The organism is Streptomyces sp. NPDC045695, from assembly GCF_056432025.1.
In genome coordinates this window covers 1-54,802 of the sequence record NZ_JBWKJU010000001.1, presented here as the reverse complement: position 1 = coordinate 54,802, position 54,802 = coordinate 1, and the positions used below count along the sequence as shown (strand labels likewise).

Sequence of the window (54,802 nt, the reverse complement as noted above, 5' to 3'; positions counted from 1 at the left end):
CTGTGGTTCGCGGTCGGCGCGGGCCTGGTCGGGCCGGTCGCCATGCTCAGCTTCTACAAGGCGTTGGCCCTCGGCCCGATGGGCGTGGTCTCGCCGCTGGGTTCCCTCGGGGTGGTCGTGCCCGTCGTTGCGGGGCTGATGCTGGGTGAGCGGCCCGGCCTCGGCCAGTTCGCGGGGATCGCGGTGGCGGTCGTCGGCATCGTCCTCGCGGGCGGCCCGGAGCTGCGCGGCGCGCCCGTACAGCGGCAGACCGTCGTCCTCACCCTGGTCGCCGCCTTCGGGTTCGGCGCGGTGATGGCCCTGATCGCGCAGGCGTCCACCACCCTCACCGGGCTGTTCCTCGCCCTGTTCGTACAGCGCGTCACCAATGTCTGCGTGGGCGGAGCCGCCCTGTGGGCCCAGACCCGGCGCGGGGTCCCGGCCCTGCCGCCGGGCACCGGCCCGAGGATCCTGTGGACGCTGCTGCCCGCGCTGGCCTTCGTCGGCCTCGCGGACGTCGCGGCGAACGGCACCTACTCCCTCGCGGCCCAGAACGGCCCCGTCACCTTGGCCGCGGTGCTGTCCTCGCTCTACCCGGTGGTCACCGCGCTCGCCGCCTTCGCCGTGCTCAAGGAGCGCCTGCGCGCCGTCCAGGCGGCCGGCGCCGGCCTGGCCCTGGCGGGCACGGTTCTCCTGGCCGCCGGCTGAAAGCCGTTCGGGATACGGCAGCAGGGCCCGGCCCGCGCATCGCGGTCCGGGCCCTGCCCGTGCGGCGCCACCCTGCGGCGGCGGTCGCGTCACCCTGCGCGGTGTCGGTCGCGTCAGCCCTGCGCGGTGTCGGCGCCCGTCTGCCCGGCGCCCTCGGCTGCGCCTGCCTTCTCACGCATCTTGCGCACCAGCTCCGCCTTCTGATCCGCTGCACTTCGGCGGTCGAGGTTGCGGTGCGGGCCGTTGTTCTGGCGTTCGGCGCGGGACAGCTTCTTGCGCTGGCCCCCGCCCATGCCCACGGGGTTGTTGATGTTCTTGCTGACGGTCACGGGTTCTCCCGGTCATGATGTGAAGTGATGTGGGGATTCATCGGTGGGGGACGGGCGGGGCGACATCGAAGGACGTCAGCGGGGGCCCGTCACGCGCTCACTCGTGAATCGGGGTCTGGAAGAACATGACAAAGACGTTACCCGGTCCCGTCGCCCCCGGACACCAACCCCTGCGCCGTCACGGGGCGGCCTGGAGCGGCAGTGCGGGGAAGGGCAGCACGGCAAGTCCGGAAACGTACTGGTCGACGCCGTACCTCTCGGCCGGTTCCGCATGGGCCGACAGCTTCCCCTTCGTGTTGAACGGTGAGATCCACACCGTGATCCCACTGTCCGTTTCCCGCAGCCAGCGGTCCGAGCTCACATAACGGGGCCTGCGCGTCACATTGAGGATGTTGTTGTTGTGGCGCACCCTCGCGTGGTGCATGACGTAGTCGGGACACTCCACGACGGAACAGTCGAAGAACCGGTCCGTCTTCTCCCGCCACGAGTAGACCGGGGTTCGGTACTTCGGGTCGATCTTTCCGCGGTCCCCCCTCAGGATGATGACCGACATCGCGGCCACCAGCTGGTCGTAGCCGGCGTTCGCGGGCAGCTGCACCACCCGCTCCGTCTTGAAGTCCGCGCCGGGATAGACCCAGGAGTCGGGGTGCACCACCACGCCGGTGTTGAGCGTCCGGTACGCCGTGGGCCTGGCGTGGAGCTCGACGTCCCGCCCGCTCTCCACGTCGGTCCGCCATTCCTCCTGCATCAGCTTCGTCCTGCCCCCGTCGAAGGCCGACTCGCGCCCCTGCACCCAGTAGACGCTGTTGAGCACATAGGCCGGGACGTCCCCGTCGTTCGCCACGCGAAGCGTCACCGGGACGTGGACGAGGGGTCGCTTCGGATCCCTTCTCGGGGTACCGAATTTCGCCTCGACGACGAAGTGGAAGAGCGCGGTCTGGGGCTGGTAGAGGGCCGAGTAGGCGAAGTTGGCCGACGCGAGGAGGGCGGTGACGGTCAGACCCGCGGTGAAGCTCTTGGGATGGGGGATCCCGGTCCAGGCCCGCTCGCTCCACAGGATCCAGCCCGCCCAAAGCGACCAGAGGGAGAGCGGCAGGAAGATCCAGAGGTAGGGCGTGTACTCCCGCTCCTGGAACCAGACTCCCAGCAGCAGACCCTGCGAGGCCACCGTGATGAGGACGCCTACGAGCACCAGCGCGCCCGAGTAGCGCAGGGCCCGCTTGCCCCAGTGGTCGTACACCGCCGCGGCCGCGATGCCCTGGGCCGCCCCGGCGAGCATGAACAGGACTCCCGTCAGGCGTCCCGAGAAGGTCAGCGCGCCGAAGGCGTCCACCCTGCCGATGTGGACGAGAAGGACCATCGACGCGAGCAGGCCGGCGCTCAGCAGCGCGATCGTGCCGCGCCTGCGCCAGGTCCGGTCGGGCCAGACGTCGCTGCCCGCCTCGCGCCAGGTCACCAGCGCGCGGTCCGCAAGGTCCAGGTCCGGCGCCAGGCCCGCGCGACGCAACTGCCTGCGCAGGTCGCGCTGCGACCAGGCGCTGCCCGCCGGGGCGCCGCCGATGGTGATCGCGCGCAGGCCGCGGCCGTCCGGTCCCTGGACCACCACTCTGGGCCTGTTCATGACCCCAGGCTCACGGCCGGGCCCCGCGGGCGCACTCGGGGTTACTCCGAGCGCCCCGGCACGACGCGCCGCGGGGCCGTGCCGCGCGGCCCGTCAGCCGGTCTCGGCCGCCTGGTGCCGATCTTGCGCCAGTTCGGCCAGCCCACGCAGCTGCTGCGGGGTCATCCCGTCCGGGATCGGCACCGGCGGCGGTGTGCGCAGGGGCGGCTGCCAGCCCGTCTCCGGCTCCCAGCGGCGTACGACGCGCGCCGGGGCTCCCGCCACCACGGCGTGGTCCGGCACCTCGCCCCGTACGACGGCCCCCGCGGCCACCACGACGTTGCGGCCCAGCCGGGCGCCCGGCAGGATCACCGCGCCGGTACCGAGCCAGCATCCGGGGCCGATCTCCACGGGCGCGCTGCGCGGCCACTGCCTGCCGACGGGCTCGTGCGGATCGTCGTAGCTGTGGTTCGTCGAGGTGATGTAGACCCCGGGACCGCAGAAGGTGTTGGCCTCGATGGTGATCCGGGCGTCGGCTATGACATGGCTGTTGCGGCCTATGACCACGCCGTCGCCGAGCACCAGCATCGGCTCGGCGCCCAGGTCCAGGTCCGGCATCATCCCGGCGGTGAGGGTGACCTGCTCGCCGATGATGCAGTGCGCGCCGAGCCGGATCCACTGCTCGCCGAAGACCGTGCCCTGCGGGAAGGCGAGCCGGGTGCCGTCTCCGATCGCGCCGAACCGCAGCCGCCCCGGGGTCTGCGCGGTCACCGCGCCGGCCTGCTGCATCCAGCGCCAGCCGGTGTGGACCACGCGGTTCGCCAGCCGGCGGCGCAGGGCCGTCAGAGAGGAGAACGTGTTCTGGTTCTTCGGCACCCGGCCACGGTAATGGGCAGGGCGCCCCTCGGCCGGACCGCGATCCTGTGATCTTCACCCCATCGCGGGGGCGGCGGACCGCGTGCCCTACCGTGCCGTAAGCGCGGCAGTGGCACGGCAATCGCAATGGCAGTGGCGTCCGGAGAGACACCGGTGGCACCGGAGACAGAGGAAGAGAACATGATGCACCAGGCGGCCCAGGCACTCGTGGCGGGTGTCGGCGGAAAGAACCCGGACATCGACCCGACGGCCTTCACGGCGCCCACCTCGGTCGTGGTCGGTGAGGTCACCCTCGGCGCCGGCGCGAGCATCTGGTACTCGGCGGTGCTGCGCGCCGACTGCGGCCCGATCACCCTCGGCGCCGACAGCAACGTGCAGGACAACTGCACGGTCCACGTGGACCCCGGCTTCCCGGTCTCGATCGGGGAGCGCGTCTCCATCGGCCACAACGCCGTCGTGCACGGCTGCACCGTCGAGGACGACTGCCTGATCGGCATGGGCGCGACCGTGCTCAACGGCGCGGTCATCGGGGCCGGGTCCCTGGTGGCCGCCCAGGCGCTGGTGCCCCAGGGCATGGTGGTCCCGCCCGGCTCACTGGTCGCGGGCGTACCCGCCAAGGTGCGGCGCGAGCTGACCGACGAGGAGCGCGAGGGCATCAAGGTCAACGCCCTGATGTACGTGGAGCTCGCGAAGCAGCACGGCGCCTCGGTGACCCCGCAGGCTTAGGCCGTCTCTTTCAGATCTTGTCGGTTGGGCCCGCGTCGGCCGGTGCCGTGCATCGCAAGGCGGAGGGGCGCCCGTGTACGGGACGTACTCGGGCGCCCCGACAACGCGGCGAGGTGCGGCGCCGGGCGCCGCGGGCCAGGCAAGATCCGAAAGAGACGGCCTGAGGCCGTCTCGCCGGGTCAGTCCGAGGCGACGGCCGGAGCCGGCGCCTCGGCCGGCCCGGCCGGTGCCGGCACGCCGACCGTCCGCGCCGCCTTCTTCATCCGGCTGCGCATCACGAGGGTGACCGCGAGACCGAAGAGCACGGCGAGCGCGAGCGCCAGCCAGGAGAACCGCTTGAGCCACGGCTCCGCGACGATCCCCACCGAGTAGATGACGGCGGTGGTGCCGCCCGCCCACAGGATCCCGCCGAGGACGTTGGCGATCAGGAACCGCCAGTACGGCATGTGCAGCACGCCCGCCAGGGGGCCGGCGAAGATCCGCAGGAGCGCCACGAACCGGCCGAAGAAGACGGCCCACATGCCCCACTTCTCGAAGGAGCGTTCCGCCACGGCCACCTGGGCCGGGCCGAAGTGCTTCGGAAAGCGCCGGCCGAGCTTCGCCAGCAGCGGCTGGCCGCCCCGGCGGCCGATCGCGTAGCCGATCGAGTCGCCCACGATGGCGCCGGTGATCGCGCAGAGCGCCAGCACCACGGGGTCGATCTCCCCGTGCTGCGAGGCCAGCAGCGCCGAGCTGACCAGGATGATCTCTCCCGGCAGCGGGATGCCGAGGCTCTCCAGCCCGATGACCAGACCCACCAGGAGATAGATGCTGACCGCCGGAATCGTCTCCAGCCATTCCTGGATGTGCACCGGTACGTCCTCCCGTGTCGTCGCCGGCGCGACCCCTGTGACACGCCGAACAGGCAGCCTAGCGGCTGCCCACCACGACCTTTGACCTCAGTGGCAGTTCCCGCGACGAACGGCCCGCGAACACCTCCCGGCGGCCGGAACCCAGCACCCACGCCCGCCGCTCGGGGTCCCAGGAGGACAGCGCCCGGGCGTCGACGTCGACGGTGACCCGCTGCGCCTCGCCCGGCGCAAGGGTGATCCGCCGGTAGCCGGCCAGCGCCCGCACCGGCTGGTCGAGCCGCAGCTCGCGGGAGGGGCCGATGTACACCTGGGCCACCTCGGTGCCCTTGCGGCGGCCGGTGTTGCGGACGGTGAACTCCACGCGCAGGCCCCCGCTGCGGCCGTCCGCGGCGCCGTCCCGGACCGTCAGGCCCTCGTAGTGCCAGCTCGTGTACGACAGCCCGTGCCCGAAGGGGAACAGCGGGGTCACCTGCTGCGCGTCGTACCACCGGTGACCGACGTGGACGCCCTCCGCGTACTCCTGGCGGCCGCCCACCCCCGGGTAGCGCAGCGGGTCGCCGCCCACCGGGGTCCGCTGCTCGTCGGCCGGGAAGGTCTGGGTGAGGCGTCCGCCGGGGTCCACGTCCCCGAAGAGGACGTCGGCGGTGGCTCCCGCGCCTTCCTGGCCCGGGTAGTACATCTGGAGGACCGCCCCGGTACGGGAGAGCCACGGCATGGCCGTGGCGGAGGGAGTGTTGAGCACGACCGTCGTACGGGGATTGGCCTCGGCCACGGCCTCGATCAGACGGTCCTGGCCGCCGGGCAGCGCCAGGGAGGTCCGGTCCCTGCCCTCCGTGGCGTCCTCGTAGGCGAACAGGACCACGCTGCGGGCCGACTGCGCGGTCCTCACGGCCTCGGCGAGGTCCGCGGCCCGGCTCGCCCCGGTGGTGTACCGGAGCCGGAAGCGCTGGCCCCGGGCCCCGCCCTGGGCGTTCACGGCGAGCCGGTGCAGGCCCGCCTTCAGGGCGAGGGTGCGACGGCGGACGGTCATTCCGTCGGGTGCGGAGCCGAGCAGTCCGCCCGCGAAGTGCTCGGCCACGCCCTCGCGGACGGGGAACAGCTCCTGCCCGTCGAGGCGTACACCGGGCCGCTGCCGCCCGGTGTAGTGGACGAGCAGGGTCCACTCGTCGTCCGCCGCGAGGCGGAACTCGCCCGCGTGGCTCCAGCCGCGCCCGGCGTCCACGAACCGGTCGTCCAGGTCCGCGGGCGGGCTCAGCAGCCCGGCGGGCAGCGGTCTGCCGTAGAGGTCCTCGCCGAGTGCGTAGCGCACGGTGGCGCCCTTCCCGGCCCGCCGCCGGATGGCCGTGAGCGGGGATGCCGCCCCGTCGGGCACCACGTGCGCGCTGCCCCCGCCGCCGACGAAGGGCACCTGGCCGGTGGGGCCGATCACCGCGATCGAGCGGGCGGCGGCGCCGGACAGCGGCAGGGTCCCGTGCTCGTTGCGCAGCAGCACCGCCCCCGCGGTGGCCACCTTGCGGGCCACCCGGGCCCCGGCCGCGGCGTCGCGCGCGGGCCGGGTGGCGGGGCGGGCCGCGAGCAGCCCGAAGCGGTCCATGGTGGTGAGGACGCGGTGGACGGCGAGGTCGACGGCAGCCTGCGGTACGGAGCCGCCGCGCACCGCGTCGCGCAGCGGCCTGCCGAAGTGGGTGCCGCCGGGCATCTCCATGTCCAGGCCGGCGCCGATGGCGGCGACGGTGCTGTGGGCGGCGTCCCAGCCGGAGACCACCCACCCGTCGAATCCCCAGTGCTTGCGCAGCAGTTCGTCGAGCAGGGGCTTGCTCTCGCAGGCGTAGACGCCGTTGACCTTGTTGTACGCGCCCATCACGGCGCCCGCGCCGGCGGCCACGGCGGCCTCGAAGCCGCGTAGCTCGGTCTCGTGCAGGGTCTGCTCGGCGGCGATCACGTCGACGGTGTCGCGGCCCTGTTCCTGGTTGCTGAGGGCGAAGTGCTTGACGGCGGCGATGAGTCCCTCGTCCTGGATCCCGCGGACCATCTCGCGGGCCAGGTCGGCGGTGAGGCGCGGGTCCTCGGCGAAGCTCTCGAAGGTGCGGCCCGCGTACGGGGTGCGGATGAGGTTGACCAGGGGCGCCAGGAGGACGTCCTGGCCGAGCGCCCGGCCCTCGCGACCGAGGACCCTGCCGTACTCGCGGGCCAGCGCCGGGTCGAAGGCGGAGGCGAGCAGGACCGGGGCGGGCAGCGCGGTGGACCGGGCGGTGACGCGTACCCCGGCGGGGCCGTCGGCGAGGCGCAGCGCGGGGATGCCCAGCCGCGGGACGCCGGGCACGTAGCCGGCCTGTCCGAGGGGGGCGGGGTCCGGGGCACCGTGCAGCAGGGCGGTCTTCTCGTCGAGGGTGAGCCGCTCCAGCAGGGAGTCGATCCGGGCGGCGCTCCCGGGCCCGGCGGCGGCCGGCGCGGCGGGCGGGCCCGTGCGCCGCCCGGCGCCCGGCGGCAGGGTGGGCGCGCAGGAGCCCGCTGCGAGGGCCGTGCCCACCGCGCCGGCCGAGCCGAGCAGCCGCAGCGCGCAGCGTCTGGACAAGGCCTCGCTCATGGGCGCTCCCCGCGGCGGCGTGGTTCGGCGGGAGCGGCCCGCGCCGGACCGCTCCCGCGCCCCACTGTGCACCGCGGGCCGCTGGTGCCCGGCGAGGCGCGCCACCGCGGTCCCCGGTTCAGCCCTCCGGCAGCGCGGGCGGGCCGTCGTGGCTGCGCCGGGGCCCGTCCTGGAGCTGGACCCGCGCCTCGGTGCGGTGCCCGCGCGCGATGTAGTCGCGTACGACGGCCTCCACCGCGTCCTGCGGGGAGCCGACTCCGGCGAGCACCATCACCTCCACCACGAGCTCGGCGTCGAGGCTGATGTTGACCTTGGCCACGGGTGCCCCCTCCATCGTCGTGGAAGGGACTGTAGGGGATGTCCGGCCGTGACCGGCCGGGAACCGCCTACGCGTTGGGGCGCAGGGTCCAGACGACGGTCATTTCGCCCGTCACGGCCTCGTCCTCGCGCTGGATGGCGATGGTGACGGGGAACTCGGGGCGGCCGCCCGCGTCGAGTTCGGCGACGACGTCGGCCACCGGGCGGCCGAGGGTCGCGGTGGCGGTCACGACGCCCTTGGCGAGCTTCTTGTAACCGATCTCGGCCTTCACGGCGAGGGGCACGGCGCGCGAGAGCTGGTCGCCGAAGGCGGCGAGGACGATCGCGCCGCTCGCGGACTCGGCGAGGGTGAACATGGCGCCTGCGTGCGGGCCGCCGACGTGGTTGTGGAAGTCGGGCTGGTCCGGGAGCCGGACGACGGCACGCTCGGGGGTGGTCTCCAGGAACTGGAGGTTCAGGGTCCGGGCCATCGGCACGGTCGCGGCGAGCAGTTCGCCCACGTTCATCTGGTCTGCGCTCATGGAACGCGATGTTACCCGTGGGTAGATGTTCTTGGCCAGAGCCTGACAGGGGGTGGCCGTGGCTGCCGGGGGTCGCTCCCACTATCGTTACCGGCCATGTGGCCAGGACAGCAGCAGCCGCCCGGGGGCGAACAGAACCCTCAGGACGCGCATCAGAACCCGTACCAGCAGCAGCCGGGACAGCCGAACCCGTACCAGCAGCAGCCCGGTTACGGGTACCCGCAGCAGGGCTACCAGGCGCCCCCGCCCAGCCAGCCGTGGGGCCAGCAGACGCCTCCGGCGGCGCCGCAGGGCGGCGGCTCGAGCCCGTACTCGACCAAGACCGTGGCCATCGTCGCGGCCGCCGCGGTCGTCGTGGCGGCCGCCGCGACCGGTGCGTTCGTCCTGACCCGGGACGACAAGAACACCGAGGCGAACGACAAGCCGCCGGCGGCCAGCTCCTCCGCGCCGGTCTCCGAGACGCCCGCCCCGGCCGGCAGCGGCAGCGCCAACCCGCGCGCGGGCGGCGCCATGCAGCCCGTCATCCCGGGCTGGAAGGTCGTCGTCAACACGAAGTACAACGTCGCCTACGACGTACCCGCCGAGTGGAACGTCAACGACTCCGGCGTGTCCCTCGCCCTCAACGACGAAAAGGACGGCAAGCCGGTCATCACGATGTCCGGCACCGCCACCCTGAAGCAGGAGTGGTGCACCGTCGACAAGAACGCCGACGGCACCCTGGAGAAGTACTCGCTGGCGGACACCGGCGTCAAGGGCGCCCAGGGCGCCAAGGACACGGCCCAGGCGGCAACGGACAACACGGGCACCTGGGTCTGGGCGGCTTACGCCCAGAAGGAGCCCAAGGGAACGGTCAAGGTGACCGAGGCGAAGGAGTACACCACCGCCTCCGGCCTCAAGGGCCACACGGTGGTGGCCACCGCTCCGGGCGTGAAGAAGGAGAACAAGTGCTCCTCGGACGGCAAGGCGGTCGGCTTCGCCTTCAAGAACGCCGTCGGTGACTTCGCCAGCTTCGTGATCGTCGGAGCGGCGGGCGTGAAGGACGAGGTGCCGACCGACGTCTCCGACAAGATGCTCAGCTCCATCCGGCTCTCCACCGGCTGATCCCGGGCTTCCGTCCCCGGCCGGCCATCCGTTCGTCCGTTTGGATTCCGGCCCGGGGGCGGGCGATAGTCCGGGGGTGACCACTCCCCCCGCCGCACCGCCCCGGACCCCCGCACGCCCTCGTCGGCCCGCCTGGGTCGGCCGCAACTACAGCCTGCTCACGGGCGCGGCGGTGGTCACGAACCTCGGCAGCCACGGAGCGCTCATCGCGGCCGCCTTCGCGGTACAGGAGGCCGGCGGAGGCGCCGGCGACCTCGGTCTGGTCGCCGCCGCCCGCACGCTGCCGCTCGTCCTGTTCCTGCTCGTCGGTGGCGCGATAGCCGACCGGCTGCCGCGCCACCGGGTGATGGTGGCGGCCAACGCCCTCAACTGCCTTTCCCAGGCGGCCTTCGCCCTGCTCGTCCTGACCGGCGACCCCCAGCTGTGGCAGATGATGCTGCTGACCGCCCTGTGCGGCACCGGTACAGCGTTCTTCAACCCCGCGGCCGAGGGCATGCTGCTGGCGACGGTCTCCGGCGAGCACGCCAACCGCGCCTTCGCGCTCTTCCGCATGGCCATGAACGGCGCCGGCATCGGCGGCGCCGCCCTCGGCGGGGCGATGATCGCCCTGATGGGTCCGGGCTGGGTGCTGGCCGTGGACGCGGCGGCCTTCGCGGTCGGGGGCGCCCTGCGCGCGTTCCTCGACGTGAGCCACATCGAGGACCGGGCTCCCGGCGGCGGCCTGCTGGCCGACCTGCGCGAGGGCTGGGTGGAGGTGCGGACCCGCCCCTGGCTGTGGAGCATCGTGCTCCAGTTCTCCGTCGTCGTGGCCGTCGTCGGCGCCGCGGAGGCGGTCTACGGTCCGCTGGTCGCCCGGGACCGGCTGGGCGGGGCGGCGCCCTGGGGCCTGGCCCTGGCCTTCTTCGGCGTCGGCACCATCGCCGGGGCCGCCTTGATGATGGTGTGGAAACCGCGCCGGCTGCTGCTGGTCGCCACCCTGTGCGTGTTCCCGCTGGCGCTCCCGTCGGCGGGACTGGCCGTGCCGCTGCCCGTCGGGGGGCTGTGCGCGGTGATGCTCGTCAGCGGAGCCGCCATCGAGGTGTTCGGCGTCAGCTGGATGACGACGATGCACCAGGAGATCCCGGAGGAGAAGTTCTCCCGGGTCTCCGCCTACGACTGGTTCGGCTCGGTGTCGATGCTCCCGCTGGCCACCGCCCTGGCGGGACCTGCCGAATCGGCCTTCGGCCGCACCGAGGCCCTGTGGGGGTGCGCGGCCCTGGTCGTCCTGGCCACCGCCCTGGTCCTGCTGGTCCCGGACGTCCGCCGCATGACCCGCCGCGAGGACGGCCCCGCCGGCGTGTGAGGCGCGGGGTCCGGGGCGCGGCCGCGAGCAGCACCGCCCGGACCCGGCCGCTCACCCGAGGCTGAACGCACCCTCCGGCGGCGCCGGGGAAGGAGCCGCGTCCGCGTCGGCCACCGCCGCGGCCCCGCGCATGAACCGGGCCAGCCCGTCCCCGTACTCCACCCGGGCGGGAAACGGGTCGGCCGCGCACCGCCGCGCCACCGGCGCCACCTCCAGCGGAGCGTCCGAGGCGAGCAGCACCGCGTTCCCGAAGCGCCGCCCCCGCAGCACCCCCGGTTCGGCGATCAGCGCCAGCTCCGTGAAGGCCGCCCGGAAATTGGCCAGTTGCGACCGCAGGAAGTCGAACGGCGCCCCGTCGGCCAGGTTCGCCACGTACAGCCCGCCCGGCCGCAGCACCCGCGCGGCCGCCCGCGCGTACTCCACCGAGGTCAGCTGCGCCGGCACCCGCGAGCCGCCGAAGACGTCCGCCACCACGACGTCCGCGCTGCCCGCCGCCGCCGACTCCAGCCAGGCCCGCGCGTCGGCGGTGTGCACGTGCACCCCGCAGTCCTGCGGCAGCGGCAGGTGCTCGGCGACCAGCTCGACCAGGCCCGCGTCGAACTCCACCACGTCCTGCCTGGATCCCGGCCGGGTCGCCGCGACGTAGCGCGGCAGGGTGAGCGCGCCGCCGCCCAGGTGCAGGAGGTCCAGGGCCCGGCCCGGCTCCGCCGCGCAGTCCAGGACGTGCGCGAGGCGGCGTGCGTACTCGAATTCCAGGTGCTGCGGATCGTCCAGGTCCACGTACGACTGCGGCGCACCGTCCACGGTCAGCAGCCAGGCCCGTTCGCCGTCCACGTCCGGCATCAGCTTGGCGGTGCCCTGGTCCACGTCCCGGATCACCGGGATCTGTTCGTCGCTCACCCCACCATTGTCGGGCCGCCTCAGCCCGCCCAGACCGCCCGCGCCTCGGATGCGTGCGCGGCGGCCTGCGCCAGGCCTGCCCGCGCCGCCGGGTCCCGCCGGGCCGGGTCCAGTACGTTGCGCCCGATGGCCTTGCGGGCCGCCGTCGACGGCGTGATCAGCAGAACCTTCGACCCCGCTTCCCGCAGGCGGGCGGCCTGCGCGGCCGGGGCCGGGACGAGCCCGGAGCCGAGGGAGACCGGTGCGATGATCACCACGCGGGCGTAACCGGCGGCAAGATCGGCGTTGGTGGCGGAGCGGACGCCTCCGTCGATGAACCGGCGTCCGTCCACCGTCACCGGCGGCCACACGCCCGGCACCGCGCAGCTCGCCGAGACCGCGTCGACGAGCCCGCCGCCGCTCTCCCCGTCGAACGCCTTGAGGTCACCGCTCAGCGCGTCCACCGCGGTGACGACGAACCGCCGCTGCGGCCACGCGTGGGAGACCAGCCGGGCCGCGAGCACCTCGCGCCGCTGCGACTCCTCGCCCGTCGCGGCGGCCAGCGCGAGGGCGCCGACCCGCTGCCGGTAGTCCGTGGCCGAGCGCGAGCGCGCCATCGCGAGGGCGTAGCGCGCGATGACACCCGCCCCGATCCTCGCGACGGGCTCACCCCGCGCGTCGCCGAGCTGGCGCTCGTACAGCTCCTGCACGGACAGCAGGCCGGAGGTCAGCTGCGCGCCGACCACCGAGCCGGCGGAGGTGCCGACGACCAGGTCGGCGGTGGTGAGGTCGACGCCCTCGCGGGCGAGCCCGTAGAGGATTCCGCACTCCCAGCCGATGCCGGTCAGGCCTCCGCCGCCGAGCACCAGTGCCGTGTCGCCGCCCATCTCCGCCCGCCCCTCCGCGCATGCCTGTGGTGACGGCAGTCTGGCGCAGCCGGGCCGCCGTCACCACAGGGGGGTCGGGACCGATCCGGCGGGATCAGCCCAGCACGGCCGTCACCGTCCCCGCGCCGACGGTCCGCCCGCCCTCACGGATCGCGAAGCCGAGCCCCGACTCCAGCGGGACGTCCCGTCCGAGCTCGACGGTCATCGTGACCGTCTGCCCGGGCCGGGCCACGGCGGCCTCCCCCAGGTCCACGTCGCCCACCACGTCGGCGGTGCGGATGTAGAACTGCGGGCGGTAGCCGGTGGCGACCGGTGTCGTACGGCCGCCCTCGCGCGCCGACAGGACGTACACCTGCGCGGTGAAGCGCCGCTTCGGCGTCACGCTGCCGGGAGCGGCCACCACGTGCCCGCGGCGCACCCCGTCGCGCGGCACTCCGCGCAGCAGCAGCGCGACGTTGTCCCCGGCCTCGGCGGACTCCATCGGCTTTCCGAAGGTCTCCAGGCCGGTGACCACCGTCTCCACCGGCTCTCCGTCGCCGCCCAGGACCGCGACGCGGTCGCCGAGGCGTACGCTCCCGCGCTCGACGGCGCCCGTCACGACGGTCCCGCGCCCGGTGATGGTCAGCACGTTCTCCACCGGCAGCAGGAACGGCGCGTCCGTGTACCGCACCGGCGTGGGCACGTACGTGTCCACCGCGTCCAGCAGCGCCCGGATCGCCTCGGTCCACCGCGGGTCGCCCTCCAGCGCCCCGAGCCCGGAGACCCGTACGACCGGCGCGGCGTCACCACCGTAACCGTGTGCGGTGAGCAGCTCGCGGACCTCCAGCTCGACGAGGTCGGTCAGCTCGGGGTCCCCGGCGTCGGCCTTGTTGAGCGCCACCACGATGTGGTCGACGCCGACCTGCCGGGCGAGGAGCACGTGCTCGGCGGTCTGCGGCATGACCCCGTCGAGCGCGGAGACGACGAGGATCGCCCCGTCGAGCTGCGCGGCGCCCGTGACCATGTTCTTGATGTAGTCCGCGTGCCCGGGCATGTCCACGTGGGCGTAGTGCCGGGTGTCGGTCTCGTACTCGACGTGCGTGAGGTTGATGGTGATGCCCCGGCGGGCCTCCTCGGGCGCCCGGTCGATGCGGTCGAAGGGCACGAAGGAGGCGCCGCCGCCCTCGGCGAGGACCTTGGTGATGGCGGCGGTGAGGGTGGTCTTGCCGTGGTCGACGTGACCCATGGTGCCGATGTTGAGGTGCGGCTTGGTCCGCACGAAGGCCGTCTTGGCCATGATGTCTTTTCCCGTGGCTGGAAGCTGGACGGGACCCCTGGACCGAACCGACCCTCCCCCTGCGGGGTCCGCCGGACGATCCGGGAAGGGTCAGCTTCGTGCGCCGTCGAATGCGGCGGGGGCGGGTGCGCCTGCCAGTGCGGCGAGGAGCGCTGCTGCGTCCACGGCAGCCTTCGGCGCGTCCGCGACTGCGGACGGCGCTGCGAGGAAGGCGAACCGGGACATGTCCCTGATCCTGCCGGACCGGGCCGGGGCCGTCGAATGAATTTCCGCGCGGGAACTTCCGCGCGCGCGGGGACCGTTGGTCGGACGGCCGGCGCGCGGGGATCACCGTCCGTCCGACCCCGTGAGACCCGGATTACGGTGCGCCGTCACACGGGTCGGCTAGTCTCCCCGGGTGTCCCTCCTCCTGGCGCCGTGGATCCGGCTGTCGCTGCTCGTCGTGCTGCTGGTGGCGGCCGGCGTGTGCGTGCTGCTGTACGAGCCCCAGCGCATCCTCTCGGAGGGCTGGCCCCCGGGGCTCCCGGTGGGGACCGCGGTCCTGCTGTTCGCCGCCGCGTACGGGGTGTGCGCGGCGGCCTTCGTGCCGCGCCCCCTGCTCAACCTGGCCGCGGGAGCCGTCTTCGGCACCGCGTTCGGCCTCGTCGCGGCGGTCGCCGGCACCGTCCTCGGCGCCGCGATCGCCTTCGGCCTCGGCCGGATCATGGGCCAGGAGGCGCTGCGCCCGTATCTGCGCGGCCGCTGGCTGGAGGCGGCGGACGGCCAGCTCAGCCGGCACGGCTTCCGCTCCGTGCTCGCCGTCCGGCTCTTCCCCGGGGTGCCCTTCGTGGTGGCCAACTACGGCGCGGCGCTGTCCCGCTGCCGCTGGGGTGCCTTCCTGCTCGCCACGGCGGTCGGCGTCGTCCCGAACACGACGGCGTACGTGATCGCCGGAGCCAGCGCCTCCTCCCCCGGATCGCCCGCCTTCCTGGTGTCCTTCGGCTTCATCGTCGTCTCCGTGGTGGGCGCCGGAGCCGTCGCCTGGCGCAAGAGGCACCGCCTGGCGCCCGCGCGCACCGGCGCCCCGGCGTGCGAACTGGCGCCCCAGCACCCCCCAGTGGTCAGCGGCGCTTCGCACGGGCCCTAGCATCGGACGCGAACTGCCCGACGATCACAAGGACGAGCGCACCCCGACATGAGCTGGTTCGAATCCCTAATCCTCGGTCTCGTCCAGGGGCTTACGGAGTTCCTCCCGATCTCCTCCAGCGCCCACCTGCGGCTGACCGCGGCGTTCGCCGGCTGGGAGGACCCGGGAGCGGCCTTCACCGCCATCACCCAGATCGGCACCGAGGCCGCCGTACTGATCTACTTCCGCAAGGACATCGCGCGGATCATCTCCACCTGGTTCCGGTCGCTGTACACCAAGGCGCTGCGCTCCGAGCAGGACGCGAAGATGGGCTGGCTGGTAATCGTCGGCTCGATTCCGATCGGCGTCCTCGGCCTCACCTTCAAGGACCAGATCGAGGGCCCGTTCCGCGATCTGCGGCTGACCGCCACCACCCTCATCGTGATGGGCATCGTGCTCGGCGTCGCCGACCGGCTGGCCGCCCGGGACGAGGAGGGCGGACGCCACCGCGCCATCCGCGAGCGCAAGACGCTCAAGGAGCTCAGCGTCAAGGACGGCCTGATCTTCGGTCTCTGCCAGGCCATGGCCCTGATCCCGGGCGTCTCCCGGTCCGGCGCGACGATCTCCGGCGGCCTGCTGCTGGGCTTCACCCGCGAAGCGGCGGCCCGCTACTCCTTCCTCCTGGCCATCCCGGCCGTGCTGGCCTCGGGCGCCTTCGAGATCAAGGACGTGGTCGAGGATCCCGGTCACATCTCCTGGGGTCCGACCGTCTTCGCGACGGTCATCGCCTTCTTCGTCGGGTACGTCGTCATCGCGTGGTTCATGAAGTTCATCTCCAGCAAGAGCTTCATGCCCTTCGTGATCTACCGGATCGTGCTGGGCGTCGCCCTCTTCGTGCTGGTCGGCACGGACGTGCTGAGCCCGCACGCCGGCGAGTCCGGGCAGTAGGCGCCACCGCCCCCGCCCCGCCCCCGCCTCACCGCTCCGCGTGAACCTCGAGCCGCCCGGGAACGTTCCCGGGCGGCTCGTGCGTCGTTGTGCCTGAAGAGACGGGAAGAGGCCGGAAGGCAAGAAGCAGGGGGTGTCCCATGGGTCGAGTGGTTCTGGAGCGTTTTCCGGCCGGAAGTCCGCGGGGGAGCTGGCCCGCCGAGGAGTACGCCGCGCAGCGCCTGCGGGAGGGGGTGGCGGCCGAGGTGGTCATGGATCTCGACAGCGACGCGTTCCTCGTCGTGGTCCGGCAGCGGGAGTCCCGTTCCGGTCACTGACCGGCCGCGCGCGGATCCGTCCGGCGCACGCCCCTTGGCCTGACGCCCGCGCAGCCCCACACTGGCGCGATGACTCAGCGTGTGGACCTCGCGACGGTAATGGACCGGCTGGCGATCGACGAGGTGGTCTCGGGTTACGCGGTGGCGGTCGACGACGGCGACTGGGCCGCGTACCGCGCCCTGTTCACCGCCGCCGGGCGGGTCGACTACACCTCGGCGGGCGGGATCGAGGGCCCGGTGGGGGAGGTCGCCGACTGGCTCGCGGAGACCATGAGGCTCTTCCCCGTGCGCCAGCACCTGATCGTCAACCGGCTGATCCGGCTGGAGGACCTGGGCGGTTCGCCCGGTGACAGCGCGGAGGTACGGGCCGACTTCCTCAATCCGATGCGCCTGGAGGGGGCCGGGGCCGAGAGCGGTACGGTCACCGCGCCCAACTTCGTCGCCGCCGGACGCTACGCCTTCGCCCTGGCCCGCACCGGCGAGGGCTGGCGGCTCACGCGCGTCACCGTGCACGAGAAATGGCGGCACCTGGCCGTCTGAGCCCGTGCGGCCGGCCCCGGCTCCCACCTGCCTGGCCCGGCCGACCGTGACTGCACACACTGGAAGCGGAGGCGCCATGGTCTCGATGCACAAGGGGCTGGTGCGGCGGTGGCGCGGGCCCGCGGCGGCCGCCGCCGGCGCGCTGCCCGCCCTCGCCTTCCCCGCCCCCGCGCTCTGGTGGTTCGCCTACGTCGCCCTCGCGCCGTGGATGCTGCTGCTGCGGTCGGCCCCCACCGGGCGGCGGGCGGCCCTGGAGGGCTGGCTCGGCGGCGCCGCCTTCATCGTGGCCGTCCACCACTGGCTGCTGCCCAGCCTGCACGTGTTCCTGGTACCGGTGGCCGCGCTGGTCGGGCTGCTGTGGATCCCCTGGGCGCTGCTGGTGCGGCACCTGCTCGGCGGGCAGCCCGCGGCGGGCCGGGCGGCGGCCGCGCTGGTCCTCGTACCGGCGGCGTGGCTGCTGTCGGAGCTCGTCCGGTCCTGGCAGGGGCTGGGCGGGCCGTGGGGGCTGCTGGGGGCCAGCCAGTGGCAGGTGCCGCCCGCCCTGCGGCTGGCTTCGGTGGGCGGGGTGTGGCTGGTCAGCCTGCTGGTCGTGGCCGTGAACTGCGCGCTGGTGCTGCTGATCGCGGCGCCGGGGGCGCGGCTCCCCGCGCTGGCGGGGATGACGGGGTGCGCGGTGCTCACGGGGGCGGTGTGGGTGTGGGCCGAGCGGCCGGAGCAGTCGGGCTGGCTGCGCGTGGCCGTCGTACAGCCGGGCCCGGTGGCGGACGGACCGGACAGTGCGGAGCGGCGGTTCGCCGCCGGTGAGCGGCTGACCCGGAGCCTGGCCGGCCGGCCCGTCGACCTCGTGGTGTGGGGCGAGAGCAGCGTCGGCGAGGACCTGACGGCCCGCCCGGACCTGGCCCGGCGGCTGGCTTCGCTGTCCGCGGAGGTCGGGGCTCCGCTCCTGGTGAACGTGGACGCGCGGCGGGCAGACCGCCCCGGGATCTACAAGAGCGCGGTGCTCACGGGCCCCCTGGGACCCACGGGCGACCGGTACGACAAGATGCGGCTCGTCCCCTTCGGCGAGTACGTGCCGGCCAGGGCGCTGCTCGGCTGGGCCACCTCGGTCGGCAAGGCCGCGGGCGAGGACCGCATGCGCGGCGAGGCTCCGGTGGTGATGGACCTGCCCGAGCGGGCCGACGGCGGCCCCGGCCTGCGCCTCGGTCCCCTGGTCTGCTTCGAGTCGGCCTTCCCCGACATGAGCAGGCGCCTCACCCGCGACGGGGCCGCCCTGCTCGTCGCCCAGTCGGCCACCTCGACCTTCCAGGACAGCTGGGCCCCCGCCCAGCACGCCTCGCTGGCCGCGCTGCGGGCGGCCGAGAACGGCCGCCCGATGGTGCACGCCACCCTCACGGGCGTCAGCGTGGTCCACGGCCCGTCCGGCGAGCGGATCGGCTCCGCCCTGCCCACGACCGCAGCCGCGGCGGCGGTGTACGAGGTCCCGCTGGCCCGTGGCACGACCCTCTACGTCCGCTTCGGGGACTGGCCGGTGGCCGCGTCCCTGGCGGTCCTGGCGGCCTACTGCGCGGCGGCGGGAGTAGGGTCGCTCAGGAGGCCTGTTCCAGAGCCGAGCGCACCACCCGCTCACACAGTTCGTGGGTGAGGAGCGCGTCCCGGGCGCTGAGCACCTCGCCCGCCTCGACCGACTCCAGGAACCGGTCCACGACCTGCTCGATACCGCGCTGGCGGGCGACCGGCACCCAGTCCCCCCGGCGGCGCACGGTCGGCTGCCCCTTGTGGTCGATGACCTCCGCGAGGTTGACGACCTGCCGCTTCGTGTCCCGGCCGGACACCTCCAGGATCTCCTCGGTGGAGCCGGACAGGCGGTTCATGATGCCGAGCGCGGTGAAACCGGCACCGGAGAGCTGGAGCACCACCTGGTGCATCAGCCCCTCACGCACCACGGCGCGGACGTCGACGTGGTCGGTTTCACCGGGCAGCAGGAAGCGCAGGGTGTCGACGACGTGGATGAAGTCGTCCAGCACCAGGGTGCGCGGGTCCTCCGGCAGCCCGACGCGGTTCTTCTGCATGATGATGAGGTCGCGCGGGTGATCGGCGCACTGCGCGTAGCCGGGGGCGTGCCGGCGGTTGAAGCCGACGGCGAGGGAGACCCCCCGTTCCTCGGCCAGTTCGACCAGCCGCCGCGAGTCCGCGAACTCGTAGGCGAGCGGCTTGTCCACGTACGTCGGGACGCCGGCCTCCAGCAGCCGCGCGACGATCTCGGGGTGCGCCACGGTGGCGGCGTGCACGAAGGCCGCGTCGAGCCCCACGGCGAGCAGCGCGTCCAGATCGGTGTGCCGTTGCCGGGCCGGGACGTGGTGGACGTCCCCGACGCGCTCCAGCGTGGCGGGGGTTCGGGTCTGCAAGTGCAGCTCGACGCCCGGGCGCGTGGTGAGGACGGGCAGGTACGCCTTCTGCGCGATGTCGCCGAGTCCGATGCAGCCGACCTTCACCGGGAGCCTCCTGGTTCGTGCCTGGTGGGATTCCCGCAGCTTAATCCCTGGTGGCACGGGCCCGGTTCCCCGAGGATGTCCCCATGACCACCAGTTCTGGATCACACCGCAGCGAACCCTCCACCACCGCCGACGAGCGGGACCTGCTCGACGGCTGGCTCGACTACCACCGCTCCACCCTCGTCTGGAAGTGCGAGGGGCTGGGGGACGAGCAGCTGCGCCAGACGCCGTTGCGGCCCTCCGAGTTGAGCCTCCTGGGCCTGGTGCGGCACATGGCGGAGGTGGAGCGGTACTGGTTCCGGGAGATCATGCTGGGCGAGGACCTCCCCGAGCTGTACTGCACGAGCGAGGACCCGGACGGGGACTTCCACGTCACCGACAAGGACACCTGGACCGAGGCCCACCGGGTGTGGCAGACCGAGGTCGAGCTGGCGCGCCAGGCAGCCGGGGGCCGTTCGCTCGACCTCCTGTCGCAGGCCGAGAACCACCACCGCGGCGAGGTGTTCAGCCTGCGCTGGGTCTACACCCACATGATCGAGGAGTACGCGCGCCACAACGGCCACGCGGACCTGCTGCGCGAGCAGATCGACGGCGCGACGGGGGACTGACGGCCGGGGCGTAAGCGGCGGTTGGGCGTGCGTACGCGGCGGTGTCCGGCGGATCGGCCGTCACCCGTGCGGGGTCAATATCCGCTCAGGGTTTTCGCAACGGGGTGCTCGCACAGCAGAGTTGCGCGAGTGCATCCAACCCGAACCACGACAACGCTGCTGCTCGGAGTCGCCTGTGCCGTCTCGGCTGTCTCCGGCTGTGTGAGCGTGAGCCCCGGTCCCGTCCAGCCGACGGCCGCCCCCGCGGCCGGGGTGCCGCCCCGGCACGAGCCGCGCACGGGGCCCGGGTCCGTCCCGGTGGTCGTCCAGGCACCCGCCCTGGAGGCGCTGCGGGCGGCTCCGGAGCAGCCCGCGCGGCCCGCGGCCTCCGCCCCCGCCCCGCGCTCCGTTCAGCGCCCCGAACGGGGCGCCCCCGACGGGTCGGCGCCGGACGCACTGCCGGTGCCGGACATCCCGGAGCCGCACCGGCACGCCGGTCCCGCCTCCGGGCGTCCCGACGGCCGTCCACCGCGCTCCCGGCCCGACGCCGAGGTCGAGCGCGAGCTGCTGCGGACGCTGCCGGTGCGGCCGGCCGACGTGTGCGCGCTGGGCCGCCGGCACGGCCGCTGGCACCCGGACAGCCCGGAGGCCCGTATCTGCGGCGGGGTCCAGGGGAACTGATCCACGGGGCTCACGGGGACTCACGGGGACTGTTCCGGGAACGGCCGGGGACCTCCGTCCGGTTCCGCGGCCAGGCGCCGTTCCAGCCGGACGATGGCCGCCCGTACGCCGTTCCCGTATCCGTCGTCGGACAGCGCCCCGGTGGCCGCGCGGGCCCGCGCCAGGTGGACCCGGGCGGCCTCCGGGCGCTGCAGTTTCACGTAGTCGGCGGCCAGGCTCAGGTGCAGCGACGGGTAGAACACGCGCATCGCCGGATGCGGTTCGCGCGGCGCGCGCGCTCCCTCGCCGGGACCGGCCCCGGCGCCGTCCCCGACGCCCGGCACGTCGGCCGCCCTCAGGGCCCTCAGGTCCCAGGCCAGTTCGTCGGCGGGATCGTCCTGGGCGTCGGCCATGTAGTGGGCGAGGGTGCACCGGTGCAGGGAGTCGCCCTCCTCGCCGATCTCGGACCAGATCTCGCCGAGCCGGTTGCGGGCCTCTTCGCGGTCCCCGGCGTGCAACAGGATGACCGCTTGGCCGATCCTGGTCATGACGGCGTCCTCCGACGTCTCCTGCTGCTCCGTCACCGCGGCCTCCGGCTAGCTCTGCCAGACCTGCTCCGGTCTGATCATCCAGACGCTAGCCGGAGGTACCGGTATTGGCGCCGAGGCGCGGTGGAGCGTCAGCCGAGGTCCGGGATCCGCCAGTCGATCGGCTCATGGCCCTGCGCGGCGATGGCCTCGTTGATCTGCGTGAAGGGCCGGGACCCGAAGAACTTCTTGGCCGACAGCGGGGAGGGGTGGGCGCCCTTGACGATCACGTGCCGCTCTTCGTCGATCAGGGGGATCTTCTTCTGGGCGTAGGCGCCCCACAGGACGAAGACGGCCGGGTCGGGGCGCTCGGACACCGCGCGGATCACGGCGTCGGTGAACTTCTCCCAGCCCTTGCCCTTGTGCGAATTGGGCTCGGCCTCGCGGACGGTGAGCACCGCGTTGAGCAGCAGCACGCCCTGCCGGGCCCACGGCATGAGGTACCCGTTGTCCGGGACGGGCAGGCCGAGCTCCTCCTTCATCTCCTTGTAGATGTTGCGCAGCGACGGCGGGGTCTTGACCCCGGGCTGCACGGAGAAGCACAGGCCGTGACCCTGACCGGCGCCGTGATAGGGGTCCTGGCCGAGGACGAGCACCTTCACCTGGTCGAAGGGGGTGGCCTCCAGGGCCGCGAACACCTGCTCGTGGGGCGGATAGACCGGCCCGTTCGCCCGCTCCTTCTCGACGAACTCGGTGAGTTCCTGGAAGTAGGGCTGGTCCAGCTCCCCGCCGAGGACGGGGAGCCAGGACTCGGGCAGCATCTGGGTCACGGTGAAAACCTCCGGTACAAGTTCGTGCGACTGCTCCAGAACCTACCGGGGGGCACTGACAACGCGTCGGCCGCCCAGGTCAGCCGGCCGCACCGGCCGCCCGCCTACCAGCTGGTCTTGCGGTACAGCTCCCACATCTGCATGGCGGTCTGCGGGTCCAGCGCCCGCTCGGCGCCCGCGATGTCCTCGCGTGCGGCGACGTACAGCTTGCCCTGCCACAGGGGCAGCAGCCGCACGTCCTCGGCGAAGATCTGCTGCGCCTTCTCGAACTCGCGCACTCCCGCCGAGCGGTCTCCCTCGCGGCGGGTCTTGGGCAGCAGCTCGTTCAGGATCTCGGCCTGCTCGTACGGGGTGCCGACCGCGTTCTCCTTCCCGACGAACGGCGCGATGAAGTTGTCCGGGTCCGGGAAGTCGGGGAACCAGCCGCGGCCGAAGACCGGGTACTGACCGCTCTTGTACCCCTCCTGGAAGGCCTTCCAGGGCTGGCTGCGCAGCGTGATCTTGAAGAGGAGGCTCTCGTCCAGCTGCCGCTTGAGCTCGGTGAACTCGTCGGCGGTGGAGGAGCCGTAGCGGTCGGTGGTGTACCAGAAGGTCAGCTCGACCGGCTGGGTGATCCCGGCGTCGCGCAGGATCTTCTTGGCCTTGGGGACGTCGGCGGGGCCGTACTTGTCGTGGAAGGGCGTCTTGTGGCCGACGACCCCTTTGGGGACCATCGAGTACAGCGGCTCCGCGGTGCCCTGGTAGACCTTGGAGACGAGCGTCCCGCGGTCGATGACCTGGGCGATGGCCTGGCGGACCGCGAGCTTGTTGACCGCCGGGTCCTGCGGGTTGAAGACCAGGTAGCGGATCTCGGCGCCGACGTTCTCGACCACCTGGACGCCCAGCGCGTGCGAGGCGGGGGTCTGCAGGTCCGTGATCTCCGGAGCCGACAGGCCTCGGTAGGTGGCGTCGATCTCCTTCGCCTTCAGGGCCGCGACCATCTTCGGGGAGTCCGCGAAGTAGCGGATGGTCACCCCGTTGTTGCGGCGGTTGGCGAAGCCCGCGTAGCTCCCGTTGCGGCTGAGGACGGCCTCGCCGCCCTCCTTGTACGAGTCGAGCACGTACGGGCCGGAACCGGTGACCTTGCCGTCCTCCCGCACCTTGTCGGCCGGGTAGTCCTTGGGCGCGACCAGCGAGGCGGCGGGCGAGCCGAGGACGTACGGGAAGGTGGCGTCCGAGGTCTTCAGGTGGAACACGACCGTCAGCGCGTCCGGGGTCTCGATCTTGTCGAGGCTGCCGAAGAGGTCCTTGGGGCCGACCTTGGACCCGATGGTCCGGATCCGGTCCAGGGAGTGCTTGACGGCCTTGGCGTCGAGCGGCTCGCCGTTGGAGAACTTCAGGCCCTTGCGCAGGGTGCAGCGGTACGCCTGGCTCGCCCCGTCCGTGAAGTCACAGCTCTGGGCGGCGTCCGGCTGGGGCTTGGTGGAGCCCGTGGGGAAGGCCAGCAGGGTCTGGTAGACGTTCCGGTACAGCTCCCAGGAGCCGTCCCAGGCCGCCGCGGGATCGAGGGTGCTCGGTGCGCTGGTGGTACCGACGACGATCCTCTTCATATCGTCGCCGTCGTCCTCCGACAGCAGGCCGCATCCGGCGAGCAGGGATATGGACGCAACGGCCGCAGAGATCTGCAGGCATCTGGTCCGGTTGAACACGTGCACGCTCCTCGATCAGCCAGGGGTGCGGCAGACCCTACCGCAGTGCCTCACGAATCCAATGGGGTGGCTTCGTGAGGCACTTGACCGGTTCCGTGCATATTCGATACACATTTACCTCCCTTTTGGAGGCGGATGTGTCCGATTATCGGTCAATGCACTCCAGCATTGAGGAACATCCCTCCGTCGACGACCAGAGTTTGGCCCGTCACCCATTCCGCTTGTGCGGATGTGAGGAACGCGGCGGCCCCTCCGATGTCCTCGGGCAGCCCCAGCCGCCCGAGCGGATAGGCGGCCGCGGCCTCCTGCTCCCGGCCCTCGTAGAGCGCCTGCGCGAACTTCGTCTTGACCACCGCCGGGGCGATGGCGTTGACCCGGACACCCGGTGCCATCTCGTGGGCGAGCTGGAGCGTGAGGTTGATCATGGCGGCCTTGCTCATCCCGTACGCACCGATGAAGGGCGAAGCGGAGACGCCGGCGATGGAGGCGATGTTCACGATCGCACCGCCGTTGTCCTTCTGCCAGGCGTGCCAGGTCCGCTGGGCGAAGCCAAGCGCCGAGATCACGTTCGTCTCGAAGACCTTGCGGGCGACCCCGAGGTCCAGGTCCGCGATCGGCCCGAAGACCGGATTGGTGCCCGCGTTGTTGACCAGGAAGTCGACGCGGCCGAAGGCCTCCATCGTCCGCTCGACGGCGACGGCCTGGTGCTCCTCGTCGTGCGCCTTGCCCGCGACACCGATCACCCGGTCCGCGCCGAGCCGCTCGACGGCCTCCTTGAGGGCCTCCTCGCTGCGCCCCGTGATGCAGAGCCGGTCACCGCGCGCGACCAGCGCCTCGGCGATGCCGTAGCCGATGCCCCGGCTCGCCCCGGTGATCAGCGCGACCTTGCCGCTGTCGGTTCCGTTGTACGTCATGACGTGCGCCCTGCCTCTCGTGACGTCAGTTGAGCGGGCCGCCGGCCACGTACATGACCTGGCCGGAGACGAAGCCCGCGGCCTCGCCCGTGAAGAAGGCGATGGCGTTGGCGATGTCGTCGGGACGGCCGACGCGCTGGACGGGGATCTGGGTGGCCGCGGCCGCCTGGAAGTCCTCGAAGCCCATGCCGACGCGGGCGGCCGTCTGCGCGGTCATCTCGGTGACGATGAAGCCGGGGGCGACGGCGTTGGCGGTGACGCCGAACTTGCCGAGCTCGACGGCCAGCGTCTTAGTGAAGCCCTGCAGGCCCGCCTTGGCCGCGGAGTAGTTGGCCTGGCCGCGGTTGCCGAGCGCCGAACTGCTGGAGAGGTTCACGATGCGGCCGAACTTGGCCTCCACCATGTACTTCTGGCAGGCCTTGGACATCAGGAAGGCCCCGCGCAGGTGCACGTTCATGACCGTGTCCCAGTCGGTCTCGCTCATCTTGAACAGCAGGTTGTCGCGCAACACCCCCGCGTTGTTGACCAGGATGGTCGGGGCGCCCAGCTCGTCGGCGACGCGCGCGACGGCCGCCTCCACCTGCGCCCCGTCGGAGACGTCGCAGCCGACCGCCAGGGCCTTGCCGCCGGCCGCCGTGATGGCCTCCACGGTGTCCTTGCAGGCCGCCTCGTCCAGGTCGAGTACGGCGACGGCCCGGCCCTCGGCGGCCAGGCGTACGGCGGTGGCCGCGCCGATGCCCCGGGCCGCCCCGGTCACGATCGCGACGCGCTGCTCGGTGGTGGACATGCTGGATCTCCTCGCCCTTGAGAGGCGGCCGCCCAGAGGTGAGCAACCGCTTAGTAGCTTCAGCTGAGGAGACGCTAGGAGCCCTGGCACCCCGTGTCAACGGCGCGGCCCCCGCACGTCAGCGCACCAGCAGGTCCAGCAGCCGCTCCAGCTCCGCCGCCGGATCGGCCGTCAGGCCGGTGTGCACCGGCCCCGGCTGCACCACGGTGCTGCGCGGTGCGATCAGCCAGCGGAACCGGCGCCCCGGGTCGTCACCCGCCGCCTGTCCCGCGGCCTCCCCGCCCGCGCACACCCCCTCGACCCCGCGCAGGGCGGCCCGTACGCCGGCCACGTCGGCCCGGGGGTCCAGCGCGAGGAGCTTCGCCTCGTCGAGGTGGGTGCGCGCGGCGACGTAGGCGTGCGCCCGGCAGTAGACGATCACGCCGGCGTTGAAGCACTCGCCGCGTTCCATCCGGGGCACCACACGCACCAGCGCGTACTCGAACACGTCCCGCTCGGTCACTCGTCGTCGCTCTTCTTCTTGGTCTTGTGCGGCCATTCGGGCAGGTGGTCGGTGAGCCAGCCGGGCGGTCCGGCCGGGGCCTTGACCTCGGCCTCCAGCGAGATCCTCTCGTGGATCGTGGCCGCACGCGGCAGCAGCGCCTCCACATAGGCGCGGCGCACGGCGTCGGTGGTGTCGAAGCCGGGCTCGTCGACCAGCCACTCGTCGGGGACGTCGGCGGCGACCTCCGTGAGGAGCTCCTCGGTGACCAGCGGCGCGAGCGCGGCCGCCGCGGCCGCGATGTCGGGCCCCACGGGGGCCAGGACGTGGTCGGAGGCGTTGTAGGGCTTGGCGGCCGCGGCCGCGGCGGTCGGCCAGTTGTGGTGCCAGATCATGGTGGCGCCGTGGTCGATGAGCCAGACGTCGCCGTGCCAGACCAGCATGTTCGGGTTGCGCCAGGACCGGTCGACGTTGTTGATCAGAGCGTCGAACCAGACCACGCGCCCCGCCTCGACCGGGTCCACCTGGTACGCGAGCGGATCGAAGCCGATCGAGCCGGGCAGGTAGTCCATGCCGAGGTTGAGCCCGCCGCTGGCCTTGAGCAGCTCCTGGACCTCCTGGTCGGGCTCGCCGAGCCCGATGACGGGGTCGAGCTGCATCTGCACCAGCCGCGGGACCCGCAGGCCCAGCCTCTGGGCCAGGCGGCCGCAGATGACCTCGGCGACCAGGGTCTTGCGGCCCTGCCCGGCGCCGGTGAACTTCATGACATAGGTCCCGTAGTCGTCGGCCTCGACGATTCCCGGGAGCGAGCCGCCCTCACGCAGGGGCGTGACGTAGCGCGTCGCGATCACTTCGGACAACATCCGCCCAGGTTACGGCGATCAGGACGCGGGAGCCCACTGATTGAGCAGCGCCTCGGCCGTAGTGATCACCGCCACCAGCGCGAGGGAGTTGCGGATCACCTCGGCGGTGCAGGAGGCGGGCACCCCGGCGATGGCGTCGGCCGGGACGACGACCTGGTAGCCGAGGTTCACGGCGTCGAAGACGGTGTTCGGGATGGCGATGTTGGAGGAGACCCCGGTGACGACGAGGGTGCGGACGCCGAGGTTGCGCAGCAGGGCGTCGAGACCGGTGCCGGCCATCGGGGAGAGACCGTGGAGCCGGCGGACCACCAGGTCCTGTGCGGCCACGACGATGGGGGCGGCGACCTCGACCGCCGGGCTCCCGGTCAGCTGGCGCACGGGCAGCTTGCCGGCGGCGCGGAACAGCCGCGCGTTGCTGTTCGCGCCGAGCCCGTCCGGCCGCCGTTCGGCGATCGCGTGCAGCACCTGTACGCCGGCCCCGCGCGCCGCGTCGGCCAGCGCGGCCACCCGCTCCAGCATCCCGGAGTCCCGGGCCTCCTTGGCCAGCTCGGGCAACGCGCTCTCCTCGCCGACCACGCCGTTCTGGCACTCGACGGTGAGCAGCGCGGTGGTGGCGGGGTCCAGATCCGGCATGACTCCCCCTGGCGTGGCGACGGAAGAGCCCTCATGATTCCTGACACACAGTCAGATGTGAAGGGGTGCGGGACGGATGGACGAGGCACGGGTGAGTGAGACGCAGCGGCGGGGCCGCCGCATCATGATGAGCGACGCGGAAGTGGACGCCTTCCTGCGCGAGCAGAGGACCTGCCGGGTGGCGACGGTCTCCCCGGACGGACGCCCGCACGTGGGCGCCCTGTGGTTCGCCTGGGACGGCAGCTCGCTGTGGCTGTACTCGATCACCCGCAGCCGCCGCTGGTCCGACCTGCGCAAGGATCCGCGGATCTCGGTGGTCGTGGACGCGGGCGAGGCGTACGGCGAACTGCGCGGCGTGGAACTGTCCGGCAGCGCCGTCTTCGTGGGCGAGGCCCCGCGCACGGGCGAGCCGTGCCCCGAGCTGGCCGAGGCCGAACGGATCTTCCCGGCCAAGAACTTCGGGATCCCGCAGATGCCGCACGACGGACGGCACGCCTGGATCCGCCTCACCCCGGAGTCGGTCGTCTCCTGGGACTTCCGCAAGCTGTAGGCGCCTTGCGCGGAACCGGGCGGGGTGCGGCGGGGGTGCGGCCCGCACGCGCGGCCGCTACCGTGCGGCCACCTCGCGCAGGGCCTCGACCGCGGCCCGGATGGAGGGCCGCCGGTCGGCGTCCGCGCGCCAGACCGCGTACACGTGCCGGCGCACCGTGTCGCAGACCGGCAGGAGCCGCACCCCCGGGGGCACCGGGCCGCGGCCCAGCCGGGGCGCCACGCACACCCCGAGCCCGGCCTCCACGAAGGCCAGCTGGGTGTGGTGTTCTTCGGCGATGTGGGCGATGCGCGGCTCGCTGCCCGTACCCCGCAGGGTGAAGACCAGCCACTCGTGGCAGAACTGTCCCTCCTTCCAGGAGATCCAGTCGTCGTCGGCGAACTCGGCGAGGGAGATCTCGGACCGGTCGGCGAGGCGGTGGCCGGCCGGGACCGCGATGTCGACGGAGTCGTCGAGCAGGTGCGTCCGGGTGAGTTCGGCGGGCACCGGCATGCGCTTGTTGTACCAGTCGATCGCCAGGGCCAGGTCGAGGTCCCCGCGCACGACGGCCGCCATGCTCTCCTCGGGCTCCTCCTCGCGCACGCGGACCCGCAGGTCCGGATGCCCGGCGCGCAGCGCGGCCAGGGCCTGGGGCAGCAGCCCGCGCATGGCGGTCGCGAAGGCGCCGATCCGCAGCTCGCCGACGGCGCAGCCCCGCTGCGCCTCGACGTCGGCCTGGGCGAGCTCCACCTGGGAGATGATCCGGGCCGCGTGATCGGCGAGCAGCCGCCCCGCGTCGGTGAGCCGGACGCCGCGTCCGTTCCTGGCGAGCAGCGGCTGGCCGACCTCGCGCTCCAGCTTGGCCATCTGCTGGGACACGGCGGAGGTGGTGACGTGGAGACCGTCGGCCGCGCCGCTGACCGAGCCGTGGCGGGCGAGGGCGTCGAGGGTGCGCAAGCGCTCCAGGTTCAACATGTAAGCGATGCTACGCCGACACCCCGAGAAACTCTCGCTTGTCCTACGAAGTTGATACGAGCACAGTAAGGGTCATGAGCGCACCCACGACCGCCCGCCCGGCCCACCCGGCCACCCCCTCCCTCGCCCCCACCCCTCCTCCCACCCGGCGGGGCGGTCTCTGCGACTGGCGCGTCCGCTTCGCGATCCTCTCGGTCGTCTGGGGCTTCAGCTTCCTCCTGATCAAGGTGGGTACGGAGGCGTACGCGCCCTTCCAGGTGGCTCTGGGCCGGGTCCTGTTCGGGGCGCTCGCCCTCCTCGCCGTGCTGCTGATCCGCCGCGAGCCGCTCCCTCGGGGGCTGCGCACCTGGGGCCACCTCAGCGTGGCTGCGCTCCTGCTCAACACCGCCCCCTTCTCGCTCTTCGCGTACGCGGAGCTGAGCATTCCGTCCAGCCTGGCGGGCATCTGCAACGCCACCTCGCCCCTGTGGGGCATGGCGCTCTCGATGGTCGCCCTGTCCGAGGACCGCCCGACGCGCCGCCGCTTCGCCGGCCTGGGCCTGGGCTTCCTGGGCGTGCTCACCGTCCTCGGCGCCTGGCACGGCTTCTCCGGCGTCGACGCCAAGGGCACCGCCTTCGCCCTGCTGGCCTCGCTCTGCTACCCCGTCGGCTGGATCTACGTCCGCCGCACGCTGGCCGGCACCCCCGGCTCACCGGTGGCCCTGACCGGCGGCCAGCTGATGGTCTCCACGCTCCAGCTCGCCCTGGTCAGCGCCCTGTTCACGACGGCGCCGGGCTCGTTCCCGCTCTGGCCGACCCTGTCGGTGATCGCGCTGGGGGCGCTCGGCACGGGGATGGCCCTGCAGATGCAGTACGGACTGGTGACGGAGGTCGGGCCGACCACCGCCCAGATGGTCACCTACTTCATCCCGGTCATCGCCACCACGGCGGGCGTCCTGGTGCTCGGCGAGCAACTGCACTGGAACACCCCGGTCGGCGCCGCCATCGTGCTGGCGGGCGCCGCCCTCACCCAGGCCCGCCCCGGCGCACGCAAGCCCGCGTAGCCCTTGCCAAGGGCTACGCCTCAAGGGCGGGCGCTGGAGCGCTGGGCCGACAGCAACGCCGAGCTGCGCATGCACGCCCGGGGCGACCTCGGCCCGGTGCAACGGCGGCTCTCGGTCCGCCTCTACCGCCTCGTCGGCACGCTGATCGCCCTGTGCGGGTGCGTCTTCGTCCTCGGCGGGCTGCTGGAAGCCGCCTGACACTCCGGCGAGGGGCCGGCCCGGGATGAGGGGTACCCGCCCCGGCCGGGCCGGGGTCACACGTACCGGACCCCGGCCGCCCCCGGCCGGACCGCCGCCGCCACGGCGTCGGCCAGACCCAGCACCTCCCCGGCCGCCAGCTGCGACACCGTCAGCCGCACGCCCGGCGGCGACTCGACCCGGAACCGGGCTCCGGCGGTCACCGCCCAGCCCGCGGCCAGCAGCCGCGTCACCACTCCCGTCTCGTCGGCCACCGGCACCCACACGTTCATCCCGCTGCGCCCGTACGCCTGTACGCCCCGCTCGCGCAGCGCCGCCACCAGCCCGTCGCGCCGCTCCCCGTACGAGCGGGCCACCGCGGAGCGGTCCACCGCGCCCGAGGTCCACAGCTCCACCACCGCGTACTGGAGCAGCCGGCTCACCCATCCGGGGCCCAGCCGCTGCCGCCCCCGCACCCGGTCCAGGGTCACCGCGTCCCCCGTCAGCACCGCCAGCCGCAGGTCCGGCCCGTACGCCTTCGCCGCCGACCGGACCAGCGCCCAGTGCCGGGTGACCCCACCCAGCGGCTGGAGGGGCAGGTCCACGATCGCGTGCCCGTGGTCGTCGTCGATCACCAGCACCTCGGGGTGGCCCGCCAGCAGGGCGCGCAGCTCCGCCGCCCGCTCCGCGCTCACCGCCGCGCCCGTCGGGTTCTGGGCCCGTGAGGTCACCACCAGCGCCCGCGCCCCGGCCTCCAGGGCCCGCGCCACCGCGTGGACCTGCGGCCCGTCGTCGTCCACGGCGACCGGCAGCACCCGCAGCCCGAGCGCCGGGACCAGGTCCAGCACGCTCCCCCAGCCCGGATCCTCGACCGCGACGGCGTCCCCGGGGCGCAGGTGCGCCGCCAGGACCCGTTCGATCCCGTCCAGCGCGCCGGAGGTCAGCGCGACGGGCCCGGCCGGCACCCCGTCCGCGTCGAGGTCGGCCCGGGCCAGCCGGGCCAAGTCCGGGTCGACCGGGTCCTGCCCGTAGAGGGGCGGGGCCTGGGCGTACCGCCGGGCGGCCGCCGCCAGCGGCCCCTCCAGCGACGGGAGCAGGGACACGTCCGGGTTGCCCTCCGTGAGGTCCCGCACGCCCGCCGGCACGGCCATCCGCAGGGCGTCGCGCGGCGCGCTCGACGGGCGGGCGCGCACCCGGCTGCCGCGCCGCCCGTCGGTTTCGATGACCCCGCGCTCGCGCAGCGTCCGGTACGCCGCCGCCACGGTGTTGGGGTTCACCCCCAGCTCGGCCGCCAGCTCCCGCATGGGCGGGAGCAGCGCGCCCGGCGCGAGCGCGCCCGCTCCGACGCCCGCTTCGACACTGGCCGCGATATCCGCTGCACGGCGTCCGACAATCCGATAGTCTCCTAGCACAAACCACATTATGCACTAGTACAACGGAGTTCGCATCATGACCGCTACGCCCGCCACGCAAGCGCCCGCGTCGTCCGGGCCGACCACCTCGTCCGACGCGTACGCGCCCACCGACCGCACGGTGCCGACCCGTTCCCGGGACCGGGCGCGCTACGACCGCGAGACGGTGCACTCGATACTCGACCAGGCCTACATCTGCCACCTCGGCTTCATCCGCGACGGCGCCCCGGTGGTCCTGCCCACGCTCTTCGCCCGCGTCGGCGAATCGATCTACATCCACGGCTCCACCGGCTCCCGCCCGCTCCTGGCGGCCGGCCAGAGCGACCCGGGCCTGGCCGTGTGCGTGACCGTGACCCACGTCGACGCACTGGTCCTGGCGCGTTCGGCCTTCCACCACTCGCTCAACTACCGCTCGGTGGTCGCCCACGGCATCGCCTACGAGGTCACCGACGAGGCGGAGCGCCGGACGGCCCTGGACGCCCTGGTCGACTCGGCCGTCCCGGGCCGCTCCGCCGACGTCCGGCCCGCCTCCGCCAGGGAACTCGCCGCCACCGCGGTGATCCGGCTGGACCTGACCGAGGTGTCCGCGAAGCTGCGCAACGGCCCGGTGAACGACGACGCGGAGGACCTGGACCTGCCCTACTGGGCGGGCCTGGTCCCGGTCGCCCCGGCGTACGGGACCCCCGTGCCCGACGCGCACCTCGCCCCCGGCACCGAGGTCCCCGGTTACCTCACCGCGCTCTGAGGACGCGACCGCGCGGCGGCGGGCTCCCGTTCCGGCCGCCGCGCGGGACGGCGGGTCTCGGCCACGATCAGGGCGCCCACCGCCGCCAGCAGCAGTACGGTGCCGAGCACCACGGCGCCGGTAAGCCGCTCCCCCAGGAGCAGTACGGCGATCACCGCCGCGCTCACCGGCTCGATCAGCATGATCACCGACACGGTGGCGGCCCGTACGGCCGCGGCCCCCGTGAAGTAGAGCGCGTACGCCAGCGCCGTCGGCACCGTGGCGACGTACACCAGCAGCCACAGCACCCGCCCCAGCTCGCCGGTGTGCGGCAGCAGCCCCTCCACCGCGGCGAGCGGCAGCAGGCAGACCGTGCCCACCGCGACCGACCAGGCGGTGGTCACCAGCGGGTCCCCGCCCGCCCCGCGCTGCCCGAGCCAGCGGGCACGCAGGGTCATCGCTGCGTACCCGGCGGCCGAGAGCAGCGCCCAGCCGATGCCGAGAGGTCGCACCTCGGCCCCGCCACCGCCCAGTACCAGTACGGCGAGCCCGGTCAGCGCCCCGAGGACGGCGGCCGCGCCACCGCGGCCGAGCCGCTCGCCCATCCAGTGCCGGGCGCCGAGCGCGATGAGCACGGGTCCGGCGCCCAGGGTGACCACGGTGCCCACCGCGAGGCCGGTCTCGCGCACGGCGGCGAAGTACGCGGCCTGGAAGAGCGTGAACAGCAGCCCGGTCACGATCAGCGAGCCCGCCGAGGGCCGCGCCCGCCCGGGCTCGGGGCGGGTCCCCCGGACGGCGAGCACCCCCAGCAGCACGACCAGCCCGCCCGCGCACCGCCAGAACGACAGGGCGAGCGGGCCGAGGTCACTGGCCAGGAAGAGGAGTGAGGCGGCCGCCCCGGCGGTGCCCCAGGCGGCTCCGGCGACGACGAGGTACAGCAGACTGCGCCCGGCAGCGGGCGAATGGTTCGACACGAGAAGTCTCCGCGCATGCGTGAAGGATGAGGGAAGCAGGTCATCGCTTCGCGGGCAGCGCGGACCCGCCCGGGGACTCCCGGGCCGGGTCGGACCAAGGTGGAGGCGCCGCCCGCGCTAGGCGGCGGGAGGCGGAAGCACGGTCGAAGGCATGATCGCCACCCTAGGCTCTCGTCGTCTCGCGGTCCAGGGCCGCCGCGGCAGCCCGGTCCGCCGGGGCCGACGGCGTCGCGGCGGCTTCCCCGGTTGCCGCGGCTTCAGGCGTCGCGGCGGCCGCCGGGGTCGCCTGGGCCGCGGGGCCGGACCGGGAGGACTGCGCGATGAAGGCGCCGCCCAGCACCAGCCCGCCGCCGACGATCTGCCAGGTCGACAGGTGCTCGCCGAGCAGGATCCAGGCCAGCACGGTGGCGACGACCGCCTCCAGGACGGCCACCACACCGGCGACCTGCGGCGACAGCTTGCGCACGGAGACCACGCCGGTCAGATAGGCGAAGACCGTCGCGATCAGCACCACCCAGCCGAGCAGCACCGGCGCCGGCACCATCGTGTCGCCCATGGCCGCCTGCCCGCCGAGCACCTGCCAGTCGATCTCCCACGGCCGGGCGATCACCGTCATCACCAGGGTGCCGACGAGCATGCCGTACGCGATCACACCGAGCGGGTCGGGGACGTCGTCCCCGTCCGCGCCCTGATCGGCGAAGACGAAGTAGAAGGCCTGGCAGCAGGCGGCGGCCAGGCCGAAGAGCACGCCGAGCAGGTCCAGGCTGAGCCCGGCCCAGATCTCGACCACACAGGCCAGGCCCGCGACGGCCACGGCCGCGCCGGCGGCGGCGCCCCGCGTCACGGGCTTGCGCTGCACGAAGCGGATGTAACCGAGGAGCAGCGCGGGGCCCAGGTACTCCAGCAGGAGGGCCACGCCGACCGGGATCCGGGACAGCGAGGCGAAGTAGAAGGCCTGCACACCCGCCACGGCGACCAGCCCGAAGCCCGCCACCAGCGCGGGCCTGCGGCGTACGAGATCGCGGTGGCGCCAGGCGAGCGGGGACAGCACGAGCGCTGCCCCGGCCACCCGGAGCCACACCATGTGGAGCGGGTCCAGACCCGCCTCGATCAGCGGCTTCGCCGCCACGCCGGAACCACCGAACGCGAACGCCGAGACCAGGGCGAGGCCCAGTCCGGCATGTCTCCCTGACGCTTGCATCGGACCATCATCGCAGGGCGAGTCAGGAGCGTCACGAGGGTGACGCCTGTTGAGACGCACGCGTCATCCCGCCCGCCCGGACCCTACATCTGACAGGTCGTCAGTATTGAATGTTGCACCCGCCACGGCTACCTTCCGCCGCACGTACCCGACGAGAAGGGGTGGTCGCATGGCTGAAGTCACCGCGGAATCACGCATCGAGGCGTCCGCCGCGAAGCTCTGGTCCCAGCTGACGGACTGGGACGCGTACGGCCAGTGGAGCATGACCCACACCGATTTCCCGAAGGGCGGGCCCGAGACCCTCGCGGTCGGCTCCACCTTCGCCGAGAACATGAAGATGATGGGTTTCCCGGCCGAAGTGCTCTGGACCGTCTCGGAGCTGGAGGACGAGCGCCTCTTCGCCATCACCGGCAAGGGCCCGATGGGCGTGGCCGTCCTCACCCGCTACACCCTGACCCCCGACGGCGCGGGCACCACGGTCCGCATCGACGGCGAGTTCACCGGCGCGGCCGTCTCGCTGATGGCGGGCAAGCTCAAGGACTCGGCCACCGCCGCGCTGAACGAGTCCCTGCGCAAGCTGGCCGCCCTGGTCGCCTGACCGTCCCGCCCCCACCCCAGCGGAACGGCGGCAGCCCGCGCGCATGACGGCGCGCCCCGCGAGCGGACTCGCGGGGCGCGCCGTCACGCACGGGGGGCTGCGGCCTCAGTGCTCGTCGGCCAGGATCAGGTAGAGCTTCTTGCGGGCGTCGTTGATGACGCCGAGCGCCTTCTCCCGCTGCTCGGGCGAGCCGGTCTTGAAGACCTGCCCGAAGGCCTCCATCAGGCCGATGCCGGCCGTGCGGACCTCGTGCATCGCCTCGACGTCGAAGCCGCGCCCGGCATCCGCCCACGGGGCGTCCGGACCCGAGGCGGCCTCGGTCCGGCCGGCCTCGGTGAGCGTGAACAGCTTCTTGCCGCCCTCGCTCTCATTGGTGATGAGCCCCTCGTCCTCCAGCAGCTGCAGGGTGGGGTAGACCGAGCCCGGGCTGGGCTTCCAGGCCCCGCCGCTGCGCTCGCCGATCTCCTGGATCATCTCGTACCCGTGCATCGGCCGGTCGGTGAGCAGCGCCAGGATCGAGGCGCGCACGTCACCGCGCCGCGCCCTGCCCCGCGGTCCCCCGCGACCGCCGCGCCCGCCGAAGGGGCCCTGCCCGAAGGGCGGCCCGAACGGCCCGAAGGCGGCGCGCAGCCCCTTGAACCCTTCCCGGCGATCGGGCCCGCAGTGACCGTGGCCCCGCCCGTGCTCATGTCCGTGACCGTGTCCGGGCTGTCCCGACGGTCCGTGCTGTCCATGTGAACGCATGCCTGCGCTCCTCTCGCCGTTGCGTCTCGCGATCGGTTGTCCGATGTATCCACTATCGATGATCCATCGCGATGCGTCAACGATATATCGGGAACCAGTCGAGCGAACAGCCCCGGCCAGTGCGGGGGGCAAGGATGCGCGCCAAGGCCAGTCACCCCGGATTGGCCTTTGTCGTCGATCAAGGAATCCCCCTACCGTCGGGGCATGCGCATCCGAACCGTCGACGCCTTCACCGACCGTCCCTTCCACGGGAACCCCGCCGGAGTCCTGCTCCTGGACGGCGCGTTCCCCCCGGACGCCTGGCTCCAGCAGGTCGCCTCCGAGATGAACCTCTCCGAGACCGCCTTCGCCCACCCGCTGCCGCCCGGCGGCGACGCCGACTGGGCGCTGCGCTGGTTCACCCCCGCCGCCGAGGTCGACATGTGCGGTCACGCCACGCTCGCCACGGCACACGTCCTGAGCGAACAGGGCCTGGCCACGGGGCTGATCCGCTTCACCGCCCGCTGCGGCATCCTCACCGCCGAGGCCGCCGCGGACGGCGCGATCACCCTGGACTTCCCGACGTCCTCACTGACCCCGGTCCCGGTCCCGCCCGCCGTGGACCACGCGCTCGGCGGGGCCCCGATCCTCTCCGTGCACGACACCGCCGCCCACATCGGGGACGTGCTCATCGAGCTCGCCGACGAGAGGACCGTCCGCGAACTGGAGCCGGACCACGCCGCCCTGCGCGCCTTCGCCAAGCGCGGGGTGATCGTCACCGCGCCCGCCGAGGATCCCTCCCGCGGGTACGACTTCGTCTCCCGCGGCTTCTTCCCCGCCTTCGGGATCGACGAGGACCCGGTCACGGGCAGCGCCCACACCGCGCTCGCCCCGTTCTGGGCGCGACGTCTGGGCCGCACCGAGCTGACCGGCCTCCAGGGCGGGGCCCGCCAGGGGCTGGTCAAGGTCACCCTGGCCGGGGAGCGCACCCTGCTGACCGGTCACGCGGTCACCGTCCTCGACGGGGAGCTGCTCACCGCCCCCTGAGGGCGGCCGGGCCGTTCACGGCGTCGGCAGCCAGCCCACCTTGCCCGCGAGCAGGGCGTACCCGACGAAGGCCACGACGTCGAGCAGCGCGTGCGCGACGACGAGCGGCCCCACCCGCCCCCAGCGCCGGTAGGCCAGGACGAACACGACGCCCATCACCATGTTGCCGATGAAGCCGCCGATGCCTTGGTAGAGGTGGTAGGAGCCGCGCAGCACCGAGCTGGCCAGCAGCGCGGCCGTCGGCGACCAGCCCAGCTGGTCGAGCCGGCGCAGCAGGTAGGCCAGGACGATGACCTCCTCCACCACGGAGTTCTGCAGCGCCGAGAGGATCAGTACGGGGAACTTCCACCACACGTCGGGCAGCGCCTCCGGCACCACCGTCAGGTTGAAGCCGGTGGCCCGCGCCGCCAGGTAGAAGGCCAGGCCCGCGCTGCCGATACCGGCGGCGACCAGCGCGCCCCGGCCCAGGTCCCACCCGGGCCTGGTGCGGTCGAAGCCCAGCGCCCGCAGGCCGGGGGCGCCCTCGCGGGTCAGGAAGTGCGCCACCAGCAGGACGGGAACCAGCGCGGTCGACATCCCGAACAGCTGCCAGGCCAGGTCCAGCCAGGGCCGGCCGGGCGCGTACGAGCCGTTGAGCGTGGCGGCCTGGTCCTTCAGACCGCCGGGCTTGGTGAGCGAGCCGATGAAGCTGATCAGGGCCGACACTGCGCTCGCGCCCAGCGACAGCGCCAGGACGAGCAGCGTCTCGGTGCCCAGGACACCCCGCCGCCCGTCCTCGCCCAGCCCCACGACCACCGGCTCCGGCTCCGCCCGCACGCCCGACTCCCGTCCTGCCATCCCGTTACGACCACCCCATACTGCCTCCTCGGGCGGCTCGGAGGATCACTGCGGGGGTCCCGGACGGCTCCCGGACGACTAGGAACGACTCCCCGGCCACTCCGGACGGCTCCGGACGCCTCAGCGCGCCGCCGGCACCGGGGCGCTCACCTCCCCGAGCCCGACGGGCCAGGTGTGCACGGGGTCGCCCTTGTGCATCAGCTCGCTGTACCGCCGGGTGGTCGCCGCCAGCGCCTCGTCGCGCTCCAGACCGGTCGCCAGGGCCCGGTGGTAGGTGTCCACCTGCCAGGTCGCCCCGTTCACGCGCCGTCGGCAGCGCTCCTCGATGATGCCGAGGTAGTGGTCCCGGTCCGCGGGCTCGATGCCCCAGGCGTCCAGGCCCGCCGCCGCCATGGGCAGGAGCTCGTCCAGGACCAGCCGCACGGCGGGCACGCTGGCCAGTCCCCCGGCCCGGCCCCGGCGCGGCCACCGCAGCCGCGCGTCGATCCCGTACCGGCACGCCGCGTCGAAGTTCGCCTCCGCCTCGGCGAAGGGCAGCCGGCTCCACACCGGGCGCGGCTCGTCCGCGAGGGTGCGTACCAGCCCGTAGTAGAAGGCGGCGTTCGCGACGACGTCGGCGACCGTCGGCCCGGCCGGCAGCACCCGGTTCTCCACCCGCAGGTGCGCCACCCCGTCCGCGACCCCGTACACGGGCCGGTTCCACCGGTAGACGGTGCCGTTGTGCAGGACCAACTCCTGCAGCCCGGGCACCCCGCCGCCGGCGAGCACCCGCAGGGGCTCCTCCTCGTCGCAGATCGGCAGCAGGGCCGGGAAGTAGCGGACGTTCTCGGCGAAGAGCTCGTACGCCGAGTCGACCCAGCGCTCCCCGAACCAGGTGCGCGGCCGCACCCCCTGGGACTGGAGCTCGGGCGGCCGGGTGTCGGTGGCCTGCGTGAACAGCGGCGGCCGCGACTCCCGCCACAGCTCGCGCCCGAACAGGAAGGGCGAGTTGGCGCCGACGGCTATCTGGGCGGCGGCCACCGCCTGCGCCGCGTTCCACACGTCGGAGAAGCGGGCGGGCGTCACCTGCAAGTGCAGCTGTACGGACGTGCAGGCGGCCTCCGGCACGATGGACCCGCAGCTCCACACCAGCCGCTCGACCCCGTCGATGTCGAGCGCGAAGTCCTCCCCGCGCATCATCAGGATCTGCTCGTTCAGCAGGGAGTAGCGGTCCACCGCCGAGAGGTTCGCGGTGACCAGGTCCGCGCGGGAGATCGTCGGCAGAATACCGATCATCACGACTCCGGCGTCGATCTCCGCGGCCTGCCGGTGGGCATAGCCCAGCCCCGCACTGAGTTCCTCTGCGAGCTGGTCGAATACCCGGCCGCCGAGCCGGTGCGGGAGAACGTTCACCTCCAGATTGAACATTCCGAGTTCGGTCTGGAAATCAGGGCTCGCAATCCGCTCCAGCACCTGCGCATTCAGCATTCTCGGCAGCCCGTCGGCGCCCGCCAGATTCAACTCGATCTCCAGCCCCATCATGTTCTTCGGGCGATCGAACCTCTTCTCCGCCAGCAGCCGCTCCAGTCCCTCCAGACACTCGTGAAGTTTCCTTCGATACCGCTGCCGATCGGACAGGTCGAATCCGCCCGCCACGACCTTCTCCCCCATCGAAGCGTCCCCTCCTCGAGTGGGCCCGGCTCGGAACATCCAGGCACGCATTACGGTCGATGATGCCCCGGCAGCGTGATCCGTAACGCCCGGGGGGCGTGCGTGGCGCGGAGCGCGCGCCGGTTTGGCCGAAGGGCGCTTCGGCACATTCACCTGGCAAGTCGCTCCGCGCAAATTCCGCTCCGACTTTGCCGTTTCTGGATAACCGGTGCTTTCCAGCCGAGCCCCCGTCCGGTAACCTCCGAGGTCAGCGCGGCATGTCCGCGCACATCCGGCATGAATGCCATGTCAGTGGGACCGGTAAGCACCTTGTCGGCAATAGGCGGGACAGCTAGCCGAAACACTGTGTGAACACATGTCGTATAAACTCCGCAAACGAGGCAGAGAGTTGGCGCGCGGCCATTGCCCCTCGGCCCCCCTCTGGCCCCAGAATGCGACAGCTCCGTCCGCACCTGCCCCCGATCCACAGGTCTCCCAAGTGAGAGGCGACCCACCATGCCGCTGCATGTCCCCCCGGCTCCCGCGCCCGCCCTGCGCAGCGTCCTCGCGGCCCTCGGTTCCCCCACCGCGGTGCACGAGGCACGCACTCCGGCCCTGCGTGCGATCCAGGGGCCGCTGACCCCCGAACTGCCCCTGCCGGTCCACGTCCTCGACGGGCTGAACGTCTCCGGCCTCGCGGCGGGCGGCAGGCCGCCGCGCACCCGGCTCACCGGCTGGCGGTTCCTGATCCGCAGCGGGGAGCGCCACGTCGCGGCCGCCGACACCCGGCTGACACCGGACGGGTGGATGTTCTCCCACTTCTTCGAAGGGCCCTACGTCGCCGCCACCGAACGCGCCCTGCGCCAGGCGGAGTCGCTCCCGGGGAACTACCAGCCGCGGCTGCTGTCCGTACCGGAGCTCTACATGCTGACCCTGTGGCTGCACGGGGCGGTGGGCGCCGACGCCTCCGCCGGGCTGCCCGCCGGCGAGGACCTTCTGGTCCCGCTGGCACCGGCCCCGCCCGGCATCGCCGCGTACCGGCCGCACCCGGTGTCGGAGCTGCTGCCCGTACTGACCCACCGACTGACCCCCGCGGCGCCCCCGGCCCCGCCGACGCTGGCCGCGCCCGCCGCGTAGGCCCCGGGTGGCCGCCCGGCTCAGATGACCCATTCGGCCTAGCCCGCTTGGGCCATCGGCGAACCATCCGAAATGACAGGGGAGTTGGCCTGAACCGCCCGCACGAGTGATGCGTCCTCACTCTATGAGGACAGCTGCCGGGAAATACCTGCGAAGCGGCTGTCGTGGGGGAAGACTGAGGACAAGCTCCCCGCGGGTGCGGGGATGACCCAGGGGGACGGCCATGAACCACCCGTCGAGCCGTAGCACGCAGACCACACCGCAGCGAAAGAACGCATCCATGTGCCAGCACCAGCCTGCCTGCCCGTCAGCCGAATCCGCCGACCGGGAGGCCGCACGCCCGGTGGCCAACCACCCGGAGCAGGGCTGGAGCCTGCTGTGCAATGGCGTCCTGCTCTTCGAGGACACCGGTGAACTGCTGCCGGACGGTCAGATCATCGCCCCGCACCGCCCGCTCGCGGCGGCGTGAGCGACCCGGACCACGACGAAGGGGCCGGCCCGGGAGAACATCCCGGACCGGCCCCTCCTTCATGAGGTCACGCGCTCACGCACGCACGAGCTCACGCGTCCGCGCTCAGTTGTCGTACTCGTCCAGCGGCGGGCAGGAGCACACCAGGTTCCGGTCGCCGAACGCGCCGTCGATGCGGCGGACCGGCGGCCAGTACTTCTCGGCGGCCGTGACCCCGCCCGGGAAGACGGCCTCGTCGCGGGTGTACGGGTGGTTCCACTCGCCGCCCAGAGCCGCCGCGGTGTGCGGGGAGTTCGCCAGCGGGTTGTCGTCCACCGGCCACTCGCCGGCCGCGACCCGCTCGATCTCACCGCGGATGGCGATCATCGCGTCGCAGAAGCGGTCGATCTCGGCGAGGTCCTCGGACTCCGTCGGCTCGATCATCAGCGTGCCCGCGACCGGGAAGGACATCGTCGGGGCGTGGAAGCCGTAGTCGATCAGGCGCTTGGCGATGTCGTCCACGCTCACGCCCGTGCTCTTCGACAGGGGGCGCAGGTCGATGATGCACTCGTGCGCGACCAGGTTGCCCGGGCCGGTGTAGAGCACCGGGTAGTGCGGCTCCAGGCGCTTGGCGATGTAGTTGGCGCCCAGCACCGCCACCTGGGTGGCGCGCTTGAGGCCCTCGCCGCCCATGAGGCGCACGTACGACCAGGAGATCGGCAGGATGCCGGCCGAGCCCCACGGCGCGGCCGAGATCGGGCCGACGCCCGTCTCGGGGCCCGCGGTCGGCTGGAGCGGGTGGTTCGGCAGGTACGGGGCCAGGTGGGCCCGGACACCGACCGGGCCGACACCCGGACCGCCGCCGCCGTGCGGGATGCAGAAGGTCTTGTGCAGGTTCAGGTGCGAGACGTCGCCGCCGAAGTGACCCGGCTTGGCCAGGCCCACCAGGGCGTTCAGGTTGGCGCCGTCGACGTAGACCTGGCCGCCGGCCTCGTGCACCTGGGCGCAGATCTCGGCGACGTGCTCCTCGAACACGCCGTGCGTGGACGGGTACGTGATCATCAGCACGGCGAGCTCGTCGCGGTACTGCTCGATCTTGGCGCGCAGGTCGTCCGCGTCCACCTCGCCGTCGTCCGCGGTCTTGACCACGACGACCTTCATGCCGGCCATGACGGCGCTGGCGGCGTTGGTGCCGTGCGCGGAGGACGGGATGAGGCAGACGGTGCGCTGTTCGTCGCCGTTGGCGCGGTGGTAGGCACGCACGGCCAGCAGGCCGGCGAGCTCACCCTGGGAGCCGGCGTTCGGCTGGATGGAGACCTTGTCGTAGCCGGTCACCTCGCAGAGACGTTCCTCCAGCTCGGTGATGAGCGTGAGGTAGCCCTCGGCCTGCTCCACCGGGGCGAAGGGGTGCAGCTGGCCGAATTCGGGCCAGGTCACCGGCTCCATCTCGGTGGTCGCGTTGAGCTTCATGGTGCAGGAGCCCAGCGGGATCATGCCGCGGTCCAGCGCGTAGTCCTTGTCCGAGAGCTTGCGCAGGTAGCGCAGCATCGCGGTCTCGGAGCGGTGCTGGTGGAAGACGGGGTGCGTCAGGTACTCGTCCGAGCGCAGCAGCCCCTCGGGAAGGGTGTCCGCGGCGGTCTCGTCGAGCGCCTCGATGTCGGCGCTGACGCCGAAGGCGGCCCAGACGGCCTCGATGTCGGCGCGCAGCGTGGTCTCGTCACAGGAGACGGAGACGTGGTCGGCGTCGGCCTGGTGGAGGTTGACCCCGCCCTCACGGGCGGCGGCGACGACCTCGGCCGCCCGGCCGGGCACGCGGGCGGTGATGGTGTCGAAGTACGCGCCGTGCACGATCTCGACCCCGCCGGCCGTCAGACCCGCGGCGAGGAGGGCCGCGTAGCGGTGGGTGCGGCGGGCGATCGTCCGCAGGCCGTCCGGGCCGTGGTAGACGGCGTACATGGCGGCCATGACGGCCAGCAGCACCTGCGCGGTGCAGATGTTGCTGGTGGCCTTCTCGCGGCGGATGTGCTGCTCGCGGGTCTGCAGGGCCAGGCGGTACGCCTTGTTGCCGTCCGCGTCCACGGAGACGCCGACGAGACGGCCGGGCAGCGAGCGGGCGTGCTTGGCCTGGACGGCCATGTAGCCGGCGTGCGGTCCGCCGAAGCCCATGGGGACGCCGAAGCGCTGCGTGGTGCCCACCGCGATGTCGGCGCCCAGCTCACCCGGGGACGTCAGCAGGGTCAGGGCGAGCAGGTCGGCCGAGACGGTGACGATGGCGCCGAGCCCGTGGGCCTGGTCGATGATCGGCTTGATGTCGCGAACGGCGCCCGAGGCGCCCGGGTACTGGAGCAGCACGCCGAAGACACCGCGCTCGGCGATCTCGGCGGGGATGCCGTGGGAGAGGTCGGCGACGACGACCTCGACGCCCGTGGGCTCGGCGCGGGTCTCGATCACGGCGATGGTCTGCGGCAGCGCGTCGGCGTCGATCAGGAAGACGCCGTCCTTGACCTTGCCCACGCGGCGGGCCAGGGACATGGCCTCGGCGGCCGCGGTGCCCTCGTCGAGCAGCGAGGCGCCCGAGGTCGGCAGCCCGGTGAGGTCGGCGACGACGGTCTGGAAGTTCAGGAGCGCTTCGAGGCGGCCCTGCGAGATCTCCGGCTGGTAGGGCGTGTACGCCGTGTACCAGGCCGGGTTCTCCATGACGTTGCGCAGGATCACCGGCGGCGTGAAGGTCCCGTAGTAGCCGAGACCGATCATGGAGGAGAGGACCTGGTTGCGGTCGGCGAGCGAGCGCAGCTCTGCCAGCACCTCGGCCTCGGTCCGCGCCTCGGGCAGGTTCAGCGCCTCGGCGGTCTTGATCACATCCGGTACCGCGGCGGCGGTCAGTTCGTCCAGGGAGCCGTAGCCCACCTGCGCGAGCATCTTCGCCTGGGCCCCGGCATCAGGGCCGATGTGGCGCTGCTCGAAGGGGATGCCTCGCTCCAGCTGGGAGAGCGGAATGCGGTTGGCGGTCATGTACGGAGGCCTCCTGGTCGTATGACCTGCGAGGGGCACCACGGCGCGGGCACCCGGACGGCCTCCCCCTCTGTCATCTCAACCTGAGAGTTTCACCGGAGTCCAGGGGTTGCCCGTGAGCTCCGGCTTTCACCGTCGGTGAGGGGAGGGACCGGCACTGCGCGCCTGGTACCCGCCCCTGCTTTCCAGAGTGGCCTCGTCCGTGCGGTACGTATGCCTGAGAGATTCCGGGGAGGATTTGCTCCTTCGGCGCCTCCGTCTTGCTCACTCGGAGGACTCTCCCGCACAGGGTCGACAGCCATCACCCAGCCTACCAGCGAGGATCCGGACACTCCCCGAGTGGCCTCCTGTCCGAATATGCACTTCTGTAGTCATTACGGAAGTGTTGCGACCATTTGGAGGGACCGTGCAGACCGACATCGATCCGCGCAGCCTGATCGGCCGCAAGGCGTTCGACCGTAACGGCACCAAGATCGGCACCGTCGACGAGGTCTACCTCGACGATGCCACGGGCGTCCCGGAGTGGGCGGCCGTCCGTACGGGGCTCTTCAGCCGGGACGCCTTCGTCCCCCTGGAGCCGAGCGAGCTGGTGGGCGAGACCCTGCGCGTGCCCTTCGAACGCTCCCTGATCAGGGACGCCCCCGACTTCGGCGTCGGCCGCCACCTCTCCCCCGAACAGGAGCTGCAGCTCTACCACCACTACGGTCTGGACACGACCCTCCCCTCGGAGTTCCAGCGCGACTTCGGCAACCTCGCCGGCGACGAGGGCTAGGGGACGTCTAAGCGGCGTCCCCCACCAGGGGCAGCGGATCGGAGGGCTCCAGCTCGGGGTCGTCGACCCGGAAGGTGCGCACCCGGCCGGGCTGCGATCCCGGCTGCTCGAAGCGGACGGTGACCCGCCCGACCCCGCTGCCCTGGACCCACCCGGGCCCGTACACCGCGTGCCGTACGTCGGTCCCGGGCGTCCAGCGCCGCTCGGGAGCCGGATCCGGCGCCGGTTCCCCGGGCAGCTCCGGCCCCGACGGCGGTTCGCCGGCCCCGTCGGCGGCCTCCGAGCGCCCGGCGCCGCCGGCAACGCCGTCCGCCCCGTCCGCTCCGTCCGCCCCGACCGCCCCCGCAGCCCCGTCCGGCTCAGCGGCCAGCGACTGCGCGAAGAGGTCCTCCTGCGTGTAGTCCGCGAGCCCGCTGACCCCCACCCCCAGCAGCCGCACGCCGCCCGTGGTGTCCACGCCCTCCAGCAGCCGCCCCGCCGCCTCCCGGACCACCCCGGGGTCGTCCGTGGGCCCCCGCAGCGTCTCCGACCGCGTGAGCGTGGAGAAGTCGTAGCGCCGCACCTTCAGCACGATCGTGCGCCCCGAGTGCCCCGACGCCCGCAACCGCTGGACGCACCGGTCCGCCAGCCGCTGCACCTCGCCCCGGATCCGCACCCGGTCGTGCAGGTCCACGTCGAAGGTGTCCTCCACCGACACGGACTTCGCGTCCCGCTCCGCGACCACCGGCCGGTCGTCCAGCCCCAGCGCCATCCGGTAGAGCCCCACCCCGTGCGCGCGCCCGACCATCCGGACCAGCTCGTCCTCCCCGGCCTCCACCAGCTCCCCCACCGTGGTGATCCCGGCACGGCGCAGGTGCTCCCCGGTGGCCGGCCCCACCCCGGGCAGGGTCCGTACCGACATGGGGGCGAGCAGCTCACGCTCGGTCCCGGGCTCGATCAGCAGCAGCCCGGCCGGCTTGGCCTCCTCGGAGGCCACCTTGGCGAGCATCTTCGACCCGGCCAGCCCCACCGACCCGCTGAGCCCGGTGGCGGCCCTGATGTCCGCCCGCAGCCGCTCCCCGACCTCCCGCGCGGTCGGCGAGTCGAACGCGACCCCGCCGGCCTCCAGGTCCACGAAGGCCTCGTCCAGGCTGAGCGGCTCCACCAGCGGGGAGAGCTCCCGCAGCATGGCCATCACCACGTCGCTGACCTGCCGGTAGAGGCTGAAGCGCGGGATCAGGCAGGCACCGTTCGGACAGAGCCTCCTGGCCTGCGCCATGGGCATCGCCGAGTGCACCCCGAACCGCCTGGCCTCGTACGAGGCCGTGGCGACGACCCCGCGCGGCCCGAGCCCGCCGACGATGACGGCCTTGCCGCGCAGACTCGGCTTCGACGCCTGCTCCACGGAGGCGTAGAAGGCGTCCATGTCCAGATGCAGAATGGTCGGCGCGGCTCTCACAGCACCGATGCTGCCCTACGGCACTGACATTCCCCAGGGCGGACGGCGTCAGACGGCGCGGTTGCGCCGGGCCGCCAGCTCGTCCGCCGGATTCTTCCCGACCAGGGTCTCGCCGGTGTCCACCCGCTCGCCGTGCAGCTGGGACAGCGCGCTCTCGACGTCGCGCCAGACCACGCCCACGGCGATCCCGAAGACGCCCTGTCCGCCCTGGAGCAGGCTCACGACCTGGTCCGGCGAGGTGCACTCGTACACGGAGGCGCCGTCACTCATCAGCGTCACCCGCTCAAGGTCCTGGATCCCGCGGTCACGCAGGTGCTGGACGGCCGTACGGATGTTCTGCAGCGCCACCCCGGTGTCCAGGAAACGCTTGACGATCTTGAGGACCACGACGTCGCGGAAGCTGTAGAGGCGCTGCGTGCCCGAACCGTACGCGGGCCGCACGCTGGGCTCCACCAAGCCGGTCCGCGCCCAGTAGTCGAGCTGCCGGTAGGTGATGCCGGCCGCGGCGCACGCCGTCGGCCCGCGGTATCCGATCTGCTCGGGCGCCGGTTCACCGTCCACCGGGCCGACCGGCGTCGACTCCGGCTGACGGCGCGCGGAACCGACCGCACCGCCGTGCAGCGGGTACGGTCCAGCATCACTCCGTACGGGGGTGCCCCCGGTCGTACCGTCGCCCGTGATCCTCACGCCGACCCTCCGTCCTTGACCTGCCCACCTTGAAGGTAGGCAGTCACCAGGGGTGCGTCAACGATCGCCACACTCGGCACGCCGAGTGATAATCACCCTGAGAGTGGTTTCACGTATCCGTTTGCGGGGAAAGGCTACTCGAATGGGCCGGAAGCCCTCGGGGACGACGCGGCCGACACCCTCACTGCGGGCCGGGACCGGTACCGAAGTCCTCGGGCGAGATCTGGTCGAGGAACTCGCGGAACTTCTCCACCTCGTCCTCCTGCTCGTCGGGAATGGCGATTCCGGCGTCGTCCAGCACACCGTCACTGCCGTAGATCGGCGTCCCCGTCCGCAGGGCGAGCGCTATCGCGTCCGAAGGCCGCGCGCTCACCTCCACCCCGCTGGCGAAGACGAGCTCCGCGTAGAAGACGCCCTCCCGCAGATCCGTGATCCGGACCTCGGTGAGCTCCTCGCCGACCGCCTCCAGCACGTCCTTGAACAGGTCGTGCGTCAACGGACGGGCAGGGGCCATCCCCTGCTGCGCGAAGGCAATGGCAGTCGCCTCCCCAGGACCGATCCAGATGGGGAGGTACCGGTCGCCTCCCACTTCACGCAGGAGCACGATCGGTTGGTTGGAGGGCATTTCCACCCGGACACCCACAACGTCGAGCTCGTTCACACAGCAACCCTAGGACCTGCCCGGCAGGTTTGGGTAGTCGGGGCCCCCTTGGTCACCTCAGCCGGACCCCGAGAGCGGTCTGTACGAGCGCCTCGTGCAGCCGTACGGACAGCCCCGCGAGCTCCTTCAAAGTGGCCTCGGCGTGCGCTCTGGTCTGCGGATTGCGGTGCCGGCGCAGCGGCGCCACGACCTGCTCCACCAGGCCCGCCTCCCGGTCCGCGGCGGCTTTCATCGCCCGCAGGTGCCGCGGCTCCAGTCCGAAGCGCCCCAGATCGGCCACGAGACGGGCCACCGTGACCGCCTCGGCGTCGAACCCGCCCTCCGGACCCTCCGCGAGCAGCCCGTACGACTCCCATTCGACGAGCTGGGCCTCGTCCACTCCGGCGGCCGCGAGCAGCTCGGCGCGGCCCACACGGGCCACGGGGGGCCGCTCCCGGCCCACCTCGCCGTAGACGGCCGCGGGGCTCTCGGGATCGACGGACTCCCCGTGCGCCGAGGGGGCGGGGATGCGGATCTGCTCACCGCGGGCGAGCGCGTCGAGCTGCTCTCGGATGACCTTCAGCGGCAGGTAGTGGTCGCGCTGCAGGCGCAGGATGCGCGCGAGGCGCTCCACGTCCTCGGTGCTGAACTTGCGGTATCCCGAAGGGGTGCGCCGCGGCTCGACGAGCCCCTCCGCCTCCAGGAAACGGATCTTCGAGATCGTGACTTCGGGGAACTCGTCACGCAGCGTGGTGAGCACCGTGCCGATGCTCACCAGCCGCCCGGCCGAGCCGGTACTGCCGGCGGTGCCGCCCTTCGGGGCACCGCCGGTCGGGGTACGCAGCATGGGACCTTCCCTTGAAGGGTCAGACGCCCCGCAGGCTCGCGTAGAAGACCAGCCGGTACTTGCCGATCTGCACCTCGTCGCCGTTGTGCAGGGCGACGGAGTCGATCGGTTCACGGTTCACGTACGTGCCGTTGAGGCTGCCGACGTCGCTGACGGTGAAACCGCCGTCCGGGCTCCTGCGGAATTCGACATGGCGCCGGGAGACGGTGACGTCGTCCAGGAAGATGTCGCTCTGCGGATGCCGGCCCGCCGTGGTCAGCTCGCCGTCCAGCAGGAAGCGGCTACCGGAGTTGGGTCCGCGCCGCACGATGAGCAGAGCGGAACCGGGGGGCAGCGCTTCCACCGCGGCCTGGGCCTCGGGGGACAGCGACGACGACACGTGCGATTGTCCCGACACCTCGGCCTCGTAGGCCTCCAGGCCAGAGATCGAGATGGTGGACGTGGTCTCCGAAGCACGCTCCGGCGTCAGGCCCGCCCGCAGCGGCGCGCCGCAGTTGGAGCAGAACCGACTGGCCGCATCGCTGCGGTGTCCGCACCTGCTGCAAATCTGCTCGGCCGACATGGACGGCTCCTCGCGCCGCGGCTGCCCCGCGGAGGCATGGGTGGCATACGGGTCGGGGGCAAACCCTCCACCCGTACTTGAGGTTGATGGTTCACCGAAACCTATGCGTCCGGTACCGGCAGGGTCAACAGCCGACGCGCCGGGCGCGCCGGAAACATCCCCCGCACCGGCGACCTCGTCGCGGAAGAGCGGCCGGTCGCCCTGCCCCTCCACGTCGCCGTGCCCCGCACGGTGCCTCGCCGCGCCGCTTTCCTCGCGGTTCTTCTTGCCGAACAACTTCTCAAACAACTTCACGGGCGATTCCCCTTGACCGAAACAGACCCGCCCGTGGGGCAGGACGAACTCCGAATGCAGACACCTGCCGACCCTGACATCAACACAACGTCCGTAACCACCAGACAGTTTCCACCACGCACCGCGACTTCGGTGCGCCGACCCCCCGCAGGCATCCGCCCGCGTGAGCCGGTCCACTCTTCACTCCGCATCATCACGATGACGACCGAGCGTAGTCAGGCTGCTTCGCAGCCCGCAAGGCATCCACAACGATCTTCGCCGACCGTGTGACGACGACGGTCGCCTGCTCCTTCTCCAGCGTCTGGACGACACCGCCGGGAATGTTGAGCGCGGGCTCCAGATCCTGGGCCTTTCCGATCACCCTGAACTCATACGGCTGTGTGATCTTCTTACCGTCGATCCCGACCCCGCCGCTCTCCTCCGAGAAGTAAGAGCCCGCGACCATCCGCACACCGTTGATCTGGATCGCCTCCGCGCCGGCCGCCCGCAGCTCCTGGAGCGTGTCCAGCAGCTGATCGGCCCGCACCTGACCCGTGGGATCGGTGATCTTCAGCGTGATGCCCGGCCCCTGCGCCGCCACGGTACCGGCCAGGATGCCGAGTTGACGCTCCTTCTCGACGGTCTGCCTGCGCGCCTCCTCGGCCTGGTTGGAGCTGCTCTCCAGCTCCTTGCGCTGATCCTCCAGCTTCTGCTTCTCGTCCTCCAGGCGCTTGGTCCGCCCGTCGAGCTCGTCGAGGATCCGCACGAGGTCCTCCTGACGGGCCCCGCGCAGCGCACTCGAGTCGCTGTTCGAGCGCACCTGGATGGCCAGACCCAGCCCCAGGACGAACAGCAGCAGCGCCACGATCAGTTGGGCGCGGCTCACCCGCGGCGGCCAGAGACCCGCCGCGAGCCGCTGGCGGCCGGTCTCCTCGGGCGGCGCGGGCTCCCCCGTGCCCTGCGGCTCCTCGGGGCTGTCGTTCGTACTCATCGGCCTCACGCCCGGAACACGTGCCGGCGGATGGCCGCGGCGTTGGAGAAGATGCGGATGCCGAGGACCACGACGACACCCGTGGACAGCTGCGAGCCGACGCCGAGCTTGTCACCGAGGAAGACGATCAGCGCGGCCACCACCACGTTCGACAGGAACGACACCACGAAGACCTTGTCCACGAAGATCCCGTCCAGCATCGCGCGCAGACCGCCGAACACCGCGTCCAGCGCCGCGACCACGGCGATCGGCAGATAAGGCTCCACCACGGCCGGTACCTCGGGCCGGACCAGAAGCCCGACCACCACTCCGGCCAAGAGGCCCAGTACCGCGATCACGATGCACCCTTCTGCTGCTCTGCTGCTGTAGCTGTACGTACGGTCAGACTCGACGCGGCCGGCAGCCGCACCTCGTCCGCGGGGGACAGGGTGTAGCGGATCCCGTAGCTCTCCTGCAGCACGTGCAGGTACTGGCCGTCCGCGGAGTCCTGGAAGGCCGTGCCGAGCCGCTTCTTGTCCCCCACCGCCAGCACTTCGTACGGCGGCACCAGCGGCCTGTTGTCGACCAGTATCGCGTCACCCGCGGCCCTGATGGCCGACAGCGCCGTGAGCCGCTGCCCGTTGATGGAGACGGCCTCCGCCCCGGACTGCCACAGCCCGTTGACGATCTTCTGCATGTCGCGGTCGCGCAGCCGGCCGGTGTCCGAGAAACCGGAGCTCTCGCGCGGTCCGCCACCCTTGGAGGAAGCACCCTTCGCGTCGTCCACCACCAGCTTGACGCCGGGCCCGCGGACCTCCGTGGCACCGGACAACAGCGCCACGAGCTCGCCCTGACCACCACTGGGTTGCTGCAGCGCCGCGCGCTGGCGGGCGGCCACATCGGTTCTGAGGCGGTCGATGTCCCGCTCCAGACCGTTCGCGCGCTCGTCGGCCCGCTCGACCCGGTCGATCAGTTCGTGACGCTCCTTGGCCAGCACCGGCGCGGCTATCCGCGCCTCGGCTGCGCCCAGGGTGACGACCATGGCGGCGAGCACGAGCCCGGCGGCCAGCCCCAGTTTCGCCTTGAGGGTGCGGGGCAGACCCGCCGTACCCTGGGCCTCACGCCGGGCGGACGCCTCCGCGTATCCCTCGTCGAGACTGTGGTCCATCACGTGCGTCAGCAGCGACATGGAGGCGTCCGGGCGCGCGGGCGGCACAGGAGAGGCCGAACTCCGGCTGGGGGGCGGCTGCGACATGCCGCACATCGTCGCATGTCGGCGCCCTGCACACCGAATGCACCCGTCCGGCGGGCCGGGGCGGGGTCGTCCCCCCGCACCCGGCCCGCCGGACTCGGTCCTACGTCAACAGCCGCCCGGCACTCAGTGCCCGTCCACCACGGCCGCCCACTCGTCGAGCAGGGCCTGCGCCGAGGCGTCGTCGGGGCCTTCGGCCCACAGATGGGTGACCGCCTCCGCCGGATCCGGCAGGACCAGCGCCCACCGCCCGTCGGCCTCGACCACCCGCACCCCGTCGGTGGTGTCCACCTGACGGTCGCCGGCGGCCTCCACGACCCGCCGCATCACGAGCCCCTTCACCGCCCACGGCGTCGGGACGTCCCGCTTGAGCACGTGCGCCCGCGGGATCCGGGCGTCGATCTGGCTCAGCGTGAGCTGCGTCCGCGCCACCAGCCCGAGGAGCTGCACGAAGGCCGCCGACCCGTCGAACACGCTGCTGAACTCCGGAACGATGAAACCGCCGCGGCCGTCCCCGCCGAAGATGGTGTTCTCCGCACGCCCCACCCGCGTCAGGTCGTCGGGCGACGTGGTCGTCCACTCCACCTGCGTGCCGTGGTACGCCGCCACCTGCTCGGCGACCCGCGTCGTGGTCACCGGCAGCGCGACCTTGCCGCTGCGCTTCTCCGCTGCCACCAGGTCGAGCAGCACCAGCAGGGCCCGGTCGTCCTCGATGATCCGCCCGCGCTCGTCCACCAACGAGATCCGCTCGCCCACCGGGTCGAACCGCACCCCGAAGGCCGCTCTGGCCGAGGCGACGATCTCGCCCAGCCGCACCAGCCCGGCGCGTCGGGACTCCGCGGTCTCCGTCGGCCTGGTTTCGTCGAGCCCGGGATTGATCGTCAGGGCGTCCACCCCGAGCCGCCCCAGCAGGCTCGGCATGACCAGCCCGGCGCTGCCGTTGGAGGCGTCCACGACCACCTTGAGCCCGGCGTCGCTGATCCCCGTGGTGTCCACCCGCCGCAGCAGCGAGCCGGTGTAGGCGTCGAAGACACTGCCCGGGAACTGCAGGTCACCGATCTCGCCGGGGAACGCACGCCGGTACTCCTGGCGCGCGTACACCCGGTCGAGCTTGCGCTGCTGCTGGAGCGAGAGGTCCGCTCCCCGCTCGTCCAGGAACATGATGTCCACCGAGTCGGGCACACCCGGCGAGGTCCGCAGGACGATGCCGCCCGCACTGCCCCGCGCGGTCTGCTGCCGCGCCACGGGCAGCGGTACGTTCTCCAGGTCGCGTACGTTGATGGCGCTGGCCTGGAGCGCCGAGATCACCGCCCGCTTGAGCGCTCGGGCGCCTCGGGAGTGGTCACGCGCCGTGGTGACGGTCGCCCCCTTCTTCAGGGTCGTCGCATAGGCTCCGGCGAGCCGGACCACCAGCTCGGGCGTGATCTCCACGTTCAGGATGCCGGAGACTCCCCGCGCACCGAACAGATGGGCCTGTCCTCTGGACTCCCAGATGACCGAGGTGTTGACGAAGGCTCCGGCCTCGATCGTCTTGAAGGGGTAGACCCTCACGTTCCCCTGGACGATCGATTCCTCACCCACGAGGCACTCGTCACCGATGACGGCCCCGTCCTCGATCCGCGCGGCCCGCATGATGTCGGTGTTCTTGCCGATGACGCAGCCGCGGAGATTGCTGTGGGGCCCGATGTACACGTTGTCGTGGACGACGGCCTTGTGCAGGAAGGCGCCGCTCTTGACGACGACGTTCGACCCGATGACGGTGTGCTCGCGGATCTCGACGCCTGCCTCGACCTTGGCGTAGTCACCGATGTACAGCGGCCCGTGCAGCACCGCGTCCGGGCTCACCTCGGCCCCTTCGGCGACCCATACGCCGGGCGAGATCTCGAAGGCGTCCATCTCGACCTGGACCTTGCCCTCCAGCACGTCGGCCTGGGCCTTGACGTAGCTCTCGTGCGTGCCCACGTCCTCCCAGTAGCCCTCGGCCACATAGCCGTAGATGGGCCGGCCTTCCTTCATCAGCTGCGGGAACACGTCGCCGGACCAGTCGACCGAGACGTCCGGGTCCACGTAGTCGAAGACCTCGGGCTCCATGACGTAGATACCGGTGTTGACGGTGTCCGAGAACACCTGCCCCCACGTCGGCTTCTCCAGGAAGCGCTCGACCTTCCCTTCCTCGTCCACGATCGTGATGCCGAATTCCAGCGGGTTCGGCACCCGCGTCAGGCACACCGTGACGAGGGCGCCCTTCTCCTTGTGGAAACGGATCAGATCGGTGAGGTCGAAGTCCGTGAGCGCATCGCCCGAAATGACGACGAACGCATCATCCTTCAAGGCCTCCTCGGCGTTCTTCACGCTGCCGGCGGTGCCGAGTGGCTTCTCCTCGTTGGCATAGGTGAGCTCCATCCCGAGCTCCTCGCCATCCCCGAAGTAGTTCTTGACGAGCGACGCCAGGAACTGCACGGTGACCACGGTTTCGTTGAGCCCGTGGCGCTTGAGCAGCCTGAGCACGTGCTCCATGATCGGCCGGTTCGCCACCGGCAGGAGCGGCTTGGGCATGCTCGAGGTCATGGGACGAAGACGTGTGCCTTCGCCACCGGCCATCACGACGGCCTTCATGTCGGAAGAGTCCTCCTTGAGAGATGACAGTCGTACCGACATCACCCGTCTCGGTCGGTGACTCGGCAACTCCACCGCGTCATCAGGCCGCCCGGGGCGAGCTCAATCGGCTGTGGCGTCAGCCTTCACCAAACGGCGGACTTGAACCACATAAAGGACTCCTGCCCACCAATAGAGGGTTGTACCCCATCCGGCGAACGCCCATCCGAAAACTGACCCCGTCCAGGCCAACCAGCCGCTCCCGTCACTGAGCAGGAGCAACGGAAACGCGTACATCAGGTTGAAGGTCGCGGCCTTGCCGAGGAAGTTGACCTGCGGGGGCGGATAGCCGTGACGGCGCAGGATCCACACCATGACCAGCAACATCAGCTCACGCGCGAGCAGGGCTCCGGTGACCCACAGCGGCAGGATCTCCCGATAGGTCAGCCCGAAGAGCGTCGAGAGAATGTACAAACGGTCCGCGGCCGGATCCAGCAGCCGGCCGAGGTTGCTGATCTGGTTCCAGCGCCGGGCCAGCTTCCCGTCGAGGTAGTCACTGATCCCGCTGAGCATGAGGACGGCCAGAGCCCATCCGTCGTGCTTCGCGAGGATCAGCCACAGGAACAGGGGCACGCCGGCCAGGCGAGCCATGCTCAGGACGTTCGGAATGGTGAAAATTCGGTCAGTCTGAACCCGAGTCTCCTGGACCTCCACCCGGGGGCCTCCACTGTGACTGTAGAAATCGGTCGTTCGATGCCCCTTGACCCTACAGGAGACCGCACACGTGCCCGTAAACGCAGAAAAGCCCCGCACCGAACCCGTAAGGGCTGGTGCGGGGCTTCCGCAATGATTGTTCGGCGGCGTCCTACTCTCCCACAGGGTCCCCCCTGCAGTACCATCGGCGCTGAAAGGCTTAGCTTCCGGGTTCGGAATGTAACCGGGCGTTTC

58 protein-coding genes, 1 rRNA gene and 1 riboswitch (1 of these 60 cut by a window edge) are annotated in these 54,802 nt (G+C 72.2%); of the genes, 20 read left to right on the top strand and 39 right to left on the bottom strand.

What is annotated here, in order from left to right:
• A protein-coding gene (locus AC07DU_RS00295; RefSeq protein WP_479108786.1) for an EamA family transporter crosses the window boundary here: on the top strand, positions 1-687 show its 3' portion. 180 nt of this gene lie to the left of the window's left edge; only the last 687 of its 867 coding nucleotides appear in the window; its start codon lies off the left edge, out of view; it ends in the stop codon at positions 685-687.
• 113 nt (positions 688-800) lie between these two features.
• On the opposite strand, the gene AC07DU_RS00290 is transcribed toward AC07DU_RS00295, so the two are convergent.
• The 3 genes from AC07DU_RS00290 to AC07DU_RS00280 all read right to left on the bottom strand — a co-directional run bounded on the left by AC07DU_RS00290 (position 801) and on the right by AC07DU_RS00280 (position 3,492).
• A complete protein-coding gene (locus tag AC07DU_RS00290; RefSeq protein WP_360898344.1) occupies positions 801-1,016 on the bottom strand; it encodes a DUF6243 family protein in 216 nt (71 codons plus the stop codon).
• A gap of 178 nt (positions 1,017-1,194) precedes the next feature.
• Entirely contained in the window at positions 1,195-2,637 is a 1,443-nt protein-coding gene (locus AC07DU_RS00285) for a hypothetical protein (RefSeq protein WP_479036891.1), read from the bottom strand.
• Between the two features lie 93 nt (positions 2,638-2,730).
• Complete coding sequence (locus tag AC07DU_RS00280) at positions 2,731-3,492, bottom strand: acyltransferase (RefSeq protein ID WP_360898340.1); 762 nt, start codon at positions 3,490-3,492, stop codon at positions 2,731-2,733.
• A gap of 183 nt (positions 3,493-3,675) precedes the next feature.
• Here AC07DU_RS00280 and AC07DU_RS00275 point away from each other — a divergent pair, with 183 nt between their 5' ends.
• A complete protein-coding gene (locus AC07DU_RS00275; RefSeq protein WP_479109343.1) occupies positions 3,676-4,218 on the top strand; it encodes a gamma carbonic anhydrase family protein in 543 nt (180 codons plus the stop codon).
• Positions 4,219-4,397: 179 nt separating this feature from the next.
• Here the strand turns inward: AC07DU_RS00275 and AC07DU_RS00270 are convergent, their stop codons facing one another.
• The 4 genes from AC07DU_RS00270 to AC07DU_RS00255 all read right to left on the bottom strand — a co-directional run bounded on the left by AC07DU_RS00270 (position 4,398) and on the right by AC07DU_RS00255 (position 8,480).
• Entirely contained in the window at positions 4,398-5,069 is a 672-nt protein-coding gene (locus AC07DU_RS00270; RefSeq protein WP_453373579.1) for a DedA family protein, read from the bottom strand.
• Positions 5,070-5,127: 58 nt separating this feature from the next.
• Entirely contained in the window at positions 5,128-7,656 is a 2,529-nt protein-coding gene (locus AC07DU_RS00265) for a glycoside hydrolase family 3 protein (protein ID WP_479108785.1), read from the bottom strand.
• Positions 7,657-7,774: 118 nt separating this feature from the next.
• Positions 7,775-7,975, bottom strand: coding sequence for a type II toxin-antitoxin system VapB family antitoxin (locus AC07DU_RS00260; protein ID WP_360898468.1), 201 nt, complete (start codon positions 7,973-7,975; stop codon positions 7,775-7,777).
• A 67-nt stretch (positions 7,976-8,042) separates the two neighbouring features.
• Positions 8,043-8,480, bottom strand: coding sequence for a DUF4442 domain-containing protein (locus tag AC07DU_RS00255; RefSeq protein WP_267726011.1), 438 nt, complete (start codon positions 8,478-8,480; stop codon positions 8,043-8,045).
• Between the two features lie 111 nt (positions 8,481-8,591).
• Between AC07DU_RS00255 and AC07DU_RS00250 the strand changes: the two genes are divergently transcribed.
• The gene (locus tag AC07DU_RS00250; protein ID WP_479108784.1) at positions 8,592-9,596 is read left to right on the top strand and encodes a DUF8017 domain-containing protein; all 1,005 of its coding nucleotides are present in this window, start codon (positions 8,592-8,594) and stop codon (positions 9,594-9,596) included.
• A 76-nt stretch (positions 9,597-9,672) separates the two neighbouring features.
• A complete protein-coding gene (locus tag AC07DU_RS00245) occupies positions 9,673-10,938 on the top strand; it encodes an MFS transporter (RefSeq protein WP_479108783.1) in 1,266 nt (421 codons plus the stop codon).
• A gap of 51 nt (positions 10,939-10,989) precedes the next feature.
• Here AC07DU_RS00245 and AC07DU_RS00240 read toward each other — a convergent pair whose 3' ends face one another.
• The 4 genes from AC07DU_RS00240 to AC07DU_RS00225 all read right to left on the bottom strand — a co-directional run bounded on the left by AC07DU_RS00240 (position 10,990) and on the right by AC07DU_RS00225 (position 14,205).
• Positions 10,990-11,781: a spermidine synthase gene (locus AC07DU_RS00240; RefSeq protein ID WP_453374100.1), complete on the bottom strand. Its 792-nt coding sequence runs from the start codon at positions 11,779-11,781 to the stop codon at positions 10,990-10,992.
• A 77-nt stretch (positions 11,782-11,858) separates the two neighbouring features.
• On the bottom strand, positions 11,859-12,704 hold the full coding sequence (locus AC07DU_RS00235; protein ID WP_479036905.1) for a patatin-like phospholipase family protein: 846 nt from the start codon (positions 12,702-12,704) through the stop codon (positions 11,859-11,861).
• A 94-nt stretch (positions 12,705-12,798) separates the two neighbouring features.
• Positions 12,799-13,980, bottom strand: coding sequence for an elongation factor Tu (gene tuf / locus AC07DU_RS00230; protein WP_453374075.1), 1,182 nt, complete (start codon positions 13,978-13,980; stop codon positions 12,799-12,801).
• Positions 13,981-14,070: 90 nt separating this feature from the next.
• Positions 14,071-14,205 carry a hypothetical protein gene (locus AC07DU_RS00225; RefSeq protein WP_360898324.1) on the bottom strand — a complete coding sequence of 45 codons (135 nt, stop codon included), beginning with the start codon at positions 14,203-14,205 and terminating at the stop codon, positions 14,071-14,073.
• Between the two features lie 172 nt (positions 14,206-14,377).
• Between AC07DU_RS00225 and AC07DU_RS00220 the strand changes: the two genes are divergently transcribed.
• The 5 genes from AC07DU_RS00220 to lnt all read left to right on the top strand — a co-directional run bounded on the left by AC07DU_RS00220 (position 14,378) and on the right by lnt (position 18,532).
• Positions 14,378-15,106 carry a TVP38/TMEM64 family protein gene (locus AC07DU_RS00220; RefSeq protein ID WP_479036914.1) on the top strand — a complete coding sequence of 243 codons (729 nt, stop codon included), beginning with the start codon at positions 14,378-14,380 and terminating at the stop codon, positions 15,104-15,106.
• 48 nt (positions 15,107-15,154) lie between these two features.
• On the top strand, positions 15,155-16,033 hold the full coding sequence (locus AC07DU_RS00215; RefSeq protein ID WP_360898320.1) for an undecaprenyl-diphosphate phosphatase: 879 nt from the start codon (positions 15,155-15,157) through the stop codon (positions 16,031-16,033).
• A gap of 140 nt (positions 16,034-16,173) precedes the next feature.
• Positions 16,174-16,350, top strand: coding sequence for a hypothetical protein (locus AC07DU_RS00210; protein ID WP_360898318.1), 177 nt, complete (start codon positions 16,174-16,176; stop codon positions 16,348-16,350).
• A 69-nt stretch (positions 16,351-16,419) separates the two neighbouring features.
• A complete protein-coding gene (locus AC07DU_RS00205; RefSeq protein ID WP_360898316.1) occupies positions 16,420-16,890 on the top strand; it encodes a nuclear transport factor 2 family protein in 471 nt (156 codons plus the stop codon).
• Between the two features lie 76 nt (positions 16,891-16,966).
• Positions 16,967-18,532 carry an apolipoprotein N-acyltransferase gene (gene lnt, locus AC07DU_RS00200; RefSeq protein WP_479108782.1) on the top strand — a complete coding sequence of 522 codons (1,566 nt, stop codon included), beginning with the start codon at positions 16,967-16,969 and terminating at the stop codon, positions 18,530-18,532.
• Here lnt and AC07DU_RS00195 read toward each other — a convergent pair.
• Positions 18,477-19,382, bottom strand: a complete 906-nt coding sequence (locus AC07DU_RS00195) for a Gfo/Idh/MocA family protein (RefSeq protein ID WP_360898312.1) — start codon at positions 19,380-19,382, stop codon at positions 18,477-18,479. The two genes, lnt and AC07DU_RS00195, sit on opposite strands and share 56 nt — an antisense overlap.
• An 83-nt stretch (positions 19,383-19,465) precedes the next feature.
• On the opposite strand from AC07DU_RS00195, the gene AC07DU_RS00190 reads away from it, so the two are divergent.
• Positions 19,466-19,990, top strand: a complete 525-nt coding sequence (locus tag AC07DU_RS00190; RefSeq protein ID WP_479108781.1) for a DinB family protein — start codon at positions 19,466-19,468, stop codon at positions 19,988-19,990.
• A gap of 129 nt (positions 19,991-20,119) precedes the next feature.
• Positions 20,120-20,650, top strand: coding sequence for a hypothetical protein (locus AC07DU_RS00185; protein ID WP_479036925.1), 531 nt, complete (start codon positions 20,120-20,122; stop codon positions 20,648-20,650).
• A gap of 20 nt (positions 20,651-20,670) precedes the next feature.
• Here AC07DU_RS00185 and AC07DU_RS00180 read toward each other — a convergent pair whose 3' ends face one another.
• The 8 genes from AC07DU_RS00180 to AC07DU_RS00145 form a co-directional block, all read right to left on the bottom strand.
• Positions 20,671-21,213 (bottom strand): hypothetical protein, encoded by a 543-nt coding sequence (locus AC07DU_RS00180; protein ID WP_479108780.1) that lies wholly within the window; start codon positions 21,211-21,213, stop codon positions 20,671-20,673.
• A gap of 95 nt (positions 21,214-21,308) precedes the next feature.
• Positions 21,309-21,977 (bottom strand): uracil-DNA glycosylase, encoded by a 669-nt coding sequence (locus AC07DU_RS00175; protein ID WP_360898464.1) that lies wholly within the window; start codon positions 21,975-21,977, stop codon positions 21,309-21,311.
• Between the two features lie 113 nt (positions 21,978-22,090).
• Positions 22,091-23,674, bottom strand: coding sequence for an ABC transporter substrate-binding protein (locus AC07DU_RS00170; RefSeq protein WP_360898304.1), 1,584 nt, complete (start codon positions 23,672-23,674; stop codon positions 22,091-22,093).
• A 152-nt stretch (positions 23,675-23,826) separates the two neighbouring features.
• Complete coding sequence (locus AC07DU_RS00165; RefSeq protein ID WP_360898302.1) at positions 23,827-24,588, bottom strand: SDR family oxidoreductase; 762 nt, start codon at positions 24,586-24,588, stop codon at positions 23,827-23,829.
• 25 nt (positions 24,589-24,613) lie between these two features.
• On the bottom strand, positions 24,614-25,375 hold the full coding sequence (fabG, locus tag AC07DU_RS00160) for a 3-oxoacyl-ACP reductase FabG (RefSeq protein ID WP_361947129.1): 762 nt from the start codon (positions 25,373-25,375) through the stop codon (positions 24,614-24,616).
• Positions 25,376-25,493: 118 nt separating this feature from the next.
• Positions 25,494-25,913, bottom strand: coding sequence for a DUF3037 domain-containing protein (locus AC07DU_RS00155; protein ID WP_453374083.1), 420 nt, complete (start codon positions 25,911-25,913; stop codon positions 25,494-25,496).
• Positions 25,874-26,719, bottom strand: coding sequence for a HipA family kinase (locus tag AC07DU_RS00150; protein WP_360898296.1), 846 nt, complete (start codon positions 26,717-26,719; stop codon positions 25,874-25,876). The genes AC07DU_RS00155 and AC07DU_RS00150 overlap by 40 nt, the downstream gene beginning before the upstream one ends.
• Positions 26,720-26,737: 18 nt before the next feature.
• Positions 26,738-27,352, bottom strand: coding sequence for a cysteine hydrolase family protein (locus AC07DU_RS00145; RefSeq protein WP_468626279.1), 615 nt, complete (start codon positions 27,350-27,352; stop codon positions 26,738-26,740).
• A 91-nt stretch (positions 27,353-27,443) separates the two neighbouring features.
• Here AC07DU_RS00145 and AC07DU_RS00140 point away from each other — a divergent pair, with 91 nt between their 5' ends.
• Positions 27,444-27,902 carry a pyridoxamine 5'-phosphate oxidase family protein gene (locus tag AC07DU_RS00140; RefSeq protein ID WP_360898292.1) on the top strand — a complete coding sequence of 153 codons (459 nt, stop codon included), beginning with the start codon at positions 27,444-27,446 and terminating at the stop codon, positions 27,900-27,902.
• A 57-nt stretch (positions 27,903-27,959) separates the two neighbouring features.
• On the opposite strand, the gene AC07DU_RS00135 is transcribed toward AC07DU_RS00140, so the two are convergent.
• Complete coding sequence (locus tag AC07DU_RS00135) at positions 27,960-28,856, bottom strand: LysR family transcriptional regulator (protein ID WP_360898290.1); 897 nt, start codon at positions 28,854-28,856, stop codon at positions 27,960-27,962.
• Between the two features lie 38 nt (positions 28,857-28,894).
• Between AC07DU_RS00135 and AC07DU_RS00130 the strand changes: the two genes are divergently transcribed.
• Entirely contained in the window at positions 28,895-29,899 is a 1,005-nt protein-coding gene (locus AC07DU_RS00130; RefSeq protein ID WP_479108779.1) for a DMT family transporter, read from the top strand.
• A 3-nt stretch (positions 29,900-29,902) separates the two neighbouring features.
• The gene (locus tag AC07DU_RS00125) at positions 29,903-30,097 is read left to right on the top strand and encodes a hypothetical protein (protein ID WP_479108778.1); all 195 of its coding nucleotides are present in this window, start codon (positions 29,903-29,905) and stop codon (positions 30,095-30,097) included.
• A 56-nt stretch (positions 30,098-30,153) separates the two neighbouring features.
• Here AC07DU_RS00125 and AC07DU_RS00120 read toward each other — a convergent pair whose 3' ends face one another.
• On the bottom strand, positions 30,154-31,488 hold the full coding sequence (locus tag AC07DU_RS00120) for an aminotransferase class I/II-fold pyridoxal phosphate-dependent enzyme (protein ID WP_479108777.1): 1,335 nt from the start codon (positions 31,486-31,488) through the stop codon (positions 30,154-30,156).
• A gap of 37 nt (positions 31,489-31,525) precedes the next feature.
• Here AC07DU_RS00120 and AC07DU_RS00115 point away from each other — a divergent pair, with 37 nt between their 5' ends.
• Positions 31,526-32,233: a pyridoxamine 5'-phosphate oxidase family protein gene (locus AC07DU_RS00115; RefSeq protein ID WP_479108776.1), complete on the top strand. Its 708-nt coding sequence runs from the start codon at positions 31,526-31,528 to the stop codon at positions 32,231-32,233.
• Here AC07DU_RS00115 and AC07DU_RS00110 read toward each other — a convergent pair.
• Positions 32,215-33,186 carry a DMT family transporter gene (locus tag AC07DU_RS00110; protein WP_479108775.1) on the bottom strand — a complete coding sequence of 324 codons (972 nt, stop codon included), beginning with the start codon at positions 33,184-33,186 and terminating at the stop codon, positions 32,215-32,217. The two genes, AC07DU_RS00115 and AC07DU_RS00110, sit on opposite strands and share 19 nt — an antisense overlap.
• A 163-nt stretch (positions 33,187-33,349) precedes the next feature.
• The gene (locus AC07DU_RS00105; protein ID WP_479108774.1) at positions 33,350-34,387 is read right to left on the bottom strand and encodes an EamA family transporter; all 1,038 of its coding nucleotides are present in this window, start codon (positions 34,385-34,387) and stop codon (positions 33,350-33,352) included.
• Between the two features lie 169 nt (positions 34,388-34,556).
• Here AC07DU_RS00105 and AC07DU_RS00100 point away from each other — a divergent pair, with 169 nt between their 5' ends.
• Positions 34,557-34,985, top strand: a complete 429-nt coding sequence (locus AC07DU_RS00100) for a type II toxin-antitoxin system Rv0910 family toxin (RefSeq protein ID WP_360904099.1) — start codon at positions 34,557-34,559, stop codon at positions 34,983-34,985.
• A 105-nt stretch (positions 34,986-35,090) separates the two neighbouring features.
• Here AC07DU_RS00100 and AC07DU_RS00095 read toward each other — a convergent pair whose 3' ends face one another.
• The gene (locus AC07DU_RS00095) at positions 35,091-35,729 is read right to left on the bottom strand and encodes a PadR family transcriptional regulator (RefSeq protein WP_479036951.1); all 639 of its coding nucleotides are present in this window, start codon (positions 35,727-35,729) and stop codon (positions 35,091-35,093) included.
• Positions 35,730-35,933: 204 nt separating this feature from the next.
• Between AC07DU_RS00095 and AC07DU_RS00090 the strand changes: the two genes are divergently transcribed.
• Positions 35,934-36,755 carry a PhzF family phenazine biosynthesis protein gene (locus AC07DU_RS00090; protein WP_360904093.1) on the top strand — a complete coding sequence of 274 codons (822 nt, stop codon included), beginning with the start codon at positions 35,934-35,936 and terminating at the stop codon, positions 36,753-36,755.
• Between the two features lie 15 nt (positions 36,756-36,770).
• Here the strand turns inward: AC07DU_RS00090 and AC07DU_RS00085 are convergent, their stop codons facing one another.
• Both AC07DU_RS00085 and AC07DU_RS00080 read right to left on the bottom strand, forming a co-directional pair.
• Positions 36,771-37,592 carry a CPBP family intramembrane glutamic endopeptidase gene (locus AC07DU_RS00085; protein WP_479036957.1) on the bottom strand — a complete coding sequence of 274 codons (822 nt, stop codon included), beginning with the start codon at positions 37,590-37,592 and terminating at the stop codon, positions 36,771-36,773.
• Positions 37,593-37,712: 120 nt separating this feature from the next.
• On the bottom strand, positions 37,713-39,242 hold the full coding sequence (locus tag AC07DU_RS00080) for a glutamate-cysteine ligase family protein (protein ID WP_479036960.1): 1,530 nt from the start codon (positions 39,240-39,242) through the stop codon (positions 37,713-37,715).
• A 495-nt stretch (positions 39,243-39,737) separates the two neighbouring features.
• Between AC07DU_RS00080 and AC07DU_RS00075 the strand changes: the two genes are divergently transcribed.
• Positions 39,738-40,358 (top strand): hypothetical protein, encoded by a 621-nt coding sequence (locus AC07DU_RS00075; protein ID WP_360904084.1) that lies wholly within the window; start codon positions 39,738-39,740, stop codon positions 40,356-40,358.
• Positions 40,359-40,638: 280 nt separating this feature from the next.
• On the top strand, positions 40,639-40,827 hold the full coding sequence (locus tag AC07DU_RS00070; protein WP_030009772.1) for a DUF5999 family protein: 189 nt from the start codon (positions 40,639-40,641) through the stop codon (positions 40,825-40,827).
• A gap of 105 nt (positions 40,828-40,932) precedes the next feature.
• Here the strand turns inward: AC07DU_RS00070 and gcvP are convergent, their stop codons facing one another.
• Positions 40,933-43,818 carry an aminomethyl-transferring glycine dehydrogenase gene (gene gcvP, locus AC07DU_RS00065; RefSeq protein ID WP_479036966.1) on the bottom strand — a complete coding sequence of 962 codons (2,886 nt, stop codon included), beginning with the start codon at positions 43,816-43,818 and terminating at the stop codon, positions 40,933-40,935.
• A 195-nt stretch (positions 43,819-44,013) separates the two neighbouring features.
• A riboswitch (glycine riboswitch) is annotated at positions 44,014-44,112 on the bottom strand.
• 112 nt (positions 44,113-44,224) lie between these two features.
• On the opposite strand from gcvP, the gene AC07DU_RS00060 reads away from it, so the two are divergent.
• Complete coding sequence (locus AC07DU_RS00060; protein ID WP_360904465.1) at positions 44,225-44,590, top strand: PRC-barrel domain-containing protein; 366 nt, start codon at positions 44,225-44,227, stop codon at positions 44,588-44,590.
• Positions 44,591-44,597: 7 nt separating this feature from the next.
• Here the strand turns inward: AC07DU_RS00060 and AC07DU_RS00055 are convergent, their stop codons facing one another.
• The 11 genes from AC07DU_RS00055 to rrf form a co-directional block, all read right to left on the bottom strand.
• Complete coding sequence (locus tag AC07DU_RS00055) at positions 44,598-46,028, bottom strand: DNA polymerase IV (RefSeq protein WP_479036968.1); 1,431 nt, start codon at positions 46,026-46,028, stop codon at positions 44,598-44,600.
• A 48-nt stretch (positions 46,029-46,076) separates the two neighbouring features.
• Positions 46,077-46,715: a MerR family transcriptional regulator gene (locus tag AC07DU_RS00050; protein WP_360904458.1), complete on the bottom strand. Its 639-nt coding sequence runs from the start codon at positions 46,713-46,715 to the stop codon at positions 46,077-46,079.
• 181 nt (positions 46,716-46,896) lie between these two features.
• On the bottom strand, positions 46,897-47,376 hold the full coding sequence (locus tag AC07DU_RS00045) for a bifunctional nuclease family protein (RefSeq protein WP_360904455.1): 480 nt from the start codon (positions 47,374-47,376) through the stop codon (positions 46,897-46,899).
• A 52-nt stretch (positions 47,377-47,428) separates the two neighbouring features.
• Entirely contained in the window at positions 47,429-48,202 is a 774-nt protein-coding gene (gene ftsR / locus AC07DU_RS00040; RefSeq protein WP_479036973.1) for a transcriptional regulator FtsR, read from the bottom strand.
• 19 nt (positions 48,203-48,221) lie between these two features.
• On the bottom strand, positions 48,222-49,166 hold the full coding sequence (locus AC07DU_RS00035; RefSeq protein WP_360904468.1) for an FHA domain-containing protein: 945 nt from the start codon (positions 49,164-49,166) through the stop codon (positions 48,222-48,224).
• 85 nt (positions 49,167-49,251) lie between these two features.
• Complete coding sequence (locus AC07DU_RS00030) at positions 49,252-50,028, bottom strand: DUF881 domain-containing protein (protein WP_360904449.1); 777 nt, start codon at positions 50,026-50,028, stop codon at positions 49,252-49,254.
• Positions 50,029-50,033: 5 nt separating this feature from the next.
• Positions 50,034-50,366: a small basic family protein gene (locus tag AC07DU_RS00025; protein ID WP_007262894.1), complete on the bottom strand. Its 333-nt coding sequence runs from the start codon at positions 50,364-50,366 to the stop codon at positions 50,034-50,036.
• Positions 50,363-51,271, bottom strand: a complete 909-nt coding sequence (locus AC07DU_RS00020; RefSeq protein ID WP_360904446.1) for a DUF881 domain-containing protein — start codon at positions 51,269-51,271, stop codon at positions 50,363-50,365. Before AC07DU_RS00020 ends, AC07DU_RS00025 begins: the two co-directional genes overlap by 4 nt.
• Positions 51,272-51,385: 114 nt before the next feature.
• Positions 51,386-53,875 (bottom strand): sugar phosphate nucleotidyltransferase, encoded by a 2,490-nt coding sequence (locus AC07DU_RS00015; RefSeq protein WP_479036977.1) that lies wholly within the window; start codon positions 53,873-53,875, stop codon positions 51,386-51,388.
• A 102-nt stretch (positions 53,876-53,977) separates the two neighbouring features.
• The gene (gene clsA, locus AC07DU_RS00010; protein WP_479108773.1) at positions 53,978-54,568 is read right to left on the bottom strand and encodes a cardiolipin synthase ClsA; all 591 of its coding nucleotides are present in this window, start codon (positions 54,566-54,568) and stop codon (positions 53,978-53,980) included.
• Between the two features lie 138 nt (positions 54,569-54,706).
• Positions 54,707-54,802, bottom strand: a 5S ribosomal RNA gene (gene rrf / locus AC07DU_RS00005); the annotation flags it as partial.

Bases quoted from the DNA above. Each gene is read 5' to 3' on its own strand.
- AC07DU_RS00285 (WP_479036891.1), bottom strand. From the start codon at position 2,637: ATGAACAGGCCCAGAGTGGTGGTCCAGGGACCGGACGGCCGCGGCCTG.
- AC07DU_RS00275 (WP_479109343.1), top strand. From the start codon at position 3,676: ATGCACCAGGCGGCCCAGGCACTCGTGGCGGGTGTCGGCGGAAAGAAC.
- AC07DU_RS00265 (WP_479108785.1), bottom strand. From the start codon at position 7,656: ATGAGCGAGGCCTTGTCCAGACGCTGCGCGCTGCGGCTGCTCGGCTCG.
- AC07DU_RS00255 (WP_267726011.1), bottom strand. From the start codon at position 8,480: ATGAACGTGGGCGAACTGCTCGCCGCGACCGTGCCGATGGCCCGGACC.
- AC07DU_RS00250 (WP_479108784.1), top strand. From the start codon at position 8,592: ATGTGGCCAGGACAGCAGCAGCCGCCCGGGGGCGAACAGAACCCTCAG.
- AC07DU_RS00240 (WP_453374100.1), bottom strand. From the start codon at position 11,781: ATGCCGGACGTGGACGGCGAACGGGCCTGGCTGCTGACCGTGGACGGT.
- AC07DU_RS00235 (WP_479036905.1), bottom strand. From the start codon at position 12,704: ATGGGCGGCGACACGGCACTGGTGCTCGGCGGCGGAGGCCTGACCGGC.
- tuf (WP_453374075.1), bottom strand. From the start codon at position 13,980: ATGGCCAAGACGGCCTTCGTGCGGACCAAGCCGCACCTCAACATCGGC.
- AC07DU_RS00225 (WP_360898324.1), bottom strand. From the start codon at position 14,205: ATGTCCCGGTTCGCCTTCCTCGCAGCGCCGTCCGCAGTCGCGGACGCG.
- AC07DU_RS00215 (WP_360898320.1), top strand. From the start codon at position 15,155: ATGAGCTGGTTCGAATCCCTAATCCTCGGTCTCGTCCAGGGGCTTACG.
- AC07DU_RS00210 (WP_360898318.1), top strand. From the start codon at position 16,174: ATGGGTCGAGTGGTTCTGGAGCGTTTTCCGGCCGGAAGTCCGCGGGGG.
- AC07DU_RS00205 (WP_360898316.1), top strand. From the start codon at position 16,420: ATGACTCAGCGTGTGGACCTCGCGACGGTAATGGACCGGCTGGCGATC.
- lnt (WP_479108782.1), top strand. From the start codon at position 16,967: ATGGTCTCGATGCACAAGGGGCTGGTGCGGCGGTGGCGCGGGCCCGCG.
- AC07DU_RS00190 (WP_479108781.1), top strand. From the start codon at position 19,466: ATGACCACCAGTTCTGGATCACACCGCAGCGAACCCTCCACCACCGCC.
- AC07DU_RS00175 (WP_360898464.1), bottom strand. From the start codon at position 21,977: ATGCTGCCCGAGTCCTGGCTCCCCGTCCTCGGCGGGGAGCTGGACCAG.
- AC07DU_RS00165 (WP_360898302.1), bottom strand. From the start codon at position 24,588: ATGACGTACAACGGAACCGACAGCGGCAAGGTCGCGCTGATCACCGGG.
- fabG (WP_361947129.1), bottom strand. From the start codon at position 25,375: ATGTCCACCACCGAGCAGCGCGTCGCGATCGTGACCGGGGCGGCCCGG.
- AC07DU_RS00155 (WP_453374083.1), bottom strand. From the start codon at position 25,913: ATGGCCGCACAAGACCAAGAAGAAGAGCGACGACGAGTGACCGAGCGG.
- AC07DU_RS00150 (WP_360898296.1), bottom strand. From the start codon at position 26,719: ATGTTGTCCGAAGTGATCGCGACGCGCTACGTCACGCCCCTGCGTGAG.
- AC07DU_RS00145 (WP_468626279.1), bottom strand. From the start codon at position 27,352: ATGCCGGATCTGGACCCCGCCACCACCGCGCTGCTCACCGTCGAGTGC.
- AC07DU_RS00135 (WP_360898290.1), bottom strand. From the start codon at position 28,856: ATGTTGAACCTGGAGCGCTTGCGCACCCTCGACGCCCTCGCCCGCCAC.
- AC07DU_RS00115 (WP_479108776.1), top strand. From the start codon at position 31,526: ATGACCGCTACGCCCGCCACGCAAGCGCCCGCGTCGTCCGGGCCGACC.
- AC07DU_RS00105 (WP_479108774.1), bottom strand. From the start codon at position 34,387: ATGCAAGCGTCAGGGAGACATGCCGGACTGGGCCTCGCCCTGGTCTCG.
- AC07DU_RS00100 (WP_360904099.1), top strand. From the start codon at position 34,557: ATGGCTGAAGTCACCGCGGAATCACGCATCGAGGCGTCCGCCGCGAAG.
- AC07DU_RS00095 (WP_479036951.1), bottom strand. From the start codon at position 35,729: ATGCGTTCACATGGACAGCACGGACCGTCGGGACAGCCCGGACACGGT.
- AC07DU_RS00090 (WP_360904093.1), top strand. From the start codon at position 35,934: ATGCGCATCCGAACCGTCGACGCCTTCACCGACCGTCCCTTCCACGGG.
- AC07DU_RS00085 (WP_479036957.1), bottom strand. From the start codon at position 37,592: ATGGCAGGACGGGAGTCGGGCGTGCGGGCGGAGCCGGAGCCGGTGGTC.
- AC07DU_RS00080 (WP_479036960.1), bottom strand. From the start codon at position 39,242: ATGGGGGAGAAGGTCGTGGCGGGCGGATTCGACCTGTCCGATCGGCAG.
- AC07DU_RS00075 (WP_360904084.1), top strand. From the start codon at position 39,738: ATGCCGCTGCATGTCCCCCCGGCTCCCGCGCCCGCCCTGCGCAGCGTC.
- AC07DU_RS00070 (WP_030009772.1), top strand. From the start codon at position 40,639: ATGTGCCAGCACCAGCCTGCCTGCCCGTCAGCCGAATCCGCCGACCGG.
- gcvP (WP_479036966.1), bottom strand. From the start codon at position 43,818: ATGACCGCCAACCGCATTCCGCTCTCCCAGCTGGAGCGAGGCATCCCC.
- ftsR (WP_479036973.1), bottom strand. From the start codon at position 48,202: ATGCTGCGTACCCCGACCGGCGGTGCCCCGAAGGGCGGCACCGCCGGC.
- AC07DU_RS00030 (WP_360904449.1), bottom strand. From the start codon at position 50,028: ATGAGTACGAACGACAGCCCCGAGGAGCCGCAGGGCACGGGGGAGCCC.
- AC07DU_RS00020 (WP_360904446.1), bottom strand. From the start codon at position 51,271: ATGTGCGGCATGTCGCAGCCGCCCCCCAGCCGGAGTTCGGCCTCTCCT.
- AC07DU_RS00015 (WP_479036977.1), bottom strand. From the start codon at position 53,875: ATGAAGGCCGTCGTGATGGCCGGTGGCGAAGGCACACGTCTTCGTCCC.